This is a genomic window from Rhodococcus pyridinivorans (genome assembly GCF_900105195.1).
Classification (GTDB): domain Bacteria; phylum Actinomycetota; class Actinomycetes; order Mycobacteriales; family Mycobacteriaceae; genus Rhodococcus; species Rhodococcus pyridinivorans.
In genome coordinates this window covers 629357-685324 of record NZ_FNRX01000002.1, presented here as the reverse complement: position 1 = coordinate 685324, position 55968 = coordinate 629357, and the positions used below count along the sequence as shown (strand labels likewise).

The following is a 55968-nucleotide window of genomic DNA, read 5'->3' as shown; positions in this document are numbered from 1 at the left end:
CACCGACCGGAAACGAGGAACTCGCCGCCGACCTCGACGCTTACGCCCGGCGATGCGCCGCCGACGGCGCCTGGTCCCAAGCGGCCGAAGCGCTCATCACCGCGAGCCGTATCACTCTCGACCGAGAACTACGGACCCGCAGGATGATCCGCGGTGTCGACGCACTGACCGGTGCGGCCGACCTGCCCCAGGCCCAGACGTTCGTCCCCGAGATCGAGAGCGTGCCGAGCGGACCGATGCGCAACGCCGTGCTCGGCTATCTCGCGATCCAGCGGGGGCGGGCCGCGGAAGCGCACCACCTTCTCACCGAAGCATGGTCGATGCTCGACGATCCGGAATCCGAACCCGAACTCGCCGCGACGATTTCGCAACGCATGGTGTTGCATTCGTTGGCACGGCTGCGCGGCGACGATCTTGTCCTGTGGGCCGATCGTGCCGCGGACACCCTCCCCGAGACGGCTCCACCCGTCGTCGAGTCCCGGGCCATCCGCGGACTCGGGCTGGCGATGACCGGTCGCGTCGATGAGGCCGTCGAGTCGTATTCGGCTCTGTCCGATGTCATCCGGCTCGGAGCGCAGAGCCAGCGCATCCGCATGGCCGAGGGGTGGCTCGCATTGGTGCTCGACCGGCCCGATCTCGCCCGGACCGAACTCGAGGCGGCCGAACCGACCATCTTCCGCGGCGGGTCGCTGCGCATCTCGCTGTGGGCGCAGGCCTGGCTCGCGCGAACACAATTCGCGCTCGGTGCGTGGTCCGACGCGCTGCGCACCGTCGATCGCGCGGCGGCGCAGCTCGACGCGACACAACTCGATCTGCTCCGACCGCTCGTCCACTGGACCGGCGCCCAGGTCCAGGCGCTGCGCGGGAACTGGACCGCGGCACGGGAACACGCCCACCGTGCCCGCGCCGGGAACAACGACTACCCGCTCATGCTCGTACCGGCCTGCCTGTGTCTGGCGCAGTGCGCCGAGGTCGTCTCCGACTACACGAGCGTGTTGCGCTATCTGGAACCGATCGTCACCATGCGCGAGCGGGGCGCCGTCGACGAACCCGGCCACTGGCCGTGGCCGGATCTCTACGGCAACGCCCTCGTGATCACCGGACGCGTCGACGAAGCGGACGAATTCCTGCGGCCGCACGAGGAACTCGCCGCCGAACGCGGTCACCGCTCCGCCAAGGCCCGCCTCGGTTACGTGCGCGGTCGCATCCTCGGAGCCCGCGGCGACATCGACGCCGCCCGCGACGCTTTCGAACACGCACTCGACGAGATCGACACGCTGCCACTGCCCTACGACCGTGCACGCATCAACTTCGCGTACGGCCAGACGATGCGCCGCGCGGGGCGTCGCCGCGACGCCGACGCGGTGATCCGCACCGCCCGTGAGCTGTACGCGTCGCTCGGCGCCGTCTCGTACGTGGAACGTTGCGACCGGGAACTCAAGGCCGGTGGTCTTCGTACCGGCGACGGCGAGACCGAGACCCCGCGTTCGGATTTCACGACCCTCACTCCGCAGGAACGCGCCGTGGCCACACTCGTCGCGTCGGGCCGCACCAACAAGGAAGTCGCCGGTGAGCTGTTCCTGTCCGTCAAGACCGTGCAGTACCACCTGACCCGCGTGTACTCGAAGTTCGGCATCCGCTCGCGCAGCGAGCTCGCCGCGAAGTTCCGACAACAGGATCGAGGTTGACCATTGACCGCCGTGGACGATCGCCCCACCGCCGAGACCGATCTGTTCGAACGCCCCGTGCGTCCCGTCGTCGGACCGCGCGGGATACTCCGGGATCTCGGCCCACGATACGCCGCGAACGGCTTGATCGGGCTCGTCTTCTCGTGCACCGGACCGGTCGCCGTGATCCTCGCCGCCGGCGCCGCGGGCGGGCTGAGCGCACCGCAGTTGGCGTCGTGGATCTTCGGGGTGTTCGCCCTCAACGGGCTGCTCACCATCGTGATGAGCGTCGCCTACCGGCAACCGCTCGGGTTCTTCTGGACCATCCCCGGCACCGTGCTGGTCGGCGGGTCGCTCACCCACCTGAGCTGGGCGGAGGTGGTCGGCGCATTTTTCGTGACAGCGGCCCTCGTGACGGTGCTGGGGGCCTCGGGACTGGTGCGCCGAGTGATGGAAGCGTTGCCGATGCCCATCGTCATGGCGATGGTCGCGGGGGTGTTCCTGAAGTTCGGCATCGATCTGGTTTCGGCGCTCGGTTCCGACGTCGCCATCGCCGCACCGATGGTGATCGTCTTCCTCCTGCTCAGTTCCGTTGCAGTCCTCGGTAAGTGGATGCCTCCCATCCTCGGCGCTCTGCTCGCCGGGGTGGGCGCGGTCGCGCTGTCGGACCGGTTCTCACCGTCCGGGACCGACAGCGCGGTCTTCGCCGCACCGGTGTTCACCGCCCCGCAGTTCACGTGGTCGGCGATCCTCGAACTCGTCGTGCCGCTCGCGATCACCGTGCTGGTCGTGCAGAACGGACAAGGCATCGCGGTGCTGCGCTCGGCCGGGCACAATCCGCCCGTCAACGTCTCGGCGATCGCGTGCGGACTGTGGTCCTTCCTTGCCGCGTGCGTCGGCGCCGTGTCGACCTGTCTGACCGGACCGACCAACGCGCTGCTCGTGTCGTCGGGCGAACGGTCCCGTCAGTACACCGCGGCGATCACATGCGGGACGCTGGCGATCGTCTTCGGACTGTTCGCGCCGCTGTTCGTCCGGTGGATGATCGCCGCGCCCGCCTCGTTCGTCGCGACTCTCGGCGGCCTGGCGATGCTCAAAGCGTTGCAGGGCGCCTTCGTGGCCGGGTTCGCGAGCAAGCACACCATGGGTGCGCTCGTCGCGTTCGTGGTCACCGCCTCGAACATCACCGTCTGGAACATCGGCGCGGCGTTCTGGGGGCTCGTCGCGGGTGTGGCCGTGTCGTGGCTGATGGAGCGTCCGGACTTCAGCCGCTGACCCCGACCCCGACGTACTCGGAGAGATGCTCGCCGGTGAGCGTCGACCGCTCCTCCATGAGTTCGCTGGGGGTGCCCTCGAAGACGATGCGTCCACCGTCGTGGCCGGCGCCGGGACCGAGGTCGATGATCCAGTCGGCGTGGGCCATCACGGCCTGGTGGTGTTCGATGACGATCACCGACTTGCCGGACTCGACGAGCCGGTCGAGCAGACCGAGCAGCTGTTCGACGTCGGCGAGGTGCAGGCCCGTGGTGGGTTCGTCGAGGATGTAGGTCTCCCCCTTCTCGGCCATCGCGGTGGCGAGCTTGAGCCGCTGCCGCTCACCGCCCGACAGGGTGGTCAGGGGCTGGCCGAGCCGCAGATAGCCGAGGCCGACGTCGGACAGTCGCTGCAGGATCTTCGACGCCGCCGGGGTGCGTGCCTCGCCGTCGGCGAAGTACTCCTGGGCCTGCGCGACGGACATGGCGAGCACCTCGGCGATGTTCTTCCCCGCCAGGGTGTAGTCGAGCACGGCGGTCTGGAAGCGCTTGCCCTCGCAGTCCTCGCACACCGATTCGACGGTGGCCATCACCCCGAGGTCGGTGTAGACGACACCGGCGCCGTTGCAGGTCGGGCAGGCGCCCTCGGAGTTGGAACTGAACAGGGCCGGCTTGACACCGTTGGCCTTCGCGAACGCCTTGCGGATCGGTTCGAGAAGACCCGTGTAGGTCGCGGGGTTGCTGCGACGCGAGCCCTTGATGGGGCTCTGGTCGATCGTGACCACGCCGTCGCCGTCGGCCACCGAACCGTGGATCAGCGAACTCTTGCCCGATCCGGCCACGCCGGTCACCACGACGAGCACGCCGAGCGGGATATCGACGTCGACGTTCTGCAGGTTGTGCGTGTCTGCGCCGCGGACCTTCAGGGCTCCGCTCGGGGTGCGCACCGTCGGTTTCAGCGACGCCCGGTCGTCGAGGTGACGACCGGTGAGGGTGTCGGCACGCCGCAGTTCGTCGACGGTGCCCTCGAAGACCACCTGTCCGCCCTCGGTGCCGGCGCGCGGGCCGAGATCGACGATGTGGTCGGCGATCGCGATGGCCTCGGGTTTGTGTTCGACGACGAGCACGGTGTTGCCCTTGTCGCGCAGTTGCAGCAGCAGGTTGTTCATCCGCGCGATGTCGTGCGGGTGCATGCCGATCGTCGGTTCGTCGAAGACGTAGGTGATATCGGTCAGCGACGATCCGAGATGGCGGATCATCTTGATGCGCTGCGATTCTCCGCCGGACAGGGTGCCGGTGGGACGATCCAGCGACAGATATCCCAGCCCGATGTCCGCGAAGGAGTCGAGCAGATGACAAAGGTTTTTCAGCAGCGGGGCAACCTGCGGAAGATCCAGTCCGCGCACCCATTCGGCGAGATCGCTGATCTGCATCGCGCACACGTCCGCGATGCTCCTGCCGTCGATCTTCGACGACCGCGCCTCGGGGGCGAGACGCGTCCCTTCACAGTCCGGGCATGTGGAGAAGACGACGGCCTTCTCGACGAACGCACGGATGTGCGGTTGCATCGCGTCGAGATCCTTGGACAGGAACGACTTCTGGATCTTCGGGATCAGGCCCTCGAAGGTGACGTTGACGCCCTCCACCTTGATCCTGGTGGGTTCCTTGTAGAGCAGGTCGTGGAGTTGCCGCTTGGTGAACTTCGCGATCGGCTTGTCGGGATCGAAGAAGCCGCAGCCGCGGTAGATCCGGCCGTACCAGCCGTCCATGCTGTAGCCGGGGATCTTCAGGGCGCCCTCGTTGAGGGAGAGACCGTCGTCGTAGAGCACGGTCAGGTCGAAATCGGAGATGTTGCCCTTGCCCTCGCATCGCGGGCACATGCCGCCGAGCCGGTTGAAGGTCACCTTCTCGGCCTGGGTCTTCCCCGCGCCCCTCTCCACCGTCACCGCACCACTGGCCCGCACCGACGGCACGTTGAACGAGTAGGCGTTGGGCGGACCGATGTGCGGCTCCGCAACCCGGCTGAACAGGATGCGAAGCATCGCGTTGGCATCGGTGGCGGTGCCCACCGTCGAGCGCGGATTCGATCCCATCCGTTCCTGGCCGACGATGATCGCCGCGGTGATGCCGTCGAGCACGTCGACGTCCGGGCGGGCCAGGGTCGGCATGAATCCCTGCACGAACGCGCTGTACGTCTCGTTGATCAGGCGCTGCGACTCGGCGGCGATCGTGCTGAACACCAGCGAACTCTTGCCCGAGCCGGAGACACCGGTGAACACCGTCAATCGCCGCTTGGGGATCTCCACGCTGATGTCGCGGAGATTGTTCACGCGCGCTCCGTGGACCCGGATCGCATCGTGGGTGTCGGCGACGTGCGCTGCATGTGCCGGTGTGTCCTTCGTCGAGGTCATATTCGAAGACTCCAGTGGTCGTACGGATGCGGGGCGGAACGGGTGCGACGATCGGAGAGTAAGGCCGATCGTGGGATCGGTCAGCGCAATTGCTGGATGCGGACCATGTTTCCCGCGGGGTCGCGGAGAGCGCAGTCGCGGACGCCGTACGGCTGGTCGGTGGGTTCCTGAACGATCTCGGTGTCGCCGGCCTGCAGTTGCTCGAACGCCCCGTCGAGATCCTTCGTCGCGAGGATGATCGACGCGAAGGTGCCCTTGGCCATCATCTCGGCGATGGTGGCGTTCTCCTCCTCCGTGATGCCGGGGTCGGCGTCCGGCGGGTACAGCACCAGGGACGTGCCGGGAGTGTCGCTGCGGCCGAGGGTGATCCAGCGCTTCCCGGCGTAACCGACATCGTTGAGGACCTCGAAGCCGAGGGTGTCGCGGTAGAACGCGAGGGACGCCTCGGGATCGGTGTGCGGAAGGAATGTCTGGTGAATGGTGATGTCCATGCCGATCACGGTATGACCGGCGGACCCGTCCGCGCTTCTCGATTCCTGATCGGTCTGGTGACATTCTTCGCCACGCACGACGGGATGCCGTTCGTCTCCTCGGCCGCCTGCTTGCGGTACACGCTCGGGGGCACGCCGACGAGTTCCGTGAACCGGGTACTGAAGGTGCCGAGCGACGAACAGCCCACCTCGAAGCACACCTCGGTGACGGTGAGGTCGCCGCGTCGCAGCAACGTCATGGCCCGCTCGATGCGCCGGGTCATGAGATACGAATAGGGCGACTCGCCGTACGCGAGCCTGAACTGGCGGCTGAGATGGCCGGCCGACATGTTCACGCCGCGGGCGAGGGCCTCGACGTCGAGGGGCTGGGCGTACTCGCGGTCGATGCGGTCGCGGACGCGGCGCAGCAACGCGAGGTCGCGCAGACGCTGATCGGTGACGGGTTTACCGGGCACGGGTCCGATCGTGCCACGATGCGCCGCCTCGATCCTGTCGTCGTGCGCCTCCACAGCACATCCGCCCCGCGAGGATCCCGGGACCACAAACCGGACCCGCCGTGACCGGAAAACTGACACTCTGTCGATACCTGCCCGTACGGACGAAAGGTCACCGATGGCTCGTGCGGTTCGCGTCGTCGTTCTCGGATCGGGATCGTGGGGAACCACGATCGCGTCGTTGGCCGCACGCAACACCCCGACGACGTTGTGGGCCCGCAACGACGACATCGCGCGTGAGATCGACACCGAGCACCGCAACCGTCGATATCTCGGCGAACGGCCACTGCCGCAGGGCCTGCGCGCGACCTCCGATCTCGAAGAGGCCGCCCGCGAAGCCGACGTCCTGGTGATCGGTGTGCCGTCGCATGCAGTGCGCAAGACACTCGAGCAGGTCGTCGACGAGATCCGCGCGTGGGTTCCGGTCGTCTCACTGGTGAAGGGCCTCGAGCCGGGCACCCGCCTGCGGCCCACCGAGGTGATCGCCGAATGCCTTCCGGGGCACCCCGTCGGGCTGCTCGCGGGTCCGAACATCGCCGGGGAGATCGCCGACGGCATGGCCGCCGCGTCGGTGGTCGCGATGCAGGACGAAGCGGTGAGTGCGGCGCTGCAACCGCTGTTCGCCACGTCGTTGTTCCGCGTCTATCGCAATACCGACGTGCTCGGCTGCGAACTGGGCGGGATCCTCAAGAACATCGTGGCGATCGCGGCCGGCATGGCCGAAGGGCTCAGCGTCGGCGACAACACCCGCGCGATGGTCCTCGCCCGTGGGCTGGCGGAGATGACGCGTCTCGGTGAGGCCATGGGTGCGGATCCGCGCACGTTCGCGGGCCTCACGGGGATGGGTGATCTCATCGCGACGTGCACGAGTCCGTCGTCGCGGAACCGCCGGGTCGGTGAGGCGCTGGCGCGCGGGCTCAGCATCGACGAGGCCGTCGAGGCGCTGGGGCAGGTCGCCGAAGGGGTGAAGACCGCGCCGACGGTCATGGAACTCGCCCGCGAGTACGGGGTGGAGATGCCGATCGCCGCCGAGGTCGCGGCCGTGGTGACCGGGAAGAGCACCCCCACCGATGCCTATCGGGGGCTGCGCCGGGTCACACCCGGCGACGAGAGGGACATCGTCTGACCTTCTCTACCGCTTTCTCGGACGGATCGTAGAAAGCCGAATAGTCGCCTGTCGTGTGCTCCCGACCGGCTGAACGAACGCTCGGTGAAGTGATGTGCCATCGTGGTGACATGACTTCTGCCGCCGACACGCTGTCGTCCCTGCTCGACACCCGTTTCAGCTGCCGCGCCTTCCTGACGAAACAGGTCCCGCGCGAGGACATCGAACGCATGCTGCAGATGGGTCAGCGCACCGCGTCCTGGTGCAACTCCCAACCCTGGCAAGTGCACATCGTCAGCGGCGACGCCACCAACCGACTGCGCGACGCCGTCTACGCGCAGGCCACCTCGGGGAACATGGATCCCGACATCCCGGGACCCGCCGAATACCGCGGCGCCTATGCCGAGCGTCGCCGCGGCGCCGGCTACGCCCTGTACAACGCGCTGGGCATCGCCCGCGACGACTACCAGCGCCGCACCGAGCAGATGCTCGAGAACTACCGCTTCTTCGGCGCACCGCACGTCGCGATCATCACCTCCGACAAGGCCCTCGGCGTGTACGGCGCCGTCGACTGCGGTGGCTACGTCTCGACCCTGCTGCTCGCCGCCGAGTCGCTCGGCATCGCCGCCGTCCCGCAGGCCGCCGTCGCGATGACGGCCACCGCGCTGCGACGCGAACTGAATATCGGCGACGACCGCGACATCGTCTGCGCCATCTCGTTCGGTTACGCCGACGAGGCGCACCCGGCCAATGCGTGTCGCACGAATCGCGCGTCGCTCGACGAGACCGTCGAGTGGGTCGACTGAACTTTCGATCGCCCCGGCCGGGTCAGTCGTTCTGGGCGCGCAGGTACCGCCCGAAGTGCGGAACGGTGAACCCGATGAACCCGCGCTCGGCGGAATAGATCAGGCCCTTCTTGATCAATCCGTCGCGCGCAGGTGACAGGGAGGCAGGCTTCCGTCCGAGTTCGACGGCGATCTTCGAGGTCGCGACAGGCCCGTCGTCGCCCGCCAGATCCGCCATGGCCCGCATGTATTCGCGTTCGGCGGGGGTCGCCCGTTCGTAGCGGGAGCCGAAGAAGCCGACGGCGAGTTCCTCTTCCGCAGTCGGTGCCGCGACCCGCACGTCGTCGGCGGTGATCGGCGAATCCGCTGCGACGTCCCAGGTCGTCTTACCATAGGCCTGCACGAAATACGGGTAGCCGTCGGCGGTTTCATACAGCAGGTCGAGGGCGTCCTGCGTGAACTCGACGTCCTCTCGTGCCGCAGGCGCGATGAGCGCGAGATCCGCTGCCGCACGGTCGAGCCGGTCGATGCGGTGGTAGGTGAACAGCCGCTCGGAGTAGGACTTCGACGCCGACAGCACCGCGGGCAGGTGCGGCAGACCGGCCCCGACGACGATGAGCGGCGCGGCGTCCTGGCTCAGCTCGTGGCAGGCCCCGCAGATCGCTGAGACGTCGTCGGAGCCGAGGTCCTGCATCTCGTCGATGAACAACGCGATGCCCACGCCCACGTCGCGTGCGAGTCCTGCTGCGTCGACAAGCAGTTCGACGAGGTCGATCTCGATGTCGCCCGAGTCGGCCCGCCCTTTCACGGCCGGAGCATCGATGCCGGGTTGCCAGCGTTCGCGCATGCCCTTGTCGGCGGTAGCCCGCAGCGCGAACGACTTGAGCACCCCGAGGAAGTACTCCACCGATTCCGGATCCGGATGCGCGGCGGCGATCTCGCGGACCGCCATGTGCAGCGCCGACGACAGGGGGCGTCGCAGTCCTTGATCGGGACGGGCCTCGATCTTGCCGGTGCCCCAGCTCTTCGCGATGGCGGCGGAGCGCAGATGGTTGAGAAGGACGGTCTTGCCGACACCGCGGAGGCCGGTGAGGACGACGCTGCGTTCGGGTCGTTCCCGGGCGATCCGTTCGAGGACCACCTCGAACGCGGTGAGTTGCTTCTCGCGGCCGGCGAGCTCGGGCGGGCGCTGTCCCGCGCCCGGGGCGTACGGGTTGCGGACAGGATCCATCCGTCGATGCTAACGGCGAACTCGTCGGATTCTGAGCTCATCTAGTGCGTGTCGTAGACGGCCGTATTCGCGTATGTCCGAGCTCGAAACCGCAGTTGTTGTCGACATTTCGGCGATTTCTCGACAACAACTGCAACCTCGGCCGCCCGGAGCGACATGCACGCATGCGCATTTCAGACTTTGACATTCATTTTCGATAGTGGCTATTTCTTTCCCCATGACAACGCTCTCCCGCTACGGCGGCGCCGCCCTCACCGTCGTCGCTGCGACCTTCGCCGCCGCCTGCGGCGGTACGACCGAGGCCGACACCACTGCGGCCGACACCCCCGAGACGACGACCTCCGCCGCCGCTTCCGAAGTGGCGACGGCGCAGCCGCGCCTCGCCCTGACCTACGACGGCGGCGTCCTCGTCGTCGAGGAAGAAGAACTCACCGTCGTCGACGACTTCGCACTCGACGGTTTCAACCGCCTCTCCCCTGCCGGCGACGGACGCCACGTGCTGATCTCCACCGAAGGCGGATTCCGCGTGCTCGACACCGGCAGCTGGACGGAAGCCCACGGCGACCACGGTCACCACTACACCGGCGCACCCACGCTCACCGACCTGACGTTCGCCGCCGAGAAGCCCGGACACGTCGTGCCGCACGCCGGGGTCACCGCCCTGTTCGACGACGGCACCGGACGCATCGACGTGTTCGACCCCGCCGATCTCGCCTCGGCGACCGACCTGCCGGATCTCGACAGTCGCGCGCTCCCCGAGGCCCACCACGGCGTGGCCGTCCCGATGCCCGACGGCGGCATGCTCGTCACCCTCGGCGATTCCGAGGATCGGACCGGTGTGGCGCTGCTCGACGAGAACGGCACCGAGATCACGCGCACCGAACAGTGCCCGGGTGTGCACGGTGAGACGGTCGCGGCCGACGGGGTCGTCGCCTTCGGATGCGAGGACGGCATGGTGATCTTCCGCGACGGAACGTTCACGAAGGCGCCGGTGCCCGACCCCTACGGCCGGATCGGGAACCAGGCCGGCAGCGAGGACTCGCCCGTCGTCCTCGGCGACTACAAGACCGATCCCGACGCCGAGCTCGAGCGTCCCGAGCGCGTCGCGCTCGTGGACACCCGCACGGCGTCGGTGCGTCTCGTCGACCTCGGTACCAGTTACACCTTCCGCTCCCTCGGTCGCGGACCGGCAGGGGAAGCACTCGTTCTCGGCACCGACGGCAACCTCCACGTGATCGATCCCGACTCCGGCGAGATCGTCCGGCGGATCGAGGTGCTCGAGCCGTGGACCGAGCCCGACGAGTGGCAGGCACCTCGGCCCGCACTCGAGGTGCGGGGCGATACGGCGTTCGTCACCGATCCCGCCACCGATTCCCTGTACGCGGTGGACGTGACCTCGGGTGAGATCCGCTCTGCCGAACTGCCGCACACCCCGAACGAGATCAGCGGCGTCGCCTGACTCCGCTACCGGAGTATTCGTCTTTCTAGCTGTGGAGCTAGAAAGACGAATACTCCCCTCACGTCCGGCCGGTCGAGATCTTTCCGCAACGTGATCCGCCTCACTCCCCAAGTTCGCGAAACGGATTTCCCGACCAAAACGGTTGGGGAGGCGATATTCTCGTCGCCTGATCCCGAAGACAACGATTGTGTAACGTGGCGACGCACCTGTTTCCTACCGGGAGGTACCGCCCGTGCTGTTGACCGAAGTCCGTACCCGACCTGTTCGATCCTTGTTGATCGCCATCGGTCTGACGGTCTCGGCGCTGGCAGTCGCGGGATACCTGCGCGACGCGCTGAACGAGTACCTCATGGATCTCGACGTCTTCCGCGATGCCGGCTGGGCCTTCCTGCACCACACCCCGCTGTACACCGAGGGGTTCTTCAGCCATTCCGGTTTCCGGTTCATCTACCCACCCTTCGCGGCGTTCCTCTTCGCCCCGATGGCGTTGGTGGGCAGCACCGCCCTGCAGGTGTTGTGGACGATCGGACTCATCGCTCTCGTGTGGTGGGTGCTCGAGGTCGTCTACCAGCGACTCGACATGTCGCAGCCGAGCCTGATCGCAGCCGCGTCGCTCGGACCGGTGCTGTGGCTCGAGCCGTTCCGCTCCAACTTCACGTTCGGCCAGATCAACATCGTGCTCATGGCACTGGTGGTCGCCGACCTGCTCGGTGTGATCCCGAAGCGCTTCCGCGGTGTCGGCATCGCGCTGGCCGCCGCCATCAAGGTGACCCCGGCCGCCTTCGGCCTGATCTTCCTGCTGCGCCGCGACTGGCCGTCGGCATTCCGCGCGCTGAGCGCCTTTGCCGCGACCGTCGCGTTCGGCTACTGGCTGCGCCCCGATTCGACCGTCTACTTCTGGACCACGGAGTTCTTCGCGACCGACCGCGCCGGCGACCCGTCGTTCTTCCGCAACCAGGCGCTCACCGGTCTCATCGCCCGTTTCGACTTCTCCGACGGCACCGCCAAGGCGCTGTGGCTGGCCGGTGCCCTGGTCGTCGTGGCCGGTACCGCATGGGCCGCCTACCGCTTCCTGCGTGCCGACGAGCCCGTGGTCGCGGTGGCCCTGGTGGGCCTGGCGTCGCTGCTCGCCGCTCCGATCGCCGTCACCCACCACTGGGTGTACGCGCTGTTCCTCGTGCCGCTGCTCGTCGCGCCGGCCTACCGCCGCTGGTGGCCCGTGCTGGGGCCCGCCACCGTGGTCTTCCTCATCGGACCCAACCACCTGCTGCGTGAGGCGTCCTCCGGCGGCTGGGTCGAGCAGTTGCTCCTCGAAGTCCTCGGGACCTCGCAGTGCCTGGCCGCGATCGCAGTCTTCGTCGCCGCGATGGTCGCCGCGCGCCATCGTCGCCCCGGTGCCGAGAACGCCGTCGAGCGCGAGGAGACCGTCGCCGCGCCGGCTCAGGTCCAGAACGCCGACGCGACGAGATAGAGACCCGTCCCGACAACGGTGCTCAGCGCGGCATTGCGTCGCCACAGATGCACCGCGATCGTGCCCGCGAGACCGACGGTCGCGGGTAGCCAGGTCGACTCCCCCACGTCACGCAGTGTGTACATCACCAGGATCACCATGACGCCCGCGGGCATCGTACGGCCCAGGAAATCGACGAAGGCGGAGTTCTTCAGCGCCGACAACGCGAGGAACGGCGCCGCGCGCAACGCGACCGTCACGACGAACATCACCGCCAGAGCGCCGAGGACATATCCGGCGCTGGGCACCGACTCAGGCACGGGCCACCTTGTTCCGGTAGACGAAACGCACGAACAGGCACACCACGAACAACCCGAGCCCGACGACGAGCATCTGGCTTTTCGCGACCAGCAATGCGACGAGACCGCAGACCAGCGCGAGCACCGGCGCCGGCACGTCGCGGTTGGCGCGGAAGGCATCGATCGCAAGCACCGCGAACAGTGCCGTGAGGGCAAACTCGAGTCCGGCGAGCCCGTCGGGGAGCGCTGCCCCGATCAACGCGCCGATCGTGCCCGACACGACCCACATCAGCTGGCAGAGCACCTGGACCGTGAGGATGCGGGTACCCGAGAGCGGCTCACGTGCCTTGGGGGCGACGATCGCGTACGACTCGTCGGTGAGCGCATAGACGCCGTAGAGACGCCCGAGCCGGCTGCGGATGCGGTGCAGCGGGAACGACAGGCCGTAGAAGACGTGCCGGAAGTTCACCAGCAGTGTCGCCGCGGCGACCGAGGCGAGCGGCGTGACCGCCGCGATCAGACCGATCGCGAGGAACTCCATCGACCCCGCGTAGATGACGGTGGAGAAGATCGGCGCCCACCACCATTCGAACCCGCCCTGGGTGAGAACCACACCGAACGCGAGCCCCAGCGGGATCAGTCCCAGCCCGACGGCCCAGGAGTCCTTGATACCCGCGCGGATCTCGAGGGTACGACGGTCGGGCATGCTCATCAGGCTATCGCCGGGCCGGAAGTCTCGGCGCCCGGCCCGGAAGAAGGTGATCTGTGTCCACCTCGTTCACGGAGGTCGTGTCCTCCGCCTGGCAGGCCGTGTCGACCGTCGACCAGCCCGCTCCGACGGTGGTCGTCGTCGGAACGGCGATCGTCGCACTCGTGCTCGTCACCGTTCGGCCGCTGTGGCTGAAGACCCGCCATGTCGTCACGCAGGCGCACGAGGGGTCGCACGCGCTGGTCGCGGCGCTCGTGGGCCGAAAGCTGTCGGGCATCCGTCTGCACAGCGACACCTCGGGGGTGATGGTGTCGTCCGGCAACCCGCGAGGCCCCGGCATGGTCGCGACCACCTTCGCCGGGTACACCGGTCCGGCCGTGCTGGGATTCGCGGCGGCGACGCTGCTGACCCTGGATCGGCCCGCCGCGGTGCTGTGGTCGATCCTCGCCGCGCTCGCTGTCCTGTTGCTGCTGATCCGCAATCTGTACGGATTCGTCTCGGTGGTGATCGCGGGTGCGCTCGTCGGTGCGGCCGCCTATCTCGGGGACCCGATCGTCCGGTACACCGCGGCGTACCTGATCACATGGGTCTTGCTCCTCGGCGCGACCCGCCCGGTCCTCGAACTCGCCCGCACCCATTCGCGCGGTCGTGGCCGGGGTTCGGACGCCGACCAGTTGCGCGGACTGACCCGCGTTCCGGCGGCCGTATGGATCGCGCTGTTCGCGATCGTCACGGCGGGTACCGCCTTCTACGGCGTCACACGGATCGTGGTGACCCAGCTGTCCTGAGTGGCCTCGGGATGCAGGCGGCAGCACGGACGACCGCGTGCAGGCTCGCGGTGAGCACGGAGCGGTGACGCCCCGCTGCCCACCGTGTGTCGTCGCCGCTGCGGAATTCGATCAGGGTGAGTGCGTCGGTGCCGACGCTGCTCTGATGGAGGCCGAGCACCTCGATATCGATGCCGAGACGGGCGAGAGCGTCGGTCGATGCTTCGACGGGACCCACGCCCTCGTGGACACTGCGGTGTTCGGTGCCGCCGACACCCAGCGTGATCGTGGTGCCCGCGTCGGTCACGTCGAAGGCGCGCAGCACCGGTGCACCCGGGACGTCCGGCCGTGCGAGATATGCGGTGTCGAAGATCTCCCACAGTTCGGTCGCAGTGACCTCCCCGCCGCTGGTGTCGGTGTGGTCTTGCACGTGGCGAGTGAAGTCGATCTGGAGCCGACGCGGAATTTCGATGCCGTATTCGCTCTCGAGCAGGTAGGCGACCCCGCCCTTACCGGATTGCGAATTGACACGGATCACCGCGTCGTAGGTACGTCCTATGTCGGCGGGATCGATCGGCAGATATGGTACTCGCCAATCGATCTCGGACTCGGGACGGCCCTCGGCGACGGCGCGTGCCCGGTGCTCGGCGAACCCTTTCCTGATCGCGTCCTGATGAGTGCCGCTGAAGGCGGTGTGCACCAGGTCGCCGACATACGGGTGCCTCGGGTGGATCTCGATGCGATTGCAGTATTCGACGGTGCGGCGGATCTCGTCGATGTCGGAGAAATCGATCATCGGATCGATGCCCTGTGCGTGGAGGTTCAGTGCGAGTGTCGCAATGTCGACGTTGCCGGTGCGTTCCCCGTTGCCGAACACGCACCCTTCGACCCGCTGCGCCCCGGCGAGGACGGCGAGTTCGGCGCACGCGATACCTGCGCCGCGATCGTTGTGCGGGTGCACGGACAGGATCACCGCGTCGCGTCGCGCGAGGTTGGTGTGCATGTACTCGATCTGATCGGCATAGACGTTCGGGGTCGCGATCTCGACGGTGGCCGGAAGATTCACGATCACCGGCCGTTCGGGGGTCGCGTCCCACAACTCGGTGATCGCGTCGCACACCTCGAGCGCGTAGTCGGGTTCGGTGAGGTTGAAGACCTCGGGTGAGAACTCGAACCGCACGTTCGGCAGGTCGCCGGCCAGTTCCAGGACGTCGCGGCCACCGGCGACGATCAGTTCCGTCAGCGCGGTACGGTCGCGGTCGAGGACGACCTCGCGCCAGGTGGGAGCGGTCGCGGTGTACATGTGGACGACGACCTCGTTGCGGACACCCCGGACGGATTCCACAGTCCGCTCGATGAGGTCGCGACGTGCCGGGGTGAACACCACGATGGTGACGTCCGGCGGCGCGATGTCGGTCTCGACGATCAGGCGCACGAAGTCGAAGTCGGTCTGCGAGGCGGACGGATAACCGACCTCGATCTCCTTGTATCCCATCGCGACCATCAGCTCGAAGAAGCGGCGTTTGCGGCCGGGATCCATCGGTTCGGCCAGTGCCTGGTTACCGTCGCGCAGGTCCACCGGCACCCACAGTGGGGCCGCGGTCAGACGTTGTGTGGGCCAGTTCCGTTGCGCCAGTGGAACCTCCACGCGAGAGTACACATCGCGGTAGCGATGTGAGGGCATGGCGGAGTGCCGCTGCCTGTTCCAGACGGGGGCGTCGGCAGGAACCGGACCGGCAGGAGTGAAGATTCGCGGGAACGTGCTGGTGCTCATCGGAGAAGTCCTTCGTCGATCGTCGTTACGAGGGACCGGCGCGTGTTCGACTCCACGACGGGGAGCCGGTCCGGCTAGGCCCCGCCGTGGCGGCGAAGGAGAAGGAACGCGAAGGAGCGCATGTCCCGAAGACTAACATAACTCCTCGGACAAGTAGAGGAGTAGGCGACTCTGCGATGATGGAACCATGACCGTCGTCCGCCGCGAGCCTCTCGCCGACCAGGCCGCCGAACTGCTCCTCGAACGCATCCGATCCGGAGAATGGTCGCTCGGCGCCAAGCTGCCCGGCGAGACGACGCTGGCTCCGCAGCTCGGCGTCGGCCGCTCCACCGTCCGCGAAGCGATCCGTCAGCTCGCCGGACGCGGCATCCTGACCACCCGGCAGGGCGCCGGCGTGTTCGTCACCGCTCTCGACGCACCCGAGGACTGGACGCGCACGGTCGCGCGCGCCGACATCCTCGCCGTGATCGAGGCCCGCATCGCCGTCGAGGTCGAGGCCTCGGCCCTTGCCGCCGCGCGCCGCACCCCCGCCGAACTGCGGGCATTGAAGAAGTCACTGCGGGAACGCGAAACCCATCGCACGGCCATCGAGGAACACGTCGACACCGACATCGTCTTCCACCGCACCATCGTGGTCGCCGCACACAACCCGATCCTTCTCGACCTGTTCGACGGCTTCACACCCCGTAACCGTCACGCCATGATCGAAATGCTCCGCACGCGCGGCACCCACGGGGACGACGCCGACCACGATACCCACCGACGCATCTACGACGCCATCGCGGACCGTGACGGGGTGACCGCCGCCGCCGTCACCCGCGACCACTTGTCCTCGCTCACGACGGCACTCGGCCGATAGCCGGGCCGGTTCTCTGCGGACGGTTCTCGACCTCCCGGGTGCGGGACGGTCACTTCTCGATCTGCATCGCGACCGCCCTCACCGGGGCCCCGTCGACGCCCGCGAACGGGATCGGCAGCAAGGACACGAGCGGATCCGCGAAGTCGATCGCGTCGAGATTGCGCAGGTTCTCGCAGATGATCGCCCCCGCGTCGGCGAGCACGTGGTGCGCTGCGAGCGTCTCGTCGCCCGTGGGATCCACGCTCGGCGCGTCGATTCCGACCGTGCGGACGCCGCGGTCGAGCAACCACCGGCACGCGTCGATGCTCAGGGCCGGATGCTCGAAATAGCGGTCAGTGCCGAAATACCGCGACCAGCCGGTGAGGACCAGCGCGATGTCGCCGGAGCCGATCGCAGGCCCACCCCACATGTCGGCGGTGACGAGCGCACCGGCGCCGACGCGGGCGCGCACGTCGAGCACCACTCCGCGTCCCACGAAGTTCTCCGGCGGTACCGCGTCGATCGCGGCGCCGCCGCTGCGCACGTGTCGCGGCGCGTCGACGTGGGTGCCGGTTTGCGATCCCATGTCGATGCGCATCAGGTCGAATCCGTCGGTCTCGACGGTGGCGTGCGGTGTGAACGTCGGTGCCGGATCCCCGGGATAGACCTGGATGGCCGGGGAGACGATGTGGGTCAGGTCGACGATCCGCCGAACACGCATGACATCACTCCTGTTCGGGTCAGCCGAAATCGACCTGCCGCTGCGCATTCGCGAGCGCGGTGACCACACCGGTGCCGAACGCGCCGAGACGGTCGAACAGCACCGCCGTGCCGACCGCGATGCCCTCGCTGCTGATGTGGTTGTCGGCCTCGATACCGACCTCCGGTCCTTCCGGCAGACGGGACAGTGCCAGGGTGACATCGGAATTGATGTAGCCGACACCTTTGTCCGACCAGTTGGTCACGAACGACGTGCCCTCACCGACGGTCGCGGTGTTGACGAACGGCGACAGCTCCTCGCCGACGATGATCGGCAGCTGCCGCGACCACAGGCGCTTGCGATCGGAGTTCTGGTGTTCCGACCGCACCCGCGTCCATCCCGGGCCGTCGCTGCCGTACCACGACGAGTACTCGAGCGGCCCGGGCTGCGTCTCCGGGGAACCGGGAGGAGGCGTCGGGGACTCGCCGCGCAACCACACCGACCCGGGCGGCGGCGCCGACTTGCGGAGGAAGGTGAGCGTCGCGCGCGCCGACACCTCTCCACCCTGCATCAGGTTCGCGTCGGCGACGCGGATGCGGTTGCCGTCGCGCACCCGGGTGGTGGTGAAGGTGATCGGCTCGTTGCGGACCGGCCTGAAGAGATCGAGCGTGAACCGGGACGGGACGAAACCCTCGACGGCATGGTGGATCTCGAGCTCACGCGCCACCAGACCGCTCACACACGGCCCGTTGAGCATCGTGTCCGACCACGGGCTGGTCGCATACTTCGTGGGCAGGTAGACACCGTCGTCCTCGGTGAAAAAACCGCGGTTCTTGCGCTCGTGCATTCGGGAATTCTCCCAGCACCGGCCGCGGTGCGTTCATCGGGATACCCGAAGATGGGATCGTGCATGTACACGAACCCGATGTTCCGGCTGCCCGTACCCGCCTGATCGTCGACGTCGACACCGGCATCGACGACGCTCTCGCCCTGCTCTATCTCGTCGCGAGCCCGGAAGCCGAGATCGTCGCCGCCCTGTGCACGGCGGGGAACGTGCCAGTGGACCAGGTCACCGCCAACACGCTGTCGTGGCTCGAGGTGTGCGGTCGGTCCGATATCGAAGTGGCTGCCGGATCGCAGGTTCCGCTGGTCGCGCCACTGATGACCACCGAGGACACGCACGGTCCACAGGGGATCGGGTATGCGGAACTCCCCGCTGCGTCGCAGTCGCGGTCGCCGCGATCGGCCGCGCAGGCATGGGTCGATCTCACCCGCGAGCATCCGGGAGAGCTCACCGGGCTCGTCACCGGCCCGCTCACCAACCTCGCCCTCGCCCTGCGCATCGACCCGGAACTGCCGTCGCGGTTGCGTCGCCTCGTGATCATGGGTGGGTGCTTCCACCATCCCGGTAATACGACGCCGACCTCGGAATGGAACGTCGCGGTGGATCCGGAGGCCGCCAAGGTCGTGTTCGACGCGTTCTCGATCGTCCCTCCGGACCGGCGACCGATCGTGTGCCCGCTCGACGTCACGGAGTCGATCGAGATGCATCCCGAGCATGTCGCGCGGATCGGGGACGTCGTCGGTGTGCCCCGATCCGGGGAGCTGTCCCCGGACGCTCCGCGCGGTACGCGGTCGACGGCCGATGTCCCTCTCGTCCGCCACATCTCCGATGCACTGCGGTTCTACATGGAATTCCACCGTGACCAGGGCCTGGGCTTCCTCGCGCACGTGCACGACCCGTTCGCCGCGGCGGTCGCGCTGGGCACGGTTCCCTACACCTCCCGGCCCGCGACGGTCGACGTCGAGCTCGACGGACGGCTCACCCGGGGCACGACGGTCGCCGATCTGTCCGGTATGTGGCAGAGGACGCCGAACGCGGATATCGTGGCGGGCACCCGTCCGGCAGAGTTCTTCGATCATTTCGTCGAGCGGGTGGGATCGTACATTCGCGACTTGAACCTACCCCCGAGTAAGAACTAGCGTCGACAGCGCACAGTTCGGGGACAAGGAGATAAACGTGGCACAGAAAGTGCGCGTCCAATATTTCGACGATATCGACGGCCAACCGATCATGGACGGCCTGGCGCAGTCGTTCCGCATCACGGTCGACGACGACGAGTACGAAATCGACCTGCGGCCGGCGAACGCAGACAAGTTCCTGGCGGTACTCCGCCCGTGGTTGCACGAGAAGGCACCTGAGAAGCCCGATTCGAGCACCCGCACCATCACGCCGAAGCAGACGGCAACGAAGGCCCGCACACGGACGGCGGGGACTCACAAGGCGATTCCGCCCACCCGGTCGCCGGAGCAACTGGCCGCGATCCGGCACTGGGCCCGTAACAAGGGTTACGACGTCAGCTCGCGCGGCCGGATCCCGCGTCACATCCTCGAGCGGTTCGAAGCCGCTCACTCCTGAGCATCACCCGGCTGCCTCCCCCGCGGCAGGCCATGAACGCCACCGACGACCGGTGCCGCCTCGTCACGCGACGAGATGGTGCCGGTCGTCGCGTCGGATGGTCACCGCAGCGACGATCACGCCCACGACCACGCCGATGACGGTGTCGGCGACCCGGTTGACGGCGAGGCCCGGACCCGCGTGTTGCCCGAGACCGGTGAGCAGCAACGCCATCGTCGTCACCCCGACCGAGGCGAGCCCGTAGTTCCGGGTCACCGTGAGTTCGGTGAGCGTCTGGAACAGCACGGCGGCCGCGACCACCGGCCAGTAGCCCAGGTCGAGTGCGAGCAGCACGGCAGCGATCATGGCGCCGCCGACATTTCCGATCAGACGCTGGATACCGCGCTGAACAGCGTTGCGGTAGTTCAATCCTTGCAGCGCCGCCATGGCACCCATCGCAGCCCACAACGGATGGTCGAGCCCGATCGATGCGGCGAACGACGCGGCGAGCAACGACGCCACGAAGATCCGGGCCGCTCCGATCAGCACGAGACGGTCGAGCAGACGACCGCATCCTTCGCGGACGAAGCCGGGCGGCGTGGGCAGCACCGGCCGCCCCTCGGCATCGACACGCGGAATCTCGATGTCGCGCCGCGCTTTCCGAAGTTCCTTCTCGAATCGGGAGAAATCGTCGCAACGTGCGCGGGAGGTGTCGTGCGACCCGCTGTCGAGAACCGTCTCGGCCGCGTCGAGCAGTGCGGCCAGTTCGTGGACATGGGCGTCCGGACGTCGCGGGGCGTTCAGTGCGACGGTCTCGCGCGCCTTCCGGATGCTCTGTCGCGCAGCGGGAACGGCGTCCGCACCGCGGATCTCGACGGTGGAGACCGCCGCGAGGGCGCGTGCGACCGCCAGACGAGCGGGCGTGTGGGGATGGGAGAGCGCGGGGAGCATCGCGATGACATATCCGAGCAGCGCACCGATGGTCGCCGCGGCGGTGACCAGGCCCGCATCGCCCCATCCGTCGGAGAAACCGGCGGCGCCGGCGGCCGCGAAGATGAGGATCACCGGGCCGGGGCCCATGAGCGAGAAGGCCGTGAACACCCAGTATGCGACGGCCGAGCCCAGCGAGAGCGCAACGATCTGCACCCACAGCGGGGCGCCCATCGCGCCGAGCGCAGCCCCGAAGGCGGTGTAACCGACGATGCCGAGGCCGACCCACGGAAGGCGCACGGCGAGACGCGGATACGGTTCGTATCGCAGGAAGGCACTGGTGAGTGAGCCGAGGGCGGCGAAGCCGGCGACTTGTCCGTAACCGAGCAGACCGCCGCCGACGAGGGCGAGCATCGTCGCGAACCCCACGCGCAGCGCCACGGCCACGGTCGGATCGCCGCGCCGCACTTCGAGGGCGTCCTTCCACGCGCTCGCCGACAGCGGATGCGCGAGCGCTCTCCGGGTGTGACGGAGCTGAGGGCGGTCGTCGAGTCGGCGGTCCAGCATCCGTCCACCCTATTGTTTCACTAGTAAAATATCTATGAAATTGTTCGTCCGCTGCCGTTAGACTTGCCACATGCCCTCCGAGACGCCCCAGCCCGATTACGTCGATCGCGTACGTCTCGGATGGACCGCCCACTACCCCGGCCTCGACCTGCGCCCCATCGACGTGATCGGTCGCATCACCCGCATCGGGTCGCTCGCGCTCACCTACTTCGATCGGGAACTCGAACCGAGCGGCATCAGCCGCAGCGAGTTCGAGGTACTCAGCGCGCTCGCCCGCAGCGACCACCCGTTACGCGCCAGCGAGGTCACCTCGATCACGGGGATCTCCGGTGCGTCGACGACGAAGCACACCGAGCGACTCGCCAAACTCGGTCTCGTCGAACGCACACGACTCGAACGCGACGGCCGCGTCGTCCTCCTCACCCTCACCGACGACGGGCGCGCACTCGTCGAGAAGGAGTTCCCGCGACGCCTGGCACGCGAGCGGCAGATGCTCGACGGACTCGACGACGACGAGGTTCAGGTCCTGTCCGACCTGTTGCGCAAGGTCGTCCGCAACGTCGAGAACCACTATCCGGCCTGATCCCCCGAACAGGTCAGGGCATCTCCTGCGTCTCGGCCCGTTCGATCTCGCTCACGGCGCGGCGCAGATACGCCTCGGGAGCCACGCGGCGCGCAGCGACGAGATCGGCGACGACGAGCAGGCCCGCGGCCAGATACTGCTCGGGACGGATCTTCGGGCGTTCGGCGTCGGAATCGGACACTCCGAGCGCACCCGTGAGCACAGCAACAACGGCTTCGGGTTCGAGCGATGGCAGCCATCGCAGTCCGGAACGGACGGAGCGTTCGAGCACGGCCTGCACGTCCTCACCGGCGAGACCGTCGGGATGCAGTTCCTCGAGCAACTCCCGGACCATGCCCGCGTGCACGGCCGTGACCTGCTCGTAGGGCAGGTCGACCAGTACCGCGACCGCCTCGTCGAAGGGCTCGGCCGACTCGCTGCGGGCAGCGGCGAGCGCATCGGCGGTGGCCGTCGCGATCTCCCGCGGCGTTCTCGGCCAGTGGTCGGGCCACACAGCGATCTCCTGTCCTTCCTCCGGACGCCCGGTCACAGGCGTTCCTGCAACGCGAGCGCGTCGTGCGGTGCACAGCCTTTCATGTCGTTGTCGAAGTACACGTAGACGTCCCTGCCGTCGCCCAGCCATCCGCGGATCCGCTCGGCCCACACGTCGAGAACGTCGGGGGTGTACCCGCTCGCATACAGCTCCTTGTCGCCGTGCATCCGCACGTAGACGAAATCGCTCGTGACGTCGGTGAGGAACGGGAACTTTCCGGCCGTGTCGGCGACGACGAGCCCGATGTCGTGCGCGCGCAGCAACTCCACGGCCTGCGGGCTCGCGAGGTCGGGATGCCGCACCTCGACGGCGTGCCGCAGCGGACGCTCGGCGTCCACCTCCACCCACACCCGATCGTCGGCGAGTTTGTCGGTGTGCCGGCGGGCGAGTTCGCCGGCGGCCATCGTCGTGCGGGGCAACCGGGTGAAGAAGTCCGCGAACCTGTCCTCCTCGAAACCGAGGGTCGGCGGGAGCTGCCACAGCACCGGACCGAGTTTCGGGCCGAGCGCGAGCACACCGGAGGCGAAAAAATTGGCGAGGGCGTCGTCGACACCCGCGAGCCGTTTCGTGTGGGTGACGAACCGCCCGCCCTTGACGGCGTAGACGAAGTCGTCGGGTGCGGCGTCCCGCCACGCGAGATAGCTGCTCGGGCGCTGCAGCGAGTAGAACGAGCCGTTGATCTCGATCGATCCGAACCGCTGGGCGGCGTATTCGAGTTCCCGGCGTTGGACGAGTCCTTCCGGATAGAAGTCTCCGCGCCAGCCCGGATAGCGCCATCCCGATATCCCGATCCTCGCCCCGGCCACGTTTCCGAGCGTAACCTCGGCTTCGATTCGGCACGCGAAGCAGCACGACCGCGCTTATCCTCTGGGCTACAAGATCACATCACACGCCAGGAGCCGTCATGTCCACGAGCTCGGTTTCTTCCAACGATCCGTTCCGATCATTACTGAAGCAGATCTGGTGGGTGGTGCTGCTGCGCGGCATCCTCGCGGTCCTCTTCGGTGTCGTCGCACTCGTCTGGCCCGGCATCACCGTGTGGGCGCTGGTGGTCGTCTTCGCGGCCTACGCGATCATCGACGGCATCGTACTGGTCGTCCAGTCGGTCCGTGACAAGCCCGAGGGCTGGGGCTGGTGGCTCGCCATGGGCGTCGTCTCCGTCCTCGCCGGCCTCGTCGCACTGTTCTGGCCCGGCATCACCGCACTCGCACTGCTGTACGTGATCGCGTTCTACGCCATCCTGTTCGGCATCACCGGCATCGTCGGCGGCATCCGTTTCCGGAAGGTCCCCGAGTCCGGATGGGTGTGGTCGGTGCTCGCCGGCGTCGTCGCCGTCCTGTTCGGCATCGTGCTGCTGATCTTCCCCGGCGAGGGCATCCTGAGCCTGATCGTCCTGCTCGGCATCTACGCGATCCTGTTCGGCGTGCTGCTCATCATCCTGGCGTTCCAGGCACGCAGTACGGCGAAGAAGGCCGGCGTCATCTGACCACCGGCCTTTTCCCCGATCGATCTCAGGCGTTGCGCAGGCGACCCCACGCGTGCCAGCGGTCGATCTCGATCCACGCGTTGACGCGCTTGCCGTCGCGCGCGTGGTACGGCTTGCCCGTGTAGTGGCGAGCGATCCGGTCGATGTCCTCCAGGGACGGATCGTCGGTGAATTCGACGACCCGCCCCTGGAGGCTCACGTGCGTGATCCAGTCCTGCGGATCCATCGCCGACAGGCTCACCCGCGGGTCGTTCCGCAGGTAGTCGAGGCGCTTACGGGTGGAGTCCATGTTGACGAGGATGCGGCCGTCCTCGTAGACGTACCAGGTCGGAACGGACACCGGATGACCGTCCGGGCGCAGAGAGCTGATCGTGGCGTAGTTGGGCTGGGTGAGGAATTCTGCGACGGCCCCGGGCACGGGTCGTTTCGGCACGGCACTCCCTTTCGATGCGGTGGATGGATCTCGATATCGAGACTAGGCCGCGATTCCCGGCGAAACCGTCCCGGGCGACGAGGGGAGGACCGACCATGGAGGTCGGGATCCTCGAAAGGAGACGATCATGCCGCGATATCTCTGGCAGGTGAACTACACCGCGGACGGCGCACGCGGGTTGCTCACGGACGGCGGTACGTCCCGGCGCGACGCCATCGTCCGGATGGTCGAAAGTGTGGGCGGGACGGTCGATTCGGTGCACTTCGCGCTCGGTGGTCACGATCTGTACGTGCTCGGCGAGGTGCCCGACGAGATCGCGGCCGCGACACTCGAACTCCGCACCATCGCCTCCGGCGCCGCGCGCTCCACGCCGATCGCCCTGCTCACCCCCGAACAGGTCGACGAGGCCGCGCGCCGCGACGCGAGTTACCGGACGCCGGGGAGTCAGGACGGCTGACCGCTCGCCTCCCGCGACGCACTGCTGGGTATCGTCTGCTCATCCTGTTGCTTTCTCGAAGAAAGTGAATTCGTGATGAGTGTGCGCCCGGCCCAGCGCAGTGACCACCGACCGGCCCGCATCCACCCGGCATGGTGGGTCGCCGCGGTGGCCTTCCTCGCGTTGTTCGGCGCCGCCGGCTTCCGGGCGGCACCCGGCGCGCTCATGGTGCCGCTGCACGACGAGTTCGGCTGGTCGACGAGCGTCATGTCGCTCGCGGTCAGCATCAACCTCGTCCTGTTCGGACTCGTCGCACCGTTCGCCGCCGCCCTGATGGACCGGTTCGGCATGCGCCGGGTGATCTCGTCGGCGCTGTTCCTGGTGGCCCTCGGCGCCGGTGGCAGCGTCGCCATGACCGCCTCGTGGCAGTTGCTCGTGTTCTGGGGACTGCTCATCGGTACCGGCACGGGGTCGATGGCCCTGGTCCTGGCGGCGACCATCGCCGACCGGTGGTTCGTCGAGCGGCGCGGCCTGGTGATGGGCATCCTCACGGCCGGTTCCGCGACCGGCCAGCTGGTGATCCTCCCTCCCGTGGCCGCGCTCGCGGAGAACGTCGGGTGGCGGCAGGCCTCCCTCGTGATCGCCGCGGCGGCGCTCGTCGTCGTCCCGCTGGTGTGGGCGGTGATCCGCGATCATCCCGACGAGCGCGGCGTCCTGCCCTACGGGGCCGACCCCGAGACCTACATCGCGCCGGCGCGGGCGACCGGTGGTGCCGTCGGCCGCGCTCTCGAAGGGCTGGTCTTCGCGGTGCGTCACCGGGCGTTCTGGGCCCTCGCGATCGCCTTCGCCATCTGCGGAGCCACCACCAACGGACTCGTCGGCATCCACTTCATCCCGTCGGCCCACGACCACGGCATGCCCACGACCACCGCGGCGAGCCTCATGGCCGCCGTGGGGATCTTCGACATCGTCGGCACCATCGCCTCCGGATGGCTGACCGACAAGTTCGACCCCCGCAAGCTGCTGGCCTTCTACTACACCTTCCGCGGCGTGGGTCTGCTCCTGCTGCCCTGGTTGCTGCAGGAGTCCGTGCACCCGAGCATGATCCTGTTCGTCGTGGTCTACGGCCTGGACTGGGTCGCCACCGTGCCGCCGACTGCGATGCTGTGCCGCCGGATCTTCGGCGACCGCGGAACCATCGTGTTCGGCTGGGTGTTCGCCTCCCACCAGATCGGTGCCGCGGCGGCCGCTTTCGGAGCCGGGGTCATCCGCGACAACCTCGGCACCTACACCTACGCGTGGTGGGCCGGAGCGTCCCTGTGCGCGGTCGCCGCGTCGCTGTCGATTCTCACCAGGGGCCGCGTCGCCACGACCGCACCGATGGGCCGCAACTGAGCGACGCGACCGCGTGCGGATCGTGACGACGCAGGACGCTATCCGGCTCGGAAGTCGCGTTCGCTACCGGCCCACTCGCGGGCCCACTCGCGCAGTTCCACGGCGCGGATCTTCGAGCCGTTGCCCCCGACCGTGGTGGGCATCCGTTCGATGACATGGATCGCCGTGGGCACCTTGAAGGCGGCGAGGGTCTCGCGGCACCAGGCCCGAAGGGTCACCGAGGTCGTGTCCGCGGGTGCGTCGTCGGTGGGGACGACGAAACCGATCGCCTCCGTGTAGCCGCCGTCGCCGGTGATGCCGACGACCTTGGCCGTGGCCACGCCGGGATGCTCCGCCAGACGCGTCTCGATCTCGGCGGGGTCGACGAGGAAGCCGCGCAGGCGCAGGACGTCGCCCATCCGGCAGACGTAACGGAAACCCCCGTCGCCGAGGTCGACGGCGAGGTCGCCGCTGCGGAACCAACCGTCGGCCGTGAACGCGCGCGCGGCGGCGTCGGGGTTGCCGAGATAGGCGTCGACGACGTTCGGGCCGCGGAACTGCAGTTCGCCCTGTTCGCCGGCCGGGAGGACCCGATCGTCGTAGGGATCGGCGACCCGCAGTTCGATCGCCGTGTCGACCGCGCGTCCGCCACCGTTCCAACGCACCGATTCCGGATCGTCGGCGTTCCACAGCATCGCGAGGGCGAAGACCTCGGACGAACCGAACACACCGGAGGTGTGGGTGCCGAATTCGTCGCGCAGCCATCGGGCGATCTCGTGGGAGCGGCCGAGGAAGTCGGCGATGCCGACCCAGCGCAATGACGACAGATCGACGCGTTCGCCGTCGTGCCAGGCGTCGTAGAGACGGCCGAACAAGTCGTCGGCGCCCACCGCGTGTGTGACCCCGACCTCCCGCATCCGGCGCAGGACCGCATCCGGATCGAAGACCGTCTCCATGAGCAGCGCTCCCCCACCGGCGAGCGCCGCCATCGCGGTACTGAAACCGAAGACCCCCGAGACCGGGAGCACGCACAGCGCCACGTCGCCCTCGGCGACCTTCATGATCGCGGCGTCGGCGCGTCCGTGACGGACGACCGCGTTGCCGCGATGTGCGGCCAGCTTGGGCACGCCCGTGGAACCGGATGTCGTGAACGCCACCGCGATCCGATCCTCGGGATCGTCGTCGATCCCGGCCGGGGTGAGTGTCGCGGTGTCGGGGGTCTCGGGAGCGCTCGCGCCACGCGTGTCGCCGCTGCCGGCCGTCCACGCGCCTCCACCGAGATCGAAGTCGGCCGGGGACGCCGAGGGGTTCGCCGGTCCGGGCACCACCGCAACCACCGGGGTGGCCACATCGGGCACGGACGCCGCGGCCTCGGTGAGCCGACCGAACAGGTCGAGTCCGTGGAAGGCGGCCGGCACGGACACGACGGCAGGTCGTGCGGCGGTGAGTATGTGCGCGACCTCACGGGTGTTGTAGCGGGTGTTGACACCGATGACGTGGGCACCGAGCGCGGAGGCCGCGAACTGCCACACGAGTGCGTCGGACCAGTTCGGCAACATCACCGCGATGCACTGGCCGGCGCGCATGCCGATGCCGTCGAGTTCGCTGCGCACGGCCTCGACCCGGTCGCGGAACTCTCCGCGGCTGCGGGCCACCGCCACGTCGTCGACGATGTCGTAGGCGATCGGGGCATCCGGATTCGCGGCGACGAGCCCGTCGAGCAGTGCGGGCAGGGTGTCGGTGCGGGTGGTGGTCACAGCGCTGCCTCCTCGGGAACAGCGACCCGGCGCAGTTCACCGATCCAGGTGTCGGCGAGCGCGGCGAAGTCGTCGATCTCCTCCATCGGATAGTGCCCGATACCGGCCAGTGCCGTGAAGCGGGCGCGTCCGGGAAGTGCGTCGTTGATGGTGTCCGCTGCCCGGGCCACGGCGTCGGGGTCGATCCACGGGTCGTCGACGCCGGCGACGAGGTGGATCGGTGCGGTCACCCGGTCGAGGCGGTCGCGCACGTCGTGGGTTCCCCAGCCGATGAGGTCGGACGACGAGATCTCCGGGTCCTCCCGCTTGTGCATGAGCGCGATCGTGTGCGCCTTCACCTCCGGAACCGAACGTCCCACGGATGCAAGAGTTCCCAGATAGGTGCGCTCGGAGCGCGACGGTCCGGCGACGTCCTCGAGTTCGCGGCGCAGACCGGTGACGTTGACGCGGCCCGGGCCGGGCTCGGCTTCCATCGCCACGGCCCCGGACAGCGGACGGTCCGGGCGGGTCGCGAGTTCGAGTGTGAGCTTGCCCCCGATCGAGCAGCCCATGACGAACGGCCGGTCGATCCCGAGCGCGTCGAGCACCTCGCACAACCAGTCGCCGTAGGTGATCAGGCTCGTGACGGGGCCGCCGGGTGCCGGTTCGGAACGTCCGTGGCCGGGCAGGTCGGGGACGACCACCCGGTAGCCGCGGTCGGCGAGATCCCGGGCCGCGTGGCGCCACTGCACGCCGCTCTGGCCCGCAGTGTGGATACACAGGACGGTGGGCAGGTCGGTCGCGTCGAGCGCGTTGCCGGATCGTGCGTCGGGAGTGACGATCTCGACGAAGCCGAGCGCTCCGCCGATCTCCAGGTAGCGGGCCTCGATCATGAGCGGGCCTTTCGGGCGAGGGCACGGGCGTGCCCGATGATCGTGTTGAGCGGCTTGGTCAGGCGTAGGTATTCGTATCCGTCTCCGGTGGAGGAGAATTCGCCGCGGATGGCGCGGCGCATGAAGTCGTTCTCCTCGGACAGGACGAGATCGGTCCAGGCGTGGTCGGACGCGACGAAGGTGAACGTCGCGCCGTGCGGGGTGCGCCGGGTGACGTCGACGATCCGCCCCTTGTAGATGCGCAGGTGCAGTTCGATCTCGCCGCTGCGCAGTCCGATGGTGCCGTCCCAGGTGGACAGCGAGGAAGCAAAGTCCCGGTCTTCCGAGAGGCTCTCGGCGAGCAGTGCGCCCCAGGCGGGTGTGCAGAATTCCAGTTCGGGAACCGTCGGCTGTTCGTCGTCGAAGGTCCATGTCTCGGTGCCGGATTCGCGTACCGTGCCGGCCTGGTCCACGAGCCGGACGTAGCGGCGCGCGGTCCGTCCGGACACGCGGGTGATCACGGTGTCCGCCGATACGACGTCCGATGCGGAGACCGGATCGTTTGCGTTCCAGTCGAATCCGGACGGTACGCCACCGGGAACGGACGGGACGAGCGAGGCGACGGCCAGGGCACCGAGGACGGGTGAGTTCGCCGGTGCCACCGTACCGGAGGCGGTCAGGACATCGGCCACGGTGCAGGGTTCCGAGGCGGTGCGGTCCCCGACGGTGAGCGGGCGGGTGACGGTGTGTGCGCTCATGCCTGCTCGGGCCTTCCCAGGAGTTCGTCGGAGATGATGCGCATCTGGATCTCGCTGGTGCCCTCGAAGATCTTCGTCAGACGTGCGTCGCGCCAATGGCGTTCGACCTGGAAGTCGGTGGTGTATCCGGCGCCGCCGTGGATCTGCACGGCCTCGCTGGTGACCTGCTCGGCCATCTCGGTGGCGACGAGCTTGCACATCGACGCCTCGAGCGAGCACCGCCGGCCGGTGTCGATGTCGGTGGCGACCGAGTACATCAGCTGGCGTGCGGCCTCGATGTCGGCGGCCATCTTCGCGATCTTGAACCTCAGATGCTGGAAATCGCCGATGGGGCGGCCGAACTGGCGGCGGGTGTGCACGTACTCGATCGAGTCCTCGAGCGCGGCGCGGGCGAGGCCGATGGCGCGGGCGGCGGTGTGGGCACGGCCCACCTCGAGGCCGGAGACGGCGAGGTAGAAGCCCTTGCCCTCCTCGCCGAGCATCTTGTCGGCCGGGATGCGGAAGTTGTCGAACGACAGTTCCCAGGTGCTCCACCCGAAGTAGCCGATCTTGCGGACCTTGGTACCCGAGATGCCCTCGGGAAACACGCCGCGTTCCTTCTCGACGAGGAAGGCGCTGATGCCGCGATGCGGCTTGGCCGGGTCCTTGTTCGGGTCGGTGCGGGCGAAGAGCACGAGGTAGTCGGCCTCGTCGGCGTAGGTGCACCACATCTTGGTGCCGTTGACGACCCAGTCGTCGCCGTCGCGCACGGCGCGGCACGAGATGTTCGCGACGTCGGAGCCGGCCTCGGCCTCCGACAGGGCGTACGCGCCGAGGTACTCACCGCGCGCGACCTTGGGCAGCAGTGCCGCCTCCTGCTCGGGGGTGAATCCACCGCCCATGCCGTTGCCGCGGGCGAGCAGACCCGACACGCTCATCCATGCCCGCGACAGTTCCTCGGCCACGAGGCAGTACTCGAAGACGCCGAGCCCGAGACCGCCGTGTTCCTCGGGGATCATGATCCCGAAGAAGCCGATCTCGGCCATCTCCTTCTTGAGGGAGTCGGGGATGGCGCCCTGGACCGGGTCGAGTTCGTTGGCGACGGGCAGCACCTTCGTCATCGCGAAGTCACGGGCGAGGTCGCGGATCGCGAGGCGTTCCTCGGTGAGATAGCGCGGGGAATCGGTGCGCGGCTGCGAGGGGCGGTGGGTCATGGGAGGTGCACTCCTTCGATGGACCGGAGTAGGTCATTAACGCTTGTTCACCCAGTACAGCACGGCACCCATGACCCGTCAACGGTTCAGCGCGAATATCCGACCAGATTGAGCGCGTATCCGGCGAAATCGTCGGCGACCTCCTGTGCCGAGAGGGGTCCGCTCTCCCGGAACCAGAGGGGGATGCCGGCGCACATCGTCAGCACCGCGGTGACCCCTTGATGCACTCGTTCGATCGTGAAAAGTCCCTGCTCCACACCGTCTTCCGCGATATCGACGAAGAGTTGTTCCTGCGCGTCGCGTGAGCCCACCACGCGCTTGCGGTCGAGCGGGCCGAGATACCGCAGTTCCGAATTCGCCACCAGGCAGGCCCGCGGATTCCGCGCGGTGTACAGCGCGTGGGCCGCGACCGCCGCGCGCCACCGCTCGGCCGGATCGTCACCGACCTTGCGCAGCGCGTTGCGGGTCGCCGTGAACTGCTCGTCACTCGCGCGGCGGAGAATTTCCACGAGCAGTTCCGACTTGTTCTCGAAGTGGTTGTAGACGTTGGCAGCGCTGCAACCTGCGGCGTTGGCGATATTGCGCATCGTCGCCCCGTGGAATCCGCACTCGTAGAACTCGTCGAGCGCGGTCTCGAGAATCCGTTCCCGAATGGACGAGGACGCTCCGTTCGACCGGCTGTTCATCCCTGCACAGTAGGCACACATCGCGCCGACCAGCAAGAACCTTCCCGTTGACGGGCATGCGCACGCTTGTTATGGTCCAGCTCACATGAACGGACGTTAATAAAACGCACAACGGAGGATCTGCTGTGTCCAGTCCCCATCCCGGACCGTCCCTGCTCGACCGCATCACCCACCTCGAAGACCTCGAGGCGATCCGGAAGCTCGATGCGCAGTACTGCCGCCACCTCGACGACGGCAACTGGGACGCGCTCATGGAGCTGTTCACCGATGACGGCGAGTTCGACGGCCTGTCCCACCCGCAAGGAAAGGAGGAGATGCGCACCTTCTTCGCGGGACTCGCCGACGGCGGCCTGACCTCCTTCTGGCACTTCATCACGAACCTCGAGATCGACCTCGACGGTGACCGCGCCACCGTGCGCTCGTTCCTGTGGCAGCCGTGCGTCACCGACGGCACCCCCGCGATCGCGGCCGGTCGCTACAACGACGAGGTCGTCAAGGTCGACGGCCGCTGGCTCTACAAGGTCAAGCAGGTGCGTTTCCACTTCTTCGGACCGCTCGAGGCCGGGTGGGACGAGAACCTCTTCGCGCTCGACAGCGCCCGCGGCGCGGCGGTGCGGGCATGACCGACACCGTGAACGGCGTCCCCACCTCGTCCCCGGAGGACGAGCTCGTCTGGACGCGGATGCTCCGTCTTCCCGAGATCGCCGAGTTGCGTCGCCGACGCGCCCGCGTGACCAACACGCTCGGTGGCATTACCGTCGTGCTGTTCACGTCCTTCCTCGTCGCCTTCATCGGGTTCCCCGACCAACTCGGCGCCACCGTCGTCCTCGGCATCCCGCTGTCGCTGTGGGTGGTGTTCTCCCAGTTCGCCGGAACCTGGGTGCTGGTCTGGGCGTACTTCCGTCTCTCCCGCACCTACATCGGCCCCGCCGTCGACGACGCCGTGGTGGCCGTCGAACGGAACCGTCCCGCATCCGAGGAGGTCGCATCATGACCGGTGACGCCGATTATCTCGCCATCGCGATCTGCAGCGCCGTCATCTCCCTGACCCTATGGGTGACCTTCGCTGCATCCCGGCGCGCGAAGAGTGCCGACGGATTCTTCGCCGCAGGTCGCTCGATCTCGAGTTGGCAGAACGGATTCGCCATCGCGGGCGAATTCATCTCCGCCGGTAGCTTCCTCGGCACCACCGGTCTGATCTTCTCCAAGGGCGTCGACGGCACCGTCATCCTGTTCACGTCCGTCATCTCGTTCCTGCCGGTGCTGTTCCTCCTCGCGGAGAAGATGCGCAATCTCGGCAAGTACACCCTCGCCGACGTCCTCGTCTTCCGCACCGACTCGCGGAACGTGCGGGTCGCGGTCGCGCTGAGCACGATCGCCACCGGCACCTTCGTGCTGCTCGCCCAGCTCGTCGCCGCGGGTGTGCTCCTCGAATCCGTCTCGGGCATCCCGTTCTGGCTGTCGGTGGTGGTCGCCGGATCGCTCATGGGCATCTACGTCTTCGTGGGGGGCATGCTCGCCACCACCTGGGTGCAGGTCATCAAGTCGACGATCCTGTCGGTGCTCGCGATCATCGTGTGCTTCGGCATCCTGGCGCAGTTCGGGTTCGCATTCCCGAAGGTCCTCGACGCCGCAACCGACAACGCCGTCGCGGGCGACGCGATCCTGTCCCCCGGCCTGATCTTCGGCCAGACCAGCGCGATCAACCTCGTCTCCTACGCGCTCGCGTTCGCCCTGGGCACCGCCGGAATGGCGCACATCCTCATCCGGTTCTTCACCGTCCCCGAGGCCACGACGGCACGTCGCTCGCTCGGCTGGACCGTCGCGCTGTGCAGCCTGTTCTATCTGATCGTCATCGTGATGGGCTTCGGCGCCGCGGCCGTGCTCGGACCGAACGGCACCGATCTCGTCGGGCCCGGTGGCAACCTTGCGGCACCCGTCCTCGTCACCGAACTCGGTGGCGGAGCCGGCACGGTCGGTGGGTCCATCGCGCTCGCACTCGTCGCCGCGGTCGCCTTCGCGTCCATCGTCGCAGTGGTCGCCGGTGTCGTGATCTCCGCGGCCGGCACCTTCGCCCGCGACGTGTGGCCGGCGGTCACGCGGAAGGAACCGATCGAGAATCTCGACGCGGACGAGCAGGCCCGGGAGGACCAGGCCCAGGCCCGCATCGCCCGGTACGGGGCCGTGTCCTTCAGCGTCCTCGCCATCGGCCTGGCCATGCTCATCGGCGACGACACCAACATCACCTTCTTCATGGGCATGGCGTTCATGGTGGCCGGCAGTGCGCATCTGCCCGCTCTCGTGCTGAGTCTGAACTGGCGGCGCTTCAACGCCACCGGCGCGGTCTGGGGTGTGCTCACCGGTCTCGTCTCGACGGTCGTGAGCCTGATGTTCACCGAGGCCCTGTGGATGGGCAGCGGCCCCGCTCCCCTGACCATCCAGCTCCCGGTGATCGTCACCATGCCGCTCGGCATTGCCGCGTGCGTGATCGGATCGATCGTCGGCGAGAAGCGTCGGGGACGAGGCCGCCTCGAGGACGAGAAGTTCGCGGAGATGCTGGTGCGCGCGGAGACCGGCATCGGCGCGGAGGTCGCCGCCACGCACTGATCCGTCAGCGATATTTCGGGTTCGCGACCTTCAGCCGGTTCGCGGCCAACCCCCTGATCACCTCGGCGACCTGCGGGTCGTCGAGGTGATCTCGTCCTGCACGCACACCGAGGGCGAGTTCGGCTTCGGAGCGGTAGCCGAGCCCGGCGAGCCGCACCCGATAGGTCTCCCGCACCGCCGGGGCGAAGAGGGCCTCCCGTGCGGCGATGCCGAGAACGTGCGCCGCCACCCGGCTGCGGTAGCGGGTCTTCGCATCGGCGCCCGCCCCGACCTCCAGGACGAACTCGCGCACTGCCCCGAGCAGCTCCTCGACGGGCGGTGCTCCCAGGAACTGTGGGGTGGCGGGCGGAGTCTCCGTCTCGTCGTGGGGAGGGACGTCGAGCAGGTCCAGCAGGTCGTGTTCGCACTCGGCGACGCGCCGGCCGATGGCGAGCAGTTCGAGGGTGTTGTCGCCTCCCGTCGCCGCTGCGGCGGCCTGCATCCGGCAGATCACCGCCCACCGCAGCGAGCCGTAGACCTCCCACCAGTGGAGGACCTCGGGGTCGGGACCCTCGCCCGATTCGTCGGCGTACCCGCGGAACAGGTCGTCGCGGGAACCGAATCCGCCCACCGGATGCGGCGAACCGAAACGCCAGGTCCGGGTGCACAGCCACCCGAGGTCCTCCATCGGGTCACCGACGTGCGCAAGTTCCCAATCGAGCACCCCGCGCACGCCCTCCGCGTCGACGAGGAGGTTCCCGTTGCGGAAGTCGCCGTGCACGAACGCTTTCCCGGTCGCCGGTGGACGGTTGCGGAGGAGCCAGGCGAACGCGGCCTCGAGCGTCGGCACGGGGTTGCCGTTGGTGAGGTACTCGTCGAACAGGGAGGTCAGCGGGTCGTGTTCGGGCAGGTTCGGTACGGCCTCGATGTCCATGCGGTGGATCCGGGCGAGGATGCGTCCGAGTTCGTAGGGCAGTGCGGCGCGGACCTCGGCCAGATTCTCGTCGCGCAACAACTTCTGCGGCAGTGCCTCGCCGGGCACCTTCGACATCACGAGGTAGGCGCCGATCCCGGGGTGCGGTTCGTCGCCGCTGCGGTCGATCACGTCGGGCACGGGCACGCCGATGCGGGCGGCCTCGTCGAAGGACGCCGCTTCCATTGCGATCCTGCGTGCGTCCTCGCGTCCTGGCGGGTCGCGGCGCAGGATCAACTCCCGGGTGCCGCCGGTGGCCGACACCGCGGTGATCGCCCAGGTCTCGCGGCTCGCACCACCGGTGAGCCGTTCGATGCGCCGCAGCGTCCAACTGCCGTCGAGTACCGACGAAAGACGCTTCGTCAGTTCGTCTTTCAATTCACCGCTGACGCCACCCACCGCGACCTCCCCTGTTCGGTTTCCTGCGGTGGATACTCCCACGGTGATCCGCGGTGTGCGAGTACTTCGGCCGTGGAGGGTCAGGCCGCGAACCCCACCGCGCCGATCACCGGGATGATCGTCATGAAGACGATGGCGAGCGCGAACAGCGTGATCGTGATCTTCTTGTCCCAGCGTGATCGCGTCCCCGTCGCGGCGAGCATGAAGAAGACGAACCCCACGCAGATGGATCCGATACCGATGACGACGGGTGTTTCCAGCATGCCTCCATCATTACCCATCGCGGGTCGGCGCTTCGGGGTCGGTCATCTGTCGGCCGCCGGCTGGAACAGTTCGATCGGATTGCCGGCGGGGTCGGCGAGCAGGATCTGACGACCGCCCGGACCGGTCACCACATTGCTTCGGAGTTCTATGCCGGCACCACGCAGGCGAGCGATCTCGGCGTCGAGGTCGTCGACGACGAGGTGGATCCGGTTACGGCCCGGACCGACGAACTCCTCGGGGGTGGCGCGGGCCCCGGAACTCGCCGGCCCGGACAGCAGCAGCCGCAGCGAACCCCTGATCACATCGGCGAAAGCGGGCGCGGGGTGGGTGAGCACGGTGAAGCCGAGATAACGGGTGTAGAAGGCGACGGCCGCGGGCACGTCGTCGACGAGGTATCGGACGCTGACGTATCCGTCGGTAGTGGTCATCGGTTGCTCCTGGTCATGTTGTGACGGCATGGGTCTCGCACAGATATCGGATGCGGGTGTCGATCTCGGCCGCGATGACACGGAAGGCCGGATAGGTCTCTTCGTCGGCACCGCTGGCCGCCGCCGGGTCGGGGATACTCCAGTGGATCCGGCGAGTCTCGCCGTCGAATTCGGGGCATACCTCGCGGGCCTTGTCGCACAAGGTGATCACCGTGCCGAACCGGCGGCCGGCGAGGCTGTCGAGGTGGCGGGGATGTCGGTCGGCGATGTCGATCCCGAATTCTTCTCGCAGCACCCGCACCGTGTTCGGGTGCATGTTCCGTTTCGGGCAGGTGCCTGCGCTGGTCGTGTCGACGGTCCCGCCGGTGCGCTGCCGGAGCAGAGCTTCCGCGATTGCGGAGCGCGCACTGTTGCCTGTGCACACGAACAGCACCGGTGAGGGCGTCTCGGATGTGAACGTCACAGGCGGGCGGTTGCACCCCAACCCCGGATGCAGTGCGGCACCTACGCCGGCCAGCATCTCGGTGCACCGGTCGAGGTCGAGGTGGTAGTAGCTGTCGCGGCCGTCGAAGCTGCTGCGGGAAACCCGCACCAGCCCGCCGTCGCGGAGCAGGCGGAGGTGATAGGAGACGAGGTTCTGCGGCTCCCCGACCAGTGACACCATCTCCCGGACCCGATAGTCGCCGCCGGACAGCGCCGCGAGCAGCTGCCACCGCACCGGGTGGGCGGCCAACTGCACGAAGGCCGGGACAGGTTGACGCACCGACTTCATCACCCGATGATAGCACCAGATACATCAAATCATTTTGATTCAATTTGGATGCGCGCGAAGGAGCCGTGATGTCGGAGACGACAGGGACGGGCACGCCCGAGGGGTTACAACGGCGCCTCGGGGCGGCCGACGCAGTCGTGATCGGCCTCGGATCGATGCTCGGGGCGGGGACCTTCGTGGCACTGGCGCCCGCAGCCGGAGCTGCGGGGTCGGGCCTGCTGATCGGGCTCGCGGTGGCGGCAATCGTGGCGTACTGCAATGCGTCCTCGTCGGGACGGCTGGCGGCACGGTACCCGGTCTCCGGTGGCACATATGTGTACGGACGCGAACGGCTCGGCGAGTTCTGGGGATATCTGGCAGGCTGGTGTTTCGTGGTCGGCAAGACCGCCTCGTGCGCGGCCATGGCGTTGACCGTCGGCCTCTACATTTGGCCCGAGCAGGCGCACGCGGTTGCGGTCGCCGCGGTCGTGTTGCTCACGGCGGTGACCTATCGCGGTGTCCAGAAGTCGGCACTGGCGACCCGGATCATCGTGGCGATCGTGCTGGCCGTACTCGCCGCGGTGGTTGTCGCAGGGTCTACCTCCGGCTCCACCGAGGTGGCCCGACTCGGGTTCGGCACCGACATCACCGTGGGCGGGGTGCTGCAGGCGGGCGGGTTGTTGTTCTTCGCCTTCGCCGGGTACGCGCGGATCGCCACCCTCGGCGAGGAGGTACGCGAACCGGCGCGCACGATACCGCGCGCGATCTCGATGGCACTGGGCGTCACCCTGCTCGTCTATCTGGCGGTCGCTTCGGTCGCGCTGCTGGTACTGGGCCCTCGCACGCTGGCCGAAGCGACTGCACCGTTGTCGAGTGTGGTGACCGCGGCCGGGGTCGAGTGGTTGGAGCCGGTGGTGCGCGCCGGGGCCGTCGTTGCCGCTCTGGGTTCACTGCTCGCCTTGGTGCTGGGAGTGTCGCGCACCACCTTCGCGATGGCACGGGACCGGCATCTGCCACACGCGCTGACCGCGGTGCACCCCCGGTTCGCGGTGCCACATCGAGCCGAACTCGCTGTCGGAGTGATCGTCGCGGTCGTCGCCGCAACCGCAGATGTCCGTGCCGCGATCGGATTCTCGTCGTTCGGGGTGCTGGTCTACTACGCCGTCGCCAACGCCTCCGCCTGGACGCTTCCGGGCGGGCGACGCGGGCGCATCATCGCTTCACTCGGGCTGGCCGGATGCCTGACCCTGGCGTTCACGCTGCCCGGCTCATCGGTGCTCACCGGTACGGCCGTGATCGCAGTGGGCGCGCTGATCTACGCCACACGTCGGCGCTTCAGGTACCAGCCGGAACCGGTTGAACCGCAACGGTAGATCCGTCAGAAATGAGATGCCCATCGGCCTACCGCCGGTCGGAGGTAGCGCCACTGTCGGGCCGAAACGCGCCGTGGGAGGTCATCGGCACGTAGTGCTGCAGGATCACCGCCGCGGCCGGTCCGTCGCCCGGTCGGTCGGCGCGCAGGACGAGAAGCCTGCTGCCCCTGCGCGCAGGCTGGTGTTCGAGCGTCAGCGATCAGCCGCCGCCCTCGGCGTCGCTGCCGGTGCGAACAGAGGTTCACAGACGGTGGTGCCGGCCTCGGCCGTGTACCGGTTCGTCGTGCCCGTACGGTGATCGATCATGGTGACCGAGTCGGGATCCCCTCCCGGGACCGATGCCGACGCGGTGTAGCTGTAGCGATGCTCGGTGGTGGCGAACCGCGGGTCGAGTCGAGGGAATTCGCATCCGTGATCGTCGAGCGCGGTGGCGGTGATGCGGCGGGCCCTGCGGTCGACGGTCAGCCGAGTGAGCGTGCCACCGAAGGCCGGTCCGGCATCGCCCCCGATAGTTGCGCAGGTGACCGTTCTACCCTTCCCAGCCGCCGGCCGGATCGTGCGCGACGAGTTCGACGACGGTGCGATCGCCGGCCTCGTGGGCGTTGGTGACGTGAAAGTGGAACAGCGCGTCGTGTTCGAAGGTCGCCGGGTCACCACCGTCCCGCGACACCAGGACGATGGTGGTGCCGAGTTCCGGTCGGTACGACAACGCATCGTCGAAGGGCGCAACCCCAGTGCAACCGGGACGGGATTCCGAACCAGCAAGGGTCCCAGCACGAACACCATGTGCCGATCGGTCAGCGCGAAGTCGTGGACGAATCCGAGCTCGGGAATCGGGATCGTCGCGGGCCCGTGCAGCCGACCACCACGGTCCAACCATCTATCGCCGGTACGCATCGAAGGGCCATCTGCTGGGCGTCATCGTGAACCACGAGCTCGACACTCTCGAACAACTTGTCCTCGGTCGCCTGCGATTCGCCGACGAACCGTGGCTCATCCGCTCCGAAAGGGCAGCACACTGGTCGACATCGTCACCGAGGGGGCACTGAAGCACATCACCGGCCCACCCCCTGGCTGCGCACCTCGGGCCGACCCCGGAGACAGCAGTGGAATTCATGGTGGGCGTGGTCTTCAGCCAGTTGCTCTCCCCGCCCGGCACATGACCCACGCCGACGTCGCCGCGTATGTCACGAACGCGATCTACCGTCCTGACTCACGCGGATCAGCGGTTGAGCTGCGCGATCCGTCCGGTCAGCAGCGTAGCGAACGCCGTCCACGCCGAGTACGGAGCCAGCGCGGCCCCCGCAGCCGGATTCGCCTCGGCCGTCCGGCGGGTCAGATCTGCGGTACTGGCGGCGAGTAGGGCGGCGACCACAGTGGCAGGCATCAACCGATGCCACTTGAAGAACACCCACGACCACGACGCGTTGAGAACGAGATTCGTAGCCAGAGCCGCGATGTAGTTGCGACGACCCGCGTAGTCGTCGGCGTCGGTGTACTCGTCGATCGCGACGGCCGAGGTGACAGCGATATCGGCATACAGCGCCGTCCAGACGATCGGGAACGCCGCGGCCGGAGGCTGGAAACCGGGCTTGCGCAACTTGCGGTACCACCGGGAGTCCGTGTCCTGGGAGGCGATCGATCCGACGATCGCGGTGGTCGTGGTGGCAGCGGCGGTCGCGAGAACGGTACTGAGTCTCATGTCTGTCGGCTCCTGTGGATGACGGTTGATCGTCGGCTACCCGAGCCGAAGGCGCACGAAACGGACACCTCGGTAGGGTGGCGGGCCGGGAGGTCGACATGAGTGGATTGCAGTAGGTCGGTGACGGGGTCTGGGCGTTCGTGCGCACCCCGGGCGGTTGGGGTGAGGCCAACACCGGGTTGGTCGTCGCACCGGGAACGGCGTCGCTGGTCGTCGATACCGCATGGGACGTCGCATGGGCGCAGCGCATCGCCGAGGCGCAGGCACCGCTGGTCGCCGATGCTCCGATCACCGACGCGGTGAACACCCACAGCGACGGTGACCACTGGTGGGGCAACGACACGCTGCCGCCCGACGCGCGGATCACCACCAGCGCCGCCGCACTGGACGGGATGCGCGAGGATCTCCCACCGCGCGCCCTCACCGTGCTGGCCGGCACGGGCTCCCTGATCCGGCGCGTCCCCGGCCCCATCGGTGCGGCCGGTGCCTACATGGCGCGGGTCCGCGGCGGTGCCCGATTCCCGCGCCGCACCCCGCGGATGCCCGACACGACCTTCGCGACCGCCACCTCACTGGACATCGGTGGTCGCACGATCGAACTCGAGCAACTCGGACCGTGCCACACGGCCGGCGACCTCGTCGTCCGCGTGGCCGATGCCGGGGTCGTCTTCACCGGCGACCTGCTGTTCATCGGGTCGACGCCGATCCTGTGGCACGGCCCGCTCGACAACTGGTTGTCGGCGCTCGACCGTCTGCTCGGCTGGGACGCCGCGGTGTACGTGCCCGGACACGGACCGACCTGCGGTGCGGCGGAGATCCGAGCACTGCGCGACTACTGGCTGTGGCTGCGCGATGCCGCCCAGGATCATCACCGGGCCGGACTCACCCCGCTCGAAACAGCACGGAAACTCTTGCTCACGAAAGATTTCGATGCGTGGCGTCACTGGGAGTCGCCGGAGCGCATCGCACTGAGCCTGAGCACCCTGTTCGACCAGTGGAACGGCAACCCACCGGCACCGCCCACCGTGAGGCGACGCGCTGCGGCCTTCGTGACGGCCGAAACACTGCTGCGCGAAGGAGCATTCGAGGCGTCCTGACCGCCGGTCAGGACAGGTGCTTCGGCTCCGGGGTCGTCTTGTGCGACCAGTCCGATCCCGCGGGCGCGGTTCCGAGCACATCCGGGCACTCGTCGTCGCGACTTCCGGCGGGCGTCAGGGAGATCACGATCGACTTGTAGGTGGGGCAGTTGCTCTTCAGTGCAGTCGAATCGAGCGGGACGAGAGGGTTGGTCTCCGGATAGTAGGCGGCCGCACTTCCCCTCGGCAGGTCGTACTCGACGATCCGGAACCTCGTGGCGCACCGTTCGCGGTCGTCGCCGTCCCATCGTGTGAACAGGTCGACGAAGTCTCCGTCGTCGAAACCCAGTGCGGCGATGTCGTCCCGGTGCATGAACACGACGCGACGGCCGCCCTCGATGCCGCGGTAGCGGTCGCTGAGGCCGTAGATGGTGGTGTTGAACTGGTCGTGACTGCGCATCGTCTGCAGCAACAGATGCCCCGGCGGGACCTGAACCACCTCCACCGGCGAGACGGCGAATTCCGCTTTACCCGAATCGGTCTCGAAGCTTCGGGTGTCGCGGGGCGGATGCGGCAGGATGAACCCTCCCGGACGCCGGACATTGACCTCGTACCCTTCACAACCCGGGACGACGCGGGAGATGCGCGAGCGGATGTTCGCGTAGTCGTCGCGCATCGCCTTCCAGTCGATCCCGTAGCGGTCGCCGAGCGTGGCCTCGGCGATGCCCGTGATGATCGCGACCTCCGAACGCACGTGCTCGCTGGGCGGTTTCAGCGGTCCTCGGGAGGCGTGGACCGCGCACGTCGTGTCCTCGACCGACACGAACTGCGGTCCCGAGGCCTGGACGTCCTTGTCGGTACGCCCGAGCGTAGGGAGGATCAATGCCGTTCTGCCGCAGACCAGATGGGAACGATTGGGTTTCGTCGAGATGTGCACCGTCATGTCGATACCTGCCATCGCCTCCGCGGTGACAGCGGTGTCGGGTGCCGCCTGCACGAAGTTGCCGCCGAGGCCGAGGAAGAACCGCACCTTGCCGTCGCGCATCGCCTTGATCGAATCGACCGTGTCGTAACCGTTCTCACGAGGAGGATCGAAACCGAACTCCTTCTCGACCGCGTCGAGGAAACTCTGCGGTGCGCGTTCCCAGATCCCCATCGTGCGGTCGCCCTGGACGTTCGAGTGTCCGCGCACGGGCATGAGGCCGGCGCCGCGCTTACCGATGTTGCCCTGCGCGAATGCGAGATTGCAGATCTCCTTGATGGTCGCGACCGCGTTGCGGTGTTGAGTCAGGCCCATGGCCCAGCAGAAGACCGTTGCCTTCGAGCGTCGCAGCATCTGCGCAGCCTCGGTGATCTGCTGACGCGACAGGCCGGTCGCGGCGACCACCTCGTCCCAGTCGATGTCCCGGACGTGTTCGACCCATTCGTCGAATCCCCGGGTGCGGCTCTGCACGAAGTCGTGGTCGAGCGCGTCCCATTCGACGAGCAGCGACCCGAACGCCTGCAACAGCGCGAGGTCGCCATTCACCTTGATCGACAGATGCAGGTCGGACAGATCCGTTCCCCGACCGAGCACCCCGCGCGGTGTCTGCGGGTTCCGGAAGTTGACCAGCCCCGCTTCGCGCAGCGGGTTGATCGTCAGGATCTTCGCGCCGTTCTGCTTGGCCTCTTCGAGTGCGGTGAGCATGCGCGGGTGGTTGGTGCCGGGGTTCTGCCCCTGCAGGATGATCAGCTCGGCGTAGTGCACATCGTCGAGCGTGACGCTGGCCTTGCCGATGCCGATCGACTCCTGCAGCGCGATGCTCGTGGACTCGTGGCACATGTTCGAGCAGTCGGGCAGATTGTTGGTCCCGAACGCCCGCGCGAACAGCTGGTACACGAAGGCCGCTTCGTTCGATGCCCGTCCGGACGTGTAGAAGGTGGCCTGATCGGGGCTGTCCAGCGACTTCAGCTGTTCACCGATGAGGGTGAAGGCCTCGTCCCACTCGATCGGGGTGTAGTGCGTGGCGCCGGGCCGCTTGACCATCGGATGCGTGATGCGGCCCTGCTTGCCGAGCCACAGCTCGCTGTGCTCGGCCAGTTCCGCGATGCTGTACCTGGCGAAGAAGCTCGGGTCGGCACGTCGCTTGGTGCCCTCCTCGGCGACGGCCTTGGCGCCGTTCTCGCAGAACTCGGCGATCTTGCGATGACCGGGGTCGGGATCGGGCCACGCGCAACTCGGGCAGTCGAACCCTTCGGCCTGGTTCAACTCGAGCAGTGCCTCGACCGAACGCACCAGCCCCATCTGCTCGAGGGATCGCTTCACCGCCACGGCGACGCCGGTGACACCCGCTGCGGCCTTCTTCCGGTCTTCGACCTCGAGGTCGCCTTCGTCGTAGTCGGCCCGCCGGTCACGGTTCCGCATTCGATCACCTCTCCCCACGCACGATTTGCCGAGGAGTACCCCGGTCCGCCGCCTGCCGAAACGGGTCGGCGATTACGCCCGGACCCGCATCGCGCAGCCCCACCCGGACGTACTCTCGGGAAATGGGACGGTCGAAAATGCTCGGAATCCCGGCCGCTGCGGCGGCCGCTGTCGGTGCCTACGATCTTGTGCAGAAGCGACATTCGCTGCTACGCAACTTCCCGATTCTCGGGCACGGTCGCTATCTGCTGGAGTCGCTGGGACCCGAACTGCGGCAGTACATCACGACGAACAACAACGAGGAACGGCCGTTCAACCGCGATCAGCGCCGGTGGATATACGCTTCGTCGAAGAACGTCACCAACACCTTCGGATTCGGCAGCGACAACGACATCGAGTACACCGACGGGTACACGATCATCAAGCACCGCACGTTCTCGGACCTGCCGCCGTCGAGTGCCCCTCACGGGGGCGACAAGGTGTCGCTCCCGTCCGCGAAGGTGCTCGGCGCTGCCCGGGGACGTACCCGTGCCTTCCGTCCCGAGTCGTTCGTCAACATCTCGGCGATGAGCTTCGGTTCGCTGTCCGGTGCCGCCGTGGAAGCACTCAACCGGGGTGCCGGGACGGCCGGATGCCTGCAGAACACCGGTGAAGGCGGCCTGACGACGTACCACCGCAACGGCGGAGAATTGATCTTCCAGATCGGCACCGGCTATTTCGGGTGCCGCGACGAGGACGGACACTTCGACCTCGCACGACTGAAGCGGGTCGTCGAATCGGCACCCGTGCGTGCCCTGGAGATCAAACTCAGCCAAGGCGCCAAGCCCGGACTGGGCGGATTGCTACCCGGAGCCAAGGTCACCCCGGAGATCGCCGAGGTCCGTGGAATCCCCGTCGGCAAGGACTGCGTGAGCCCGTCGCGGCACACGGAGTTCCACGACATCGACAGCCTGCTCGACTGGGTCGAACTGCTCGCAGCCGAAACGGGACTTCCCGTGGGGATCAAGTCCGCCGTGGGCGACACGACCTTCTGGGACGAACTCACACGCCAGATGAGCGAGACCGACCGCGGAGTCGACTTCGTCACCATCGACGGCGGCGAAGGTGGAACCGGCGCTGCACCATTGGTGTTCGCCGACGCCGTATCGCTTCCGTTCCGCAGCGGCTTCGCGCGGGTCTACGCGACATTCGCCGAAGCCGGCTTGACCGACGACGTCACCTTCATCGGTGCCGGCAAACTCGGCCTGCCCGACAACGCGGTGGTGGCGATGGCACTCGGATGCGACATGGTCAACGTCGCCCGCGAACCGATGTTCTCGATCGGATGCATCCAGGCGCAGAAATGCCATACCGACCGGTGCCCCACCGGAGTGGCGACGCAGAACCGTTGGCTCACCCGAGGACTCGACGTCCCGACCAAGGCCGACCGCGTCGCCGACTACATCGAAGCCCTCCGCCGCGACGTGTTCAAGATCGCGCAGGCGACGGGTGTGGCGCATCCCGGCCTCATCACTGTCGACGACATCGAGATCGCCGACGGCAATCGACGCGCCGTCACCCTGCGGGAGCTGTACGGCTACCGAGACGGGTGGGGACTGCCGTCGCAGGCGGACCGGGAGGAGATCACGCGTCTGATGACCGCGGAAGCGGTGACGACACCGGGTGGGACGGAGGAGTCGACGGCGACCTCGTAATCACCTGTGGTCAAGAGATCGACAAAGCGATGCGGCCGATAATGCCTCGTTATGTTAACTAGTGATTTTCGGACGTTGCATGTGATGACCGATCCCTCTGCTCCGATCGTCGATACCGGGCGCGGCGTGTCCGGAAAGTCGATCCGACCCCAGTCTCGGGCGAGACGCCGCGAAGCCGTCACCGACGGCGATTCCAGCCACTGGTTCGATCACTGCGGATCGGCCGCCACAGTGTCGCAGTGACACGCGAATGCCGTGTCCATTACAGAGCAACGCCATGCCGCCAGTGGCGACCGCACATGGGACACCTCTATGTCCGACAGTGCGTTGGGCACCGCGAAGGCATCACGCCCCGGAGTGTTTCTACGGCCCCCCGGCCACCATCACCCCTTCCGCATTTGATGGATAATCTATATTATCTAGCAACAACGGACTGGCGCCTACCGTTCCTCAATCGCGGCCGACGACAGTCAGGAGACCACCTACCGTGACCGTGATGTTCCTGCTGCTCCCTGGAGCGCTGCTCCTGCTGATCGGACACCAGTGGAGCCGCAGCACGACCGAAGCTGCCCCGAAGGTGGCCGCCCTCTCCATCCAGGCCTGCGGCGCTCTGACCATCGGTGTGGCAGCGCTCGCTTCCGCCGCATCCTGGACGGCCACACTGCCGATCCTGCTGAGCTCGACGATCCTGCTAGCGATGTGCGCGTACGCGTACGTCCGCGTCCGGCAGACTATCCAGGACCCCGACTAACCCATCACCCAAACCCAGGACCACCGCATGCCCAACGTCGGAAGTCTCATCGCCCGATTCGACGAGTTCCTCGTCTACCGCAGCACCGGCAAGCCGTCCGAAGCCACCCTCAAGGCCTACCGACAGGACTTCACCGCGATCGCCGAACTACTCGCCGCCCACACCGGCGTTCCGGCCCACGACCTGGCCTGCAATGTGGTCGACAAGGACCGGATACGCGCGGCGTTCGCGGCTTACGCCGACACGCACTCCCCCGCCTCGATCCGGCGCTGCTGGTCGACCTGGAACGCCCTGTGCAGCTACCTGTTCACCTCGGATCTGATCGTCGCGAACCCGATGGATGCGGTCCTGCGCCCCACGGTCGCCAAGACCGTACCGAAGGCCTTCGACCAGGACACGGTCGAGAAACTGATAACCGCGCTGACCACCGGCGAGGACGACAACGCACACGCCTGGCGCGAACGCGACCTCGCCATCGTCCTCACCGCACTGCTCACCGGATGCCGACTGTCCGAGCTGGTCACCCTCAACATCGGGGACTTCCGCGACCTCGACGACGCCGGCCGCGTCAAGGCCATCACCGTCCACGGCAAAGGAAACAAACAACGCGTCCTCACCGCCGAGCCCGCACTCGTCGACGTGCTCACGTCCTATCTCGACTCGCGCCTGCAGCGATTCCCCGGCAGCGGCAAGGCCCGCACCTCCCCCACGGCTTCACCCTGGCGCCGCCTACGTGCCACGGACCCCCTTTTTCTCGGTGCCGATGGGGAACGCATCACCGCACCTACCATCCAGTACCGGGTCGAGCGCGCTTATCGCCGCGCCGGCATCAACGGACAGCGCGCGAAAGGCGCTCTGGTCCACCAACTCCGGCACACCTTCGCGACTTCGCTGGCCGATAGTGACGTCAACGTTTACACCCTGATGGTGTTGCTCGGGCACGAGTCGATGACCACCACACAGCGTTACACCCAAGGCGCCGGCAAGGAAACCCGCGCAGCCTCGGCCACGAACCCGGTCTATCGACTCTTGGACAGTCAACGGAACGGACAGTAACGCGACCGTTCCAGGCCGACGCGAGCAGCAGTCCCGTGCCCTCCCTGAGAACTATATGCCCGGCACCGACTCGGTGAGCACTATCCGATCGCATGAGATGTTGGTGCACAACCACTTCCGCTTTGACCACTCGAGGGCGAGACGGTCCGGACCGATCTGCACATCACGGGGTCGGGTGGTGATCCAGCCCTTCGACCGCGTCGACTTCTGCCCGCACTGCGGGCACACTCCGGCCCACCTGGGGGCGGTGCCGAGCCGCATGACCCGACTGCCGTCGTCGACGCGCTGCACCGCTTCGACGACGATGCCGTCGAGATCGAGCAGCAATGAGCCACTACTGTGGAGCATGCCCGCGTTCCTTGCTGGTCCGGTTGCCTGAAGAACGCCCAGCTCACCTACCAAGTGCGTAGAGCCATCAGACCGGCAGCTGGATTACAAACTTGCAGCTGTAGTACTAGCCGCGGAAATCGACGCCGACTCAGCTCGAACACCACTCCCCTCGCTTGTCGGCTCCCCTAAGACGATCTTGATGAACGACCGGCTCATCGACGCGATGGTAATCCGGCTGCTACCCGTCCGAATGCCAGCTCCAATGCGTCACGGTGGTCCATGAGCCCGGCACCACTTGGATCAGAACGCCCTGATCGCTCCCTGAAGCAGGGTTGCTAATCCCTCGGCAGCACCTTCTGGCAACTCTCCAAAGAGACGTCGGTGCACTTCAGCCACTCGATTCTGCGCATCTTCTACGAGTGCCATGCCGTTCTCGGTAGCAAGAATTCGCTTGTTGCGGCGATCAGACCTGTCGGGCACGCGCTCAACAAGGTCACGCCGTTCCAGTTCATCGACCAAGGCGACGATCTGGCTCGGGTCCAAGCCCAGCGTGCTTGCGACATTGCGCTGCGTGACACCGTCTTCATTCTCGCAAGCCAGGACAAGCAGAGAGTACGGCCGCACCTTCAACTCGAGCGGAGCGAGCACTCGGTTCGTCTGGGCTGCGACAAGTCCGCTGGCACGCGATAACAGGAACCCGAGATCGTCCTCGAGTCGAAGCGGCCGCGATCGGGTCATCGGTCCTCCTTGTCGTCCGACATAGAAAAGGTAGCAGACTCAATGATTGACTTTTTCAATCGTTGATGTTTTTGTGTGATTAGTGTCATCGACAGAGGAGCCTCACATGGACTTGAACAATAAGGTCGCCGTTGTGACCGGTAGCGGGCAGGGCTTGGGCCTGGCGTACGCCAAGGATCTGGCACGTCATGGCGCAGCCGTCGTCATCAACGACGTCAACCAGGAAACCGCCGGCAAGGCGGTTGCGTCGATCCGCGAACTGGGCGGACGCGCCGTCGCCGTGGTCGCGCCTGTTGGACCGACCGAAACCGCGCAGCTGCTTGTTGCCACCGCGGTCCGCGAATTCGGCCGACTCGACATCATGGTCACCAACGCCGGCGTCCTTCGCGACACCGTGCTGTGGAAGATGAGCGACGAGGCCTTCGATTCGGTCGTAAACGTGCATCTGCGCGGCACTTTCACGTGTGTCCGCGAAGCCGTACTTCGATTCCGGGAGCAGGGTACGGGCGGCCGGATCATCTGCATCGGTTCACCCGCCGGACAACGGGGCAACTTCGGGCAGACCAATTACTCCGGCGCAAAAGCCGGCATCGTCGGGATGGTTCGCACATGGGCGCTGGAACTGCAGCGCGCGGGCATTACCGCCAACGCCGTGTGCCCGGTTGCAGTCACCGCCATGACCGAGACCGTGCCGATCTTCCGCCCCCACATCGAGGCGGCGAAGGAGACCGGCACTCTTCCGGCCTTGCTGCGTCGTGATATCGGTATGGGCACTGCTGACGATGCCGCCGGCATCATCACATTCCTCGCCAGTGACGAAGCGGCCGCTATTACCGGCCAGGCCTTCGCCATTGGTGGCGACCGCGTCGCCCTGTGGACTCACCCCCAGCTCAACGGCATCAGTTATCACGACAATGGTTGGTCCGCCGAAGATCTGGTCGGCGAATGGCCCGTGCTGTCCGAGCACCTCGAATCGGTGGGCGAAGAGTTCCCCGCCGAACTGACCGGCGCGAAGTGACGCAACGATGACCACCCGCTACGAGTACGCGATCGACTTCGATGCGATCGAAGCCGTCGACGTTCATACCCATGTCGAAATCGACGGATGCGGACACCGCTCCCTCGACGACGAGCTGATGGCCGCTTCGGAGAAGTACTTCAAGTCCGGAGAGGAACGCACCCCGAGCATCGAATCGATCGCAGAGCACTACCGGCAACGGAATATGGCAGCGATCGTGTTCACCGTTGACGCCCACGCGGGAAGTGGACACTCCCCCAACTCCGTCGAGGAAATTGCCGAGAAGGCTGCAGCGCACAACGACGTCCTGATTCCCTTCGGTTCCGTCGATCCGTGGCAAGGAAAATCGGCAGTGCGGCGGGCGCGACGGCTGGTCGACGAGTTCGGGGTGAAAGGCTTCAAGTTTCATCCGAGCATGCAGGACTTCTCGCCGAACGATCGGCGCTTCTATCCTTTGTACGACACACTGAGCGAAACCGGGGTGCCCGTTCTGTTCCATACGGGGCAGACCGGCATCGGCGCCGGACTTCCAGGCGGACACGGAATCAAACTCCGATACTCCGATCCCATGCTGCTCGACGACGTCGCTGCCGACTTCCCCGACTTGACGATCATCATGGCACATCCCGCAGTTCCCTGGATTGACTCGCAGATCGCCATTGCCACCCACAAGGCCAACGTCTATATCGATCTGTCCGGCTGGTCCCCCAAGTACTTCCCGCCGCAGCTCGTCCGAGCTGCGAACACGATGCTCAAATCGAAGGTGTTGTTCGGCTCCGATTTTCCTGTCATCCAGGTCGATCGCTGGATGAAGGATTTCGCGAACCTCGAGATCAAGCCGGAGGTCCGTCCTTTGATCTTCAAGGACAACGCCCTCCGTGTTCTCGGCGTCCAGCGCCCCTGACCTGTCGCCCCTTCCCCAATTCCAGGAGAATGCTATGACCACCGCCACCACCACTAGCGTCGCCAATCTGACCGAACTCGCCCAGCTCGAGGGACAGATCCTCGGTACGAGCTCGTGGATCACGATCCCTCAGGACCGCATCAACACTTTCGCCGACGCAACAGACGATCATCAGTGGATCCACGTCGATCCGGAGCGCGCGAAGGCCGAAAGCCCCTTTGGGGGTCCGATCGCCCACGGATACCTGACTCTGTCGCTGATCATCCCGATGTGGGAGGAAGTGTTGAAAGTCGACAGCGTTACCATGGCCGTCAACTATGGCCTCAACAAGGTGCGCTTCACCAATCCCGTGCCTGCCGACGGTCGCGTGCGCCTCAGCGCCACCTTGCAGAAGGCCGAGCGTCTGCCCAAGGGAGGCCTGCAGATCACCGTCGACGCCCAGATCGAACTCGAAGGCTCCGAACGTCCCGCTGTCGTCGTCGAGACCGTATACCGATTCTTCGAGTAACCATCGAACCCTCCTCCCTCCCACAACAGCGCGCCGGCATTGCACCTTACGGTTTACCCGCGGGTGTCCCTGTCACAATCGCCCCAATACCCGAGTCCCGGGGACGCGATGCTGCCTCCAGGATGCATGGCGGCGACCCTGATGACTATCAGCGCCACAAGTACACATCCCCCGAACCAGCCCATTTCAAAAGTGCGGTGCAAGCCAAGCGATCGACCCCGCTCGCGCCGATCAAGCGTAAAGCGGATAGCCCGTTTCCTGTTCAAGCGCGGAGAACAGCACTTTCGCTCGCACCATCCCGGACTCATGGATGCGCATACCGGATTGACCGAACAGAGTGAGCCGCCTCACAATTAATGCAAGGAACCCTGATGGTTTTCGGGTTGTCTTCCATCCAGGAACCGCGTTCGGCGCGGCCGCACTGAGCCGGCCGCCAAAGTAAGGAGCAGTCAAGAATGACGCGAACTCTTCCCCCCGGCTTGTCCGAAGAGCAGTTCGATACGGCGCTCGCCCGCTTCCGCGAAGTCGTCGGTGACAAATGGGTGCTTTCCAGCACCGAAGAACTCGAAAACTTCAAGGACCCCTATCCGGTGGGCGCCAGCGAGGCTTACGTCCCCTCAGCGGTGGTCTCACCTGAATCCACCGAGCAGGTCCAGGCCGTGGTACGGATCGCGAACGAGTACGGTATTCCGCTGTCCCCGGTCTCCACGGGCAAGAACAACGGCTACGGGGGTGCATCCCCTCGGCTGTCCGGTTCGGTGATCATCAAGACCGGCGAGCGGATGAACCGAATCCTCGAGGTCAACGAAAAGTACGCTTACGCGCTGCTCGAGCCGGGTGTGACCTACTTCGATCTGTACGAGTACATCCAGAACAACAATCTGAACCTGATGATCGACTGCCCAGACCTAGGCTGGGGCAGCGTAGTCGGCAACGCGCTCGACCGCGGCGTCGGCTACACCCCGTACGGCGACCACTTCATGTGGCAGACCGGAATGGAAGTTGTTCTGCCGCAGGGTGAGGTAATGCGCACCGGTATGGGCGCGCTGCCCGGCAGTGATACCTGGCAACTGTTCCCCTACGGATTCGGCCCGAGCCCCGACGGCATGTTCACCCAGTCCAATCTGGGCATCGTCACCAAGATGGGTATCGCTCTGATGCCCAAGCCACCGGCATCGCAGACATTCCTGATCACCTTCGACAGGGAAGAGGATCTCGAGCAGATCGTCGACATCATGTTGCCGCTGCGTATCAACATGGCGCCCCTGCAGAACGTGCCGGTCCTCCGCAACATCTTCATGGACGCTGCGGCGGTATCGCGGCGCTCAGAATGGTTCGACGGTGACGGGCCGATGCCGGCAGAAGCCATCGAGAAAATGAAGAAGGACCTGAACCTCGGATACTGGAACTTCTACGCCACGCTCTACGGTCCGCCGCCGATGATCGAGATGTACTACGGAATCATCAAGGACGCGTTCAGCCAGATCCCGGGAGCCCGCTTCTTCACCCACGAGGAGCGCAACGACCGCGGCGGCCACGTGTTGCAGGACCGCCACAAGATCAACAACGGAATCCCCAGCCTCGACGAACTGCAGCTGCTCGACTGGGTACCCAACGGCGGCCATATCTGCTTCTCCCCCGTTTCGGCGCCGGACGGACGCGAGGCGATGAAGCAGTTCGAGATGGTTCGCGACCGGGCGAACGAGTACAACAAGGACTACGCAGCCCAGTTCATCGTCGGTCTGCGCGAAATGCACCATGTGTGCCTGTTCGTCTATGACACTTCCATCCCGGAGGTGCGGGAAGAAGCATTGCGAATGACGCGGATCCTCGTCCGCGAAGCAGCCGAAGAAGGCTACGGCGAATACCGCACCCACAATGCCTTGATGGATGACGTCATGGGCACCTTCAACTGGGGTGACGGTGCACTGCTGAAGTTCCACGAGAAGGTCAAAGATGCCCTCGATCCCAACGGCATCATCGCTCCCGGCAAGTCGGGCGTGTGGCCGCAGCGATTCCGTGGCCAGAATCTCTGACCACCACTACGTCCGGTGCGGCGGCCCGCAGAACGTCCGCCGCACCGGAGTTCCACTTCTGCTAATGCGCAGCGGTGTCACCCAGGGCAGTGCGACAGCGACCAAGATATCCGCGGAACGCCTCCCGCTGACGGCCGTTGAGGTCCCGCACCATTTGCTCTTCCAAGGAGCGAATCTGTGTGTCGTACTCATCGAGCAACCGCAACGCCTCGTCGGTGAGGTAGGTGAACATGCGTCGGCGATTGTCGGGATCGACCTGTCGAGCCACCAACCCACGCCGTTCGAGGGCCGCAAGCATCTCCCCCATGGTCTGGGCCGTGACGAACGAGTTACGCGCCAATTCCGCCGACGACAACCCGCCCCGGCGCCGCAACACGGTCAGCGCGGTGTACTGCAAAGCGGTCAGACCCAACGGACGCAGGATCGCATCCATACGAGATCGAATCGCCAGCTCCACCTGCTTGATCGCATACAGCAGAGTCGGCTCACCCATGAGTTCTTCAGCACCGAAGGCATCGGCCTGGGCAGTCGTGACGGTCATCGGCGTACTCCCCGCATCGCGTGCTCGAGGCCGACCATCGCCAACCTCAGGTTTCCTGATCATCTTAAGGCGTTCCCCCTACGCACGCACAGCGTGACCACGCGGTATATGGCACCGGAAGGTGCATCTGCTGAACGGATTTCATTCAGCGGTAAAACGCGGTCTACCAGCTCCACCCGCAGACCACTTGCATTCCTGCAGACCCTCACAGGCTTCCCGGAAGTGAAGGCACAACTATGACTGTCACCGACGACACCACACATATCGTCCGTCCGACGATCGGTCCGCGCCAGTTGTTCATCGACGGGCAATGGCGCGAATCGACCAGCGGCGCACGTACGGACATCATCGACCCGTCCACGGGTCGCACGGTGACCTCGGTCGCCGAAGCCAACGCGGAGGATCTCGACACCGCGGTGCAGGCGGCCCGCACAGCATTCGATGACGGGCGTTGGTCCGGCCTGTCCGGTCGCGAACGCGCCCGTATCCTTCACCGCGTCGCTGAACTGGTCCGCGAACGCGCCGACGAAATCATCGCCGTCGAGTCCGTCAATGTCGGTAAGCCGGTATCACTGTGCCGTCCCGTCGATGTACTCACCACTGCCGAGCAGTACGAGTACTGCGCGGCGCTTGCACAGACAACGAGTGGATCCAATCGTGAGACCCCTCTGCACGCTCATGCCTACACGCGCCGCGAGCCGCTCGGGGTGGTGGGTGCGATTACTCCGTTCAACTTTCCGTTGATTCTGAGCAGCTCGAAGATTGCTCCCGCTCTTGCCGCGGGGAACTGTGTAGTGCACAAGCCGGCTGAGGACACCCCTCTCAGCGCGCTGTTGATGGCGGAAATCCTTACCGAAGCCGGCGTTCCCGCGGGGGTGGTGAATGTGGTGACCGGTAAGGGCTCGACCATCGGTGAAGCCCTTCTGCAGCACCGGGATATCGACAAGATCGCATTCACCGGCTCCACGGGTATCGGTCGACATGCCGCCAGTGTCGCCGGCCAAAACCTCAAACCGGTGACCATGGAGCTCGGCGGCAACGCCGCGCACCTCCTTTTCGCCGACGCCGACGTAGAAAAAGCTGTCGGGGCGATTATCAAGGGCTTCGTGTTCAACACGGGTCAGTTCTGCATGGGAGGACCCCGCCTGTTGGTCGAACGACCACTGTACGAAACCGTGCTGACCATCCTTGGGGAGGCCGTATCCGGTGTACCGGTCGGCGATCCTTTCGATCCGAAGACCGTCGTCGGCCCTATGGCGGCGGACAAGCACGTGGCCAAGGTTGAGGAATACGTCCAGATCGCGCGCGACGAGAACGCCCGGATCGTCACCGGCGGTGAACGTCTGGACCTGGACGGTGGCTTCTACTACAAACCCACCGTCATCGCCGACCTGGACAATGCCTCTCGAGTGGTGCAAGAGGAGATCTTTGGTCCTGTGCTGACCGTGCAGCCGTTCGATACCGAGGACGAGGCCATTGCCCTGGCCAACGGCACCGAGTACGGACTGGCCGCGGGACTGCAGACCGGAAACGTCGCTCGGGCGCACCGCGTAGCAGCGAAACTGCAGGCAGGCATCGTCTGGGTCAACGACTGGGCGATGCTCGATCCTGCAGTTCCGTTCGGTGGCGTGAAGAACTCCGGGTTCGGCCGTGAGTACGGACCGGAAGCCCTCGAGTCCTACACCAAGGTCAAGTCCGTCGTCATTTCCCTCGACTGACCATTCCCCTCTTCCAGGAGCACCCATGACCAGCACCATCGCTGCCGTCGTCGAAACCGGCGGCGCCGAATTCACCCTTTCGCCCGTCGAGCTGGACGAACTGCAACCTCATGAGATCCGAGTCCGGATGAGTGCCGCCGGCCTGTGTCACACCGACCTCGGCGTCGCCTCCGGGACATTGCCCTTTCCCCTGCCCGGTGTGCTCGGCCACGAAGGCGCCGGCGTCGTCGAAGAAGTCGGGGCGAACGTCGGTTCGGTGTCGGTCGGCGACCACGTCCTGTTGTCCTTCACCTCGTGCGGTGCTTGCGGGAACTGCCGTGACGGACATCCCGCCTACTGCGCAACATGGCTTCCGCTGAACCTGGTCGGCGGTGCCCGTGCCGATGGCAGTAGCCCGGTCAGCCGCGATGGTCAACCCCTCGGCGGACATTTCTTCGGACAATCGTCGTTCGCACAACACGCTGTCGTCGACGAGCGCAGTGCGGTCAAGGTCGACGCCGAGACCCCTTTGGAGCTACTTGCTCCGCTGGGATGTGGGGTGCAGACCGGAGTCGGCGCAGTATGGAACGCCCTTACCCCGCGCCCGGGCCACACGATCCTGATCACCGGGGCCGGCGCCGTCGGACTGTCGTCGGTGATGGCGGCTGCACTCACACCGGCGTCCAAGGTGATCGTCGTAGACCGCGTCCCCGAACGATTGAACCTCGCGCGCGAACTCGGTGCCACACACACCATCGACGCCACACAGGTCGATACTGCCGAGGAACTGGTCAAAATCACCGGTGGGGCCGGCGTGGACGGGGCAGTGGAAACTACCGGCAATGTCGGGGTCCTGCGCACGGCGATCGACGCACTCGCGCCGCGCGGCACCGCTGTCATTGTCGGTGCCCCTGCTTTCGGCACCGAAGTCCCGGTCGATGTCAACGCTATGATCCCCGGCCGCAGCATCATCGGACTGACTCTCGGCGACAGTGAAACCCAAGCCCTGATCCCGGTGCTGGTCGATTTGGTGCGCTCGGGTCGGCTGCCGATCGACCGACTGATCACCCATTACCCATTCGAGGACATCAACAACGCCGTCGACGACATGATCTCCGGACGTTCGATCAAACCCGTCCTCAGGTTCTGATCACCGCCCCCGACAAGACGGTATGTAGAACCGAGCCAGATGAGGAGTTTCACCATGCCCGCTGACATCACCGCTGCCGATACCGGACTAGGCAGTTGGCCCCGCCGACGCGCCCGAATCACTCCGCATCGCATTGCCCTCGTTCGCGATAACCGGTCCTTGTCGTATCTCG

57 protein-coding genes and 2 pseudogenes (2 of these 59 only partly in view) are annotated in these 55968 nt (G+C 66.7%); 30 read left to right on the top strand and 29 right to left on the bottom strand.

Going from position 1 to position 55968, the window contains the following annotated elements; genetic code table 11:
* Positions 1–1688: the 3' portion of a helix-turn-helix transcriptional regulator gene (locus tag BLV31_RS03950; protein ID WP_064061922.1), read on the top strand. Its footprint begins 1042 nt before the window's first position; 1688 of the gene's 2730 nt are visible here — the last part of the coding sequence; its start codon lies beyond the left edge, outside the window; its stop codon occupies positions 1686–1688.
* A gap of 12 nt (positions 1689–1700) precedes the next feature.
* Positions 1701–2942: a benzoate/H(+) symporter BenE family transporter gene (locus BLV31_RS03945; protein WP_024102367.1), complete on the top strand. Its 1242-nt coding sequence runs from the start codon at positions 1701–1703 to the stop codon at positions 2940–2942.
* On the opposite strand, the gene BLV31_RS03940 is transcribed toward BLV31_RS03945, so the two are convergent.
* The 3 genes from BLV31_RS03940 to BLV31_RS03930 form a co-directional block, all read right to left on the bottom strand.
* Entirely contained in the window at positions 2932–5331 is a 2400-nt protein-coding gene (locus BLV31_RS03940; RefSeq protein WP_064061923.1) for an ATP-binding cassette domain-containing protein, read from the bottom strand. The genes BLV31_RS03945 and BLV31_RS03940 overlap by 11 nt on opposite strands.
* Before the next feature lie 80 nt (positions 5332–5411).
* Positions 5412–5822, bottom strand: coding sequence for a VOC family protein (locus BLV31_RS03935; RefSeq protein ID WP_026061047.1), 411 nt, complete (start codon positions 5820–5822; stop codon positions 5412–5414).
* Between the two features lie 5 nt (positions 5823–5827).
* Complete coding sequence (locus tag BLV31_RS03930; RefSeq protein WP_026061046.1) at positions 5828–6277, bottom strand: helix-turn-helix transcriptional regulator; 450 nt, start codon at positions 6275–6277, stop codon at positions 5828–5830.
* A 157-nt stretch (positions 6278–6434) separates the two neighbouring features.
* Between BLV31_RS03930 and BLV31_RS03925 the strand changes: the two genes are divergently transcribed.
* Together BLV31_RS03925 and BLV31_RS03920 are read left to right on the top strand one after the other, a co-directional pair.
* Positions 6435–7442 (top strand): NAD(P)H-dependent glycerol-3-phosphate dehydrogenase, encoded by a 1008-nt coding sequence (locus tag BLV31_RS03925; protein ID WP_006553146.1) that lies wholly within the window; start codon positions 6435–6437, stop codon positions 7440–7442.
* A gap of 110 nt (positions 7443–7552) precedes the next feature.
* Positions 7553–8227, top strand: coding sequence for a nitroreductase (locus BLV31_RS03920; protein WP_033097479.1), 675 nt, complete (start codon positions 7553–7555; stop codon positions 8225–8227).
* 22 nt (positions 8228–8249) lie between these two features.
* On the opposite strand, the gene BLV31_RS03915 is transcribed toward BLV31_RS03920, so the two are convergent.
* On the bottom strand, positions 8250–9437 hold the full coding sequence (locus tag BLV31_RS03915; protein WP_006553144.1) for an ATP-binding protein: 1188 nt from the start codon (positions 9435–9437) through the stop codon (positions 8250–8252).
* Between the two features lie 217 nt (positions 9438–9654).
* On the opposite strand from BLV31_RS03915, the gene aztD reads away from it, so the two are divergent.
* Together aztD and BLV31_RS03905 are read left to right on the top strand one after the other, a co-directional pair.
* Positions 9655–10896: a zinc metallochaperone AztD gene (gene aztD / locus BLV31_RS03910; protein ID WP_006553143.1), complete on the top strand. Its 1242-nt coding sequence runs from the start codon at positions 9655–9657 to the stop codon at positions 10894–10896.
* 232 nt (positions 10897–11128) lie between these two features.
* Complete coding sequence (locus tag BLV31_RS03905; RefSeq protein ID WP_006553142.1) at positions 11129–12367, top strand: glycosyltransferase 87 family protein; 1239 nt, start codon at positions 11129–11131, stop codon at positions 12365–12367.
* Here the strand turns inward: BLV31_RS03905 and BLV31_RS03900 are convergent.
* A complete protein-coding gene (locus BLV31_RS03900) occupies positions 12337–12666 on the bottom strand; it encodes a branched-chain amino acid transporter permease (RefSeq protein ID WP_006553141.1) in 330 nt (109 codons plus the stop codon). The two genes, BLV31_RS03905 and BLV31_RS03900, sit on opposite strands and share 31 nt — an antisense overlap.
* A complete protein-coding gene (locus tag BLV31_RS03895; RefSeq protein WP_039584261.1) occupies positions 12659–13357 on the bottom strand; it encodes an AzlC family ABC transporter permease in 699 nt (232 codons plus the stop codon). The genes BLV31_RS03900 and BLV31_RS03895 overlap by 8 nt, the downstream gene beginning before the upstream one ends.
* Positions 13358–13410: 53 nt before the next feature.
* Here BLV31_RS03895 and BLV31_RS03890 point away from each other — a divergent pair, with 53 nt between their 5' ends.
* A complete protein-coding gene (locus BLV31_RS03890) occupies positions 13411–14142 on the top strand; it encodes a M50 family metallopeptidase (RefSeq protein ID WP_006553139.1) in 732 nt (243 codons plus the stop codon).
* Here the strand turns inward: BLV31_RS03890 and BLV31_RS03885 are convergent.
* Complete coding sequence (locus BLV31_RS03885) at positions 14111–15895, bottom strand: 2-isopropylmalate synthase (RefSeq protein WP_039584263.1); 1785 nt, start codon at positions 15893–15895, stop codon at positions 14111–14113. The genes BLV31_RS03890 and BLV31_RS03885 overlap by 32 nt on opposite strands.
* 187 nt (positions 15896–16082) lie before the next feature.
* Here BLV31_RS03885 and BLV31_RS03880 point away from each other — a divergent pair, with 187 nt between their 5' ends.
* A complete protein-coding gene (locus BLV31_RS03880; protein ID WP_039584264.1) occupies positions 16083–16754 on the top strand; it encodes a FadR/GntR family transcriptional regulator in 672 nt (223 codons plus the stop codon).
* Between the two features lie 49 nt (positions 16755–16803).
* On the opposite strand, the gene BLV31_RS03875 is transcribed toward BLV31_RS03880, so the two are convergent.
* Entirely contained in the window at positions 16804–17454 is a 651-nt protein-coding gene (locus BLV31_RS03875; protein ID WP_039584265.1) for a cyclase family protein, read from the bottom strand.
* 19 nt (positions 17455–17473) lie between these two features.
* The gene (locus tag BLV31_RS03870; RefSeq protein WP_006553135.1) at positions 17474–18280 is read right to left on the bottom strand and encodes an acyl-CoA thioesterase domain-containing protein; all 807 of its coding nucleotides are present in this window, start codon (positions 18278–18280) and stop codon (positions 17474–17476) included.
* A 59-nt stretch (positions 18281–18339) separates the two neighbouring features.
* Here BLV31_RS03870 and BLV31_RS03865 point away from each other — a divergent pair, with 59 nt between their 5' ends.
* Together BLV31_RS03865 and BLV31_RS03860 are read left to right on the top strand one after the other, a co-directional pair.
* A complete protein-coding gene (locus tag BLV31_RS03865; RefSeq protein WP_033097481.1) occupies positions 18340–19416 on the top strand; it encodes a nucleoside hydrolase in 1077 nt (358 codons plus the stop codon).
* A gap of 37 nt (positions 19417–19453) precedes the next feature.
* Entirely contained in the window at positions 19454–19852 is a 399-nt protein-coding gene (locus BLV31_RS03860) for a histone-like nucleoid-structuring protein Lsr2 (RefSeq protein ID WP_064061472.1), read from the top strand.
* 63 nt (positions 19853–19915) lie between these two features.
* Here the strand turns inward: BLV31_RS03860 and BLV31_RS03855 are convergent, their stop codons facing one another.
* Complete coding sequence (locus BLV31_RS03855) at positions 19916–21328, bottom strand: FUSC family protein (protein ID WP_064061473.1); 1413 nt, start codon at positions 21326–21328, stop codon at positions 19916–19918.
* 70 nt (positions 21329–21398) lie between these two features.
* On the opposite strand from BLV31_RS03855, the gene BLV31_RS03850 reads away from it, so the two are divergent.
* Positions 21399–21911 (top strand): MarR family winged helix-turn-helix transcriptional regulator, encoded by a 513-nt coding sequence (locus tag BLV31_RS03850; protein ID WP_006553131.1) that lies wholly within the window; start codon positions 21399–21401, stop codon positions 21909–21911.
* 13 nt (positions 21912–21924) lie between these two features.
* Here the strand turns inward: BLV31_RS03850 and BLV31_RS03845 are convergent, their stop codons facing one another.
* Positions 21925–22440 carry a hypothetical protein gene (locus tag BLV31_RS03845; protein ID WP_006553130.1) on the bottom strand — a complete coding sequence of 172 codons (516 nt, stop codon included), beginning with the start codon at positions 22438–22440 and terminating at the stop codon, positions 21925–21927.
* Positions 22437–23249, bottom strand: a complete 813-nt coding sequence (locus tag BLV31_RS03840) for a DUF72 domain-containing protein (RefSeq protein ID WP_064061474.1) — start codon at positions 23247–23249, stop codon at positions 22437–22439. The genes BLV31_RS03845 and BLV31_RS03840 overlap by 4 nt, the downstream gene beginning before the upstream one ends.
* Before the next feature lie 98 nt (positions 23250–23347).
* On the opposite strand from BLV31_RS03840, the gene BLV31_RS03835 reads away from it, so the two are divergent.
* On the top strand, positions 23348–23929 hold the full coding sequence (locus BLV31_RS03835) for an HdeD family acid-resistance protein (RefSeq protein WP_033097483.1): 582 nt from the start codon (positions 23348–23350) through the stop codon (positions 23927–23929).
* Positions 23930–23954: 25 nt separating this feature from the next.
* Here the strand turns inward: BLV31_RS03835 and BLV31_RS03830 are convergent, their stop codons facing one another.
* On the bottom strand, positions 23955–24362 hold the full coding sequence (locus BLV31_RS03830) for a TIGR03618 family F420-dependent PPOX class oxidoreductase (RefSeq protein ID WP_006553127.1): 408 nt from the start codon (positions 24360–24362) through the stop codon (positions 23955–23957).
* A gap of 127 nt (positions 24363–24489) precedes the next feature.
* On the opposite strand from BLV31_RS03830, the gene BLV31_RS03825 reads away from it, so the two are divergent.
* Both BLV31_RS03825 and BLV31_RS03820 read left to right on the top strand, forming a co-directional pair.
* Positions 24490–24819, top strand: coding sequence for a GYD domain-containing protein (locus tag BLV31_RS03825; protein WP_006553126.1), 330 nt, complete (start codon positions 24490–24492; stop codon positions 24817–24819).
* Between the two features lie 75 nt (positions 24820–24894).
* Positions 24895–26193 (top strand): MFS transporter, encoded by a 1299-nt coding sequence (locus BLV31_RS03820; RefSeq protein WP_019288841.1) that lies wholly within the window; start codon positions 24895–24897, stop codon positions 26191–26193.
* Positions 26194–26231: 38 nt separating this feature from the next.
* Here BLV31_RS03820 and BLV31_RS03815 read toward each other — a convergent pair whose 3' ends face one another.
* The 5 genes from BLV31_RS03815 to BLV31_RS03795 form a co-directional block, all read right to left on the bottom strand.
* Positions 26232–27929 (bottom strand): AMP-binding protein, encoded by a 1698-nt coding sequence (locus BLV31_RS03815; RefSeq protein ID WP_064061475.1) that lies wholly within the window; start codon positions 27927–27929, stop codon positions 26232–26234.
* Positions 27926–28801, bottom strand: coding sequence for an alpha/beta fold hydrolase (locus BLV31_RS03810; protein WP_024102387.1), 876 nt, complete (start codon positions 28799–28801; stop codon positions 27926–27928). The genes BLV31_RS03815 and BLV31_RS03810 overlap by 4 nt, the downstream gene beginning before the upstream one ends.
* Positions 28798–29538, bottom strand: coding sequence for a hypothetical protein (locus tag BLV31_RS03805; protein WP_033097486.1), 741 nt, complete (start codon positions 29536–29538; stop codon positions 28798–28800). Before BLV31_RS03805 ends, BLV31_RS03810 begins: the two co-directional genes overlap by 4 nt.
* A complete protein-coding gene (locus BLV31_RS03800) occupies positions 29535–30731 on the bottom strand; it encodes an acyl-CoA dehydrogenase family protein (RefSeq protein WP_006553121.1) in 1197 nt (398 codons plus the stop codon). The genes BLV31_RS03805 and BLV31_RS03800 overlap by 4 nt, the downstream gene beginning before the upstream one ends.
* Positions 30732–30817: 86 nt before the next feature.
* The gene (locus BLV31_RS03795; protein WP_033097487.1) at positions 30818–31417 is read right to left on the bottom strand and encodes a TetR-type transcription factor C-terminal domain-containing protein; all 600 of its coding nucleotides are present in this window, start codon (positions 31415–31417) and stop codon (positions 30818–30820) included.
* Positions 31418–31542: 125 nt separating this feature from the next.
* On the opposite strand from BLV31_RS03795, the gene BLV31_RS03790 reads away from it, so the two are divergent.
* The 3 genes from BLV31_RS03790 to BLV31_RS03780 are packed head-to-tail and all read left to right on the top strand — an operon-like array spanning position 31543 to position 34024.
* Positions 31543–32040, top strand: a complete 498-nt coding sequence (locus BLV31_RS03790; RefSeq protein ID WP_006553119.1) for a nuclear transport factor 2 family protein — start codon at positions 31543–31545, stop codon at positions 32038–32040.
* Complete coding sequence (locus tag BLV31_RS03785; protein ID WP_006553118.1) at positions 32037–32411, top strand: DUF485 domain-containing protein; 375 nt, start codon at positions 32037–32039, stop codon at positions 32409–32411. The genes BLV31_RS03790 and BLV31_RS03785 overlap by 4 nt, the downstream gene beginning before the upstream one ends.
* On the top strand, positions 32408–34024 hold the full coding sequence (locus tag BLV31_RS03780) for a solute symporter family protein (RefSeq protein WP_016692584.1): 1617 nt from the start codon (positions 32408–32410) through the stop codon (positions 34022–34024). Before BLV31_RS03785 ends, BLV31_RS03780 begins: the two co-directional genes overlap by 4 nt.
* 4 nt (positions 34025–34028) lie before the next feature.
* Here BLV31_RS03780 and BLV31_RS03775 read toward each other — a convergent pair whose 3' ends face one another.
* From BLV31_RS03775 to BLV31_RS03760, 4 genes are all read right to left on the bottom strand, one after another.
* Entirely contained in the window at positions 34029–35375 is a 1347-nt protein-coding gene (locus BLV31_RS03775) for a phosphotransferase family protein (protein WP_064061476.1), read from the bottom strand.
* 80 nt (positions 35376–35455) lie between these two features.
* The gene (locus BLV31_RS03770; protein ID WP_006553115.1) at positions 35456–35638 is read right to left on the bottom strand and encodes a hypothetical protein; all 183 of its coding nucleotides are present in this window, start codon (positions 35636–35638) and stop codon (positions 35456–35458) included.
* 42 nt (positions 35639–35680) lie between these two features.
* Complete coding sequence (locus BLV31_RS03765) at positions 35681–36067, bottom strand: VOC family protein (protein WP_064061477.1); 387 nt, start codon at positions 36065–36067, stop codon at positions 35681–35683.
* Positions 36068–36080: 13 nt separating this feature from the next.
* The gene (locus tag BLV31_RS03760) at positions 36081–36839 is read right to left on the bottom strand and encodes an arsenate reductase/protein-tyrosine-phosphatase family protein (RefSeq protein WP_064061478.1); all 759 of its coding nucleotides are present in this window, start codon (positions 36837–36839) and stop codon (positions 36081–36083) included.
* Positions 36840–36907: 68 nt separating this feature from the next.
* Between BLV31_RS03760 and BLV31_RS03755 the strand changes: the two genes are divergently transcribed.
* Positions 36908–38191: an APC family permease gene (locus BLV31_RS03755; RefSeq protein ID WP_064061479.1), complete on the top strand. Its 1284-nt coding sequence runs from the start codon at positions 36908–36910 to the stop codon at positions 38189–38191.
* 94 nt (positions 38192–38285) lie between these two features.
* Positions 38286–38489, top strand: coding sequence for a hypothetical protein (locus BLV31_RS25335; RefSeq protein ID WP_064061480.1), 204 nt, complete (start codon positions 38286–38288; stop codon positions 38487–38489).
* On the opposite strand, the pseudogene BLV31_RS26065 reads toward BLV31_RS25335, so the two are convergent.
* The 3 genes and pseudogenes from BLV31_RS26065 to BLV31_RS03740 form a co-directional block, all read right to left on the bottom strand.
* A pseudogene (locus tag BLV31_RS26065) lies at positions 38468–38629 on the bottom strand (carotenoid oxygenase family protein); the annotation flags it as partial. The gene BLV31_RS25335 and the pseudogene BLV31_RS26065 sit on opposite strands and share 22 nt — an antisense overlap.
* A gap of 91 nt (positions 38630–38720) precedes the next feature.
* Positions 38721–38900 carry a carotenoid oxygenase family protein gene (locus tag BLV31_RS25325; protein ID WP_039583908.1) on the bottom strand — a complete coding sequence of 60 codons (180 nt, stop codon included), beginning with the start codon at positions 38898–38900 and terminating at the stop codon, positions 38721–38723.
* Positions 38901–39413: 513 nt separating this feature from the next.
* Positions 39414–39893 carry a TspO/MBR family protein gene (locus tag BLV31_RS03740; protein WP_006553109.1) on the bottom strand — a complete coding sequence of 160 codons (480 nt, stop codon included), beginning with the start codon at positions 39891–39893 and terminating at the stop codon, positions 39414–39416.
* 140 nt (positions 39894–40033) lie between these two features.
* Here BLV31_RS03740 and BLV31_RS03735 point away from each other — a divergent pair, with 140 nt between their 5' ends.
* A complete protein-coding gene (locus BLV31_RS03735; protein ID WP_248846287.1) occupies positions 40034–40990 on the top strand; it encodes an MBL fold metallo-hydrolase in 957 nt (318 codons plus the stop codon).
* Between the two features lie 7 nt (positions 40991–40997).
* Here BLV31_RS03735 and BLV31_RS03730 read toward each other — a convergent pair whose 3' ends face one another.
* A complete protein-coding gene (locus BLV31_RS03730; RefSeq protein WP_039583911.1) occupies positions 40998–43373 on the bottom strand; it encodes an FdhF/YdeP family oxidoreductase in 2376 nt (791 codons plus the stop codon).
* 122 nt (positions 43374–43495) lie between these two features.
* Here BLV31_RS03730 and BLV31_RS03725 point away from each other — a divergent pair, with 122 nt between their 5' ends.
* The 3 genes from BLV31_RS03725 (at position 43496) to BLV31_RS03715 (ending at position 46874) form a co-directional block, all read left to right on the top strand.
* Positions 43496–45067 (top strand): FMN-binding glutamate synthase family protein, encoded by a 1572-nt coding sequence (locus BLV31_RS03725; protein WP_174556248.1) that lies wholly within the window; start codon positions 43496–43498, stop codon positions 45065–45067.
* Between the two features lie 487 nt (positions 45068–45554).
* Positions 45555–45818 carry a hypothetical protein gene (locus BLV31_RS03720; protein ID WP_064059984.1) on the top strand — a complete coding sequence of 88 codons (264 nt, stop codon included), beginning with the start codon at positions 45555–45557 and terminating at the stop codon, positions 45816–45818.
* Between the two features lie 27 nt (positions 45819–45845).
* The gene (locus BLV31_RS03715; protein ID WP_064059985.1) at positions 45846–46874 is read left to right on the top strand and encodes a tyrosine-type recombinase/integrase; all 1029 of its coding nucleotides are present in this window, start codon (positions 45846–45848) and stop codon (positions 46872–46874) included.
* A gap of 54 nt (positions 46875–46928) precedes the next feature.
* On the opposite strand, the pseudogene BLV31_RS03710 reads toward BLV31_RS03715, so the two are convergent.
* A pseudogene (locus BLV31_RS03710) lies at positions 46929–47269 on the bottom strand (transposase family protein); the annotation flags it as partial.
* A 235-nt stretch (positions 47270–47504) separates the two neighbouring features.
* Entirely contained in the window at positions 47505–47942 is a 438-nt protein-coding gene (locus tag BLV31_RS03705) for a MarR family winged helix-turn-helix transcriptional regulator (protein WP_072740454.1), read from the bottom strand.
* Between the two features lie 106 nt (positions 47943–48048).
* Here BLV31_RS03705 and BLV31_RS03700 point away from each other — a divergent pair, with 106 nt between their 5' ends.
* The 4 genes from BLV31_RS03700 (at position 48049) to BLV31_RS03685 (ending at position 52408) form a co-directional block, all read left to right on the top strand.
* Positions 48049–48960, top strand: a complete 912-nt coding sequence (locus BLV31_RS03700) for an SDR family NAD(P)-dependent oxidoreductase (protein ID WP_064059988.1) — start codon at positions 48049–48051, stop codon at positions 48958–48960.
* 7 nt (positions 48961–48967) lie between these two features.
* The gene (couO, locus tag BLV31_RS03695) at positions 48968–49864 is read left to right on the top strand and encodes a 4-hydroxyphenyl-beta-ketoacyl-CoA hydrolase (RefSeq protein ID WP_064059989.1); all 897 of its coding nucleotides are present in this window, start codon (positions 48968–48970) and stop codon (positions 49862–49864) included.
* 34 nt (positions 49865–49898) lie between these two features.
* Positions 49899–50372 (top strand): p-hydroxycinnamoyl-CoA hydratase, encoded by a 474-nt coding sequence (couM, locus tag BLV31_RS03690; RefSeq protein WP_064059990.1) that lies wholly within the window; start codon positions 49899–49901, stop codon positions 50370–50372.
* 455 nt (positions 50373–50827) lie between these two features.
* Positions 50828–52408 carry an FAD-binding oxidoreductase gene (locus BLV31_RS03685; RefSeq protein ID WP_064059991.1) on the top strand — a complete coding sequence of 527 codons (1581 nt, stop codon included), beginning with the start codon at positions 50828–50830 and terminating at the stop codon, positions 52406–52408.
* Positions 52409–52469: 61 nt separating this feature from the next.
* Here the strand turns inward: BLV31_RS03685 and BLV31_RS03680 are convergent, their stop codons facing one another.
* Positions 52470–52949 (bottom strand): MarR family winged helix-turn-helix transcriptional regulator, encoded by a 480-nt coding sequence (locus BLV31_RS03680; RefSeq protein WP_081263335.1) that lies wholly within the window; start codon positions 52947–52949, stop codon positions 52470–52472.
* Between the two features lie 236 nt (positions 52950–53185).
* Between BLV31_RS03680 and BLV31_RS03675 the strand changes: the two genes are divergently transcribed.
* The 3 genes in view from BLV31_RS03675 to BLV31_RS03665 are tightly spaced (at most 54 nt apart) and all read left to right on the top strand, a layout consistent with a single transcriptional unit that may run on beyond the window.
* Positions 53186–54667 (top strand): aldehyde dehydrogenase family protein, encoded by a 1482-nt coding sequence (locus BLV31_RS03675; protein ID WP_064059992.1) that lies wholly within the window; start codon positions 53186–53188, stop codon positions 54665–54667.
* A gap of 25 nt (positions 54668–54692) precedes the next feature.
* Positions 54693–55796 carry an NAD(P)-dependent alcohol dehydrogenase gene (locus BLV31_RS03670; protein ID WP_064059993.1) on the top strand — a complete coding sequence of 368 codons (1104 nt, stop codon included), beginning with the start codon at positions 54693–54695 and terminating at the stop codon, positions 55794–55796.
* A 54-nt stretch (positions 55797–55850) separates the two neighbouring features.
* A protein-coding gene (locus BLV31_RS03665) for an acyl-CoA synthetase (RefSeq protein WP_064059994.1) crosses the window boundary here: on the top strand, positions 55851–55968 show its 5' portion. It continues 1448 nt past the right edge of the window; the window shows 118 of its 1566 coding nt (coding positions 1–118); the start codon lies at positions 55851–55853; its stop codon lies off the right edge, out of view.

Coding starts and splice junctions, on each gene's coding strand:
- BLV31_RS03880 (WP_039584264.1), top strand. CDS start 16,083: ATGACCGTCGTCCGCCGCGAGCCTCTCGCCGACCAGGCCGCCGAACTG.
- BLV31_RS03760 (WP_064061478.1), bottom strand. CDS start 36,839: ATGAAGTCGGTGCGTCAACCTGTCCCGGCCTTCGTGCAGTTGGCCGCC.
- BLV31_RS03875 (WP_039584265.1), bottom strand. CDS start 17,454: ATGCGTGTTCGGCGGATCGTCGACCTGACCCACATCGTCTCCCCGGCC.
- BLV31_RS03805 (WP_033097486.1), bottom strand. CDS start 29,538: ATGAGCGCACACACCGTCACCCGCCCGCTCACCGTCGGGGACCGCACC.
- BLV31_RS03755 (WP_064061479.1), top strand. CDS start 36,908: ATGTCGGAGACGACAGGGACGGGCACGCCCGAGGGGTTACAACGGCGC.
- BLV31_RS03725 (WP_174556248.1), top strand. CDS start 43,496: ATGGGACGGTCGAAAATGCTCGGAATCCCGGCCGCTGCGGCGGCCGCT.
- BLV31_RS03795 (WP_033097487.1), bottom strand. CDS start 31,417: ATGAACAGCCGGTCGAACGGAGCGTCCTCGTCCATTCGGGAACGGATT.
- BLV31_RS03925 (WP_006553146.1), top strand. CDS start 6,435: ATGGCTCGTGCGGTTCGCGTCGTCGTTCTCGGATCGGGATCGTGGGGA.
- BLV31_RS03885 (WP_039584263.1), bottom strand. CDS start 15,895: ATGAGCACCAGCACGTTCCCGCGAATCTTCACTCCTGCCGGTCCGGTT.
- BLV31_RS03785 (WP_006553118.1), top strand. CDS start 32,037: ATGACCGACACCGTGAACGGCGTCCCCACCTCGTCCCCGGAGGACGAG.
- BLV31_RS03740 (WP_006553109.1), bottom strand. CDS start 39,893: ATGAGACTCAGTACCGTTCTCGCGACCGCCGCTGCCACCACGACCACC.
- aztD (WP_006553143.1), top strand. CDS start 9,655: ATGACAACGCTCTCCCGCTACGGCGGCGCCGCCCTCACCGTCGTCGCT.
- BLV31_RS03870 (WP_006553135.1), bottom strand. CDS start 18,280: ATGCACGAGCGCAAGAACCGCGGTTTTTTCACCGAGGACGACGGTGTC.
- BLV31_RS03855 (WP_064061473.1), bottom strand. CDS start 21,328: ATGCTGGACCGCCGACTCGACGACCGCCCTCAGCTCCGTCACACCCGG.
- BLV31_RS03835 (WP_033097483.1), top strand. CDS start 23,348: ATGTCCACGAGCTCGGTTTCTTCCAACGATCCGTTCCGATCATTACTG.
- BLV31_RS03895 (WP_039584261.1), bottom strand. CDS start 13,357: ATGAGCATGCCCGACCGTCGTACCCTCGAGATCCGCGCGGGTATCAAG.
- BLV31_RS03700 (WP_064059988.1), top strand. CDS start 48,049: ATGGACTTGAACAATAAGGTCGCCGTTGTGACCGGTAGCGGGCAGGGC.
- BLV31_RS03935 (WP_026061047.1), bottom strand. CDS start 5,822: ATGGACATCACCATTCACCAGACATTCCTTCCGCACACCGATCCCGAG.
- BLV31_RS03670 (WP_064059993.1), top strand. CDS start 54,693: ATGACCAGCACCATCGCTGCCGTCGTCGAAACCGGCGGCGCCGAATTC.
- BLV31_RS03685 (WP_064059991.1), top strand. CDS start 50,828: ATGACGCGAACTCTTCCCCCCGGCTTGTCCGAAGAGCAGTTCGATACG.
- BLV31_RS03715 (WP_064059985.1), top strand. CDS start 45,846: ATGCCCAACGTCGGAAGTCTCATCGCCCGATTCGACGAGTTCCTCGTC.
- BLV31_RS03850 (WP_006553131.1), top strand. CDS start 21,399: ATGCCCTCCGAGACGCCCCAGCCCGATTACGTCGATCGCGTACGTCTC.
- BLV31_RS03680 (WP_081263335.1), bottom strand. CDS start 52,949: ATGACCGTCACGACTGCCCAGGCCGATGCCTTCGGTGCTGAAGAACTC.
- BLV31_RS03730 (WP_039583911.1), bottom strand. CDS start 43,373: ATGCGGAACCGTGACCGGCGGGCCGACTACGACGAAGGCGACCTCGAG.
- BLV31_RS03940 (WP_064061923.1), bottom strand. CDS start 5,331: ATGACCTCGACGAAGGACACACCGGCACATGCAGCGCACGTCGCCGAC.
- couO (WP_064059989.1), top strand. CDS start 48,968: ATGACCACCCGCTACGAGTACGCGATCGACTTCGATGCGATCGAAGCC.
- BLV31_RS03675 (WP_064059992.1), top strand. CDS start 53,186: ATGACTGTCACCGACGACACCACACATATCGTCCGTCCGACGATCGGT.
- BLV31_RS03920 (WP_033097479.1), top strand. CDS start 7,553: ATGACTTCTGCCGCCGACACGCTGTCGTCCCTGCTCGACACCCGTTTC.
- BLV31_RS03770 (WP_006553115.1), bottom strand. CDS start 35,638: ATGCTGGAAACACCCGTCGTCATCGGTATCGGATCCATCTGCGTGGGG.
- BLV31_RS03765 (WP_064061477.1), bottom strand. CDS start 36,067: ATGACCACTACCGACGGATACGTCAGCGTCCGATACCTCGTCGACGAC.
- BLV31_RS03705 (WP_072740454.1), bottom strand. CDS start 47,942: ATGACCCGATCGCGGCCGCTTCGACTCGAGGACGATCTCGGGTTCCTG.
- BLV31_RS03810 (WP_024102387.1), bottom strand. CDS start 28,801: ATGATCGAGGCCCGCTACCTGGAGATCGGCGGAGCGCTCGGCTTCGTC.
- BLV31_RS03915 (WP_006553144.1), bottom strand. CDS start 9,437: ATGGATCCTGTCCGCAACCCGTACGCCCCGGGCGCGGGACAGCGCCCG.
- BLV31_RS03825 (WP_006553126.1), top strand. CDS start 24,490: ATGCCGCGATATCTCTGGCAGGTGAACTACACCGCGGACGGCGCACGC.
- couM (WP_064059990.1), top strand. CDS start 49,899: ATGACCACCGCCACCACCACTAGCGTCGCCAATCTGACCGAACTCGCC.
- BLV31_RS03800 (WP_006553121.1), bottom strand. CDS start 30,731: ATGACCCACCGCCCCTCGCAGCCGCGCACCGATTCCCCGCGCTATCTC.
- BLV31_RS03780 (WP_016692584.1), top strand. CDS start 32,408: ATGACCGGTGACGCCGATTATCTCGCCATCGCGATCTGCAGCGCCGTC.
- BLV31_RS03820 (WP_019288841.1), top strand. CDS start 24,895: ATGAGTGTGCGCCCGGCCCAGCGCAGTGACCACCGACCGGCCCGCATC.